The organism is Sulfurimonas sp. (assembly GCF_014859695.1).
Classification (GTDB): Bacteria; Campylobacterota; Campylobacteria; order Campylobacterales; family Sulfurimonadaceae; genus Sulfurimonas.
Map to the genome: position 1 here is coordinate 114,522 of NZ_JACUTS010000001.1, position 42,317 is coordinate 156,838.

39 protein-coding genes and 1 pseudogene (1 of these 40 only partly in view) are annotated in these 42,317 nt (G+C 37.8%); 26 read left to right on the forward strand and 14 right to left on the reverse strand.

From position 1 onward, the window contains the following. Positions 1–851 carry the 3' portion of an MBL fold metallo-hydrolase gene (locus IBX42_RS00580; protein WP_294927199.1) on the forward strand. The gene continues 547 nt to the left of window position 1, outside the view, so 851 of the gene's 1,398 nt are visible here — the last part of the coding sequence; its start codon lies off the left edge, out of view; it ends in the stop codon at positions 849–851. Positions 852–857: 6 nt separating this feature from the next. On the opposite strand, the gene IBX42_RS00585 is transcribed toward IBX42_RS00580, so the two are convergent. Together IBX42_RS00585 and IBX42_RS00590 are read right to left on the reverse strand one after the other, a co-directional pair. Further along, on the reverse strand, positions 858–1,175 hold the full coding sequence (locus tag IBX42_RS00585; RefSeq protein ID WP_294927202.1) for a hypothetical protein: 318 nt from the start codon (positions 1,173–1,175) through the stop codon (positions 858–860). 7 nt (positions 1,176–1,182) lie between these two features. After that, entirely contained in the window at positions 1,183–2,010 is an 828-nt protein-coding gene (locus IBX42_RS00590) for a universal stress protein (protein ID WP_294927205.1), read from the reverse strand. Between the two features lie 249 nt (positions 2,011–2,259). Here IBX42_RS00590 and htpG point away from each other — a divergent pair, with 249 nt between their 5' ends. Together htpG and IBX42_RS00600 are read left to right on the forward strand one after the other, a co-directional pair. Further along, positions 2,260–4,152, forward strand: a complete 1,893-nt coding sequence (gene htpG, locus IBX42_RS00595) for a molecular chaperone HtpG (RefSeq protein WP_294927207.1) — start codon at positions 2,260–2,262, stop codon at positions 4,150–4,152. 102 nt (positions 4,153–4,254) lie between these two features. Then, a complete protein-coding gene (locus tag IBX42_RS00600) occupies positions 4,255–4,761 on the forward strand; it encodes a hypothetical protein (protein ID WP_294927209.1) in 507 nt (168 codons plus the stop codon). Positions 4,762–4,767: 6 nt separating this feature from the next. Here IBX42_RS00600 and IBX42_RS00605 read toward each other — a convergent pair whose 3' ends face one another. Genes IBX42_RS00605 through IBX42_RS00615 form a run of 3 tightly spaced genes read right to left on the reverse strand, consistent with a single transcriptional unit; the run spans position 4,768 to position 5,595 of the window. Further along, the gene (locus IBX42_RS00605; RefSeq protein WP_294927212.1) at positions 4,768–4,935 is read right to left on the reverse strand and encodes a hypothetical protein; all 168 of its coding nucleotides are present in this window, start codon (positions 4,933–4,935) and stop codon (positions 4,768–4,770) included. Positions 4,936–4,943: 8 nt separating this feature from the next. Then, positions 4,944–5,252 (reverse strand): hypothetical protein, encoded by a 309-nt coding sequence (locus tag IBX42_RS00610; protein ID WP_294927215.1) that lies wholly within the window; start codon positions 5,250–5,252, stop codon positions 4,944–4,946. 52 nt (positions 5,253–5,304) lie between these two features. Continuing rightward, positions 5,305–5,595, reverse strand: a complete 291-nt coding sequence (locus IBX42_RS00615; protein ID WP_294927218.1) for a DUF3817 domain-containing protein — start codon at positions 5,593–5,595, stop codon at positions 5,305–5,307. Between the two features lie 146 nt (positions 5,596–5,741). On the opposite strand from IBX42_RS00615, the gene IBX42_RS00620 reads away from it, so the two are divergent. The 3 genes from IBX42_RS00620 to IBX42_RS00630 are packed head-to-tail and all read left to right on the forward strand — an operon-like array spanning position 5,742 to position 9,120. Continuing rightward, positions 5,742–5,975: an OadG family transporter subunit gene (locus IBX42_RS00620; protein WP_294927221.1), complete on the forward strand. Its 234-nt coding sequence runs from the start codon at positions 5,742–5,744 to the stop codon at positions 5,973–5,975. An 8-nt stretch (positions 5,976–5,983) separates the two neighbouring features. Continuing rightward, on the forward strand, positions 5,984–7,780 hold the full coding sequence (locus IBX42_RS00625) for a biotin/lipoyl-containing protein (RefSeq protein ID WP_294927224.1): 1,797 nt from the start codon (positions 5,984–5,986) through the stop codon (positions 7,778–7,780). Between the two features lie 5 nt (positions 7,781–7,785). Then, a complete protein-coding gene (locus IBX42_RS00630) occupies positions 7,786–9,120 on the forward strand; it encodes a sodium ion-translocating decarboxylase subunit beta (protein ID WP_294927227.1) in 1,335 nt (444 codons plus the stop codon). On the opposite strand, the gene IBX42_RS00635 is transcribed toward IBX42_RS00630, so the two are convergent. The 3 genes from IBX42_RS00635 to IBX42_RS00645 are packed head-to-tail and all read right to left on the reverse strand — an operon-like array spanning position 9,113 to position 13,061. Continuing rightward, positions 9,113–10,519, reverse strand: a complete 1,407-nt coding sequence (locus tag IBX42_RS00635) for a HAMP domain-containing sensor histidine kinase (RefSeq protein ID WP_294927230.1) — start codon at positions 10,517–10,519, stop codon at positions 9,113–9,115. The two genes, IBX42_RS00630 and IBX42_RS00635, sit on opposite strands and share 8 nt — an antisense overlap. A gap of 9 nt (positions 10,520–10,528) precedes the next feature. Continuing rightward, positions 10,529–12,064 (reverse strand): response regulator, encoded by a 1,536-nt coding sequence (locus IBX42_RS00640; protein ID WP_294927233.1) that lies wholly within the window; start codon positions 12,062–12,064, stop codon positions 10,529–10,531. A 46-nt stretch (positions 12,065–12,110) separates the two neighbouring features. Then, positions 12,111–13,061, reverse strand: coding sequence for a chemotaxis protein (locus IBX42_RS00645; RefSeq protein WP_294927236.1), 951 nt, complete (start codon positions 13,059–13,061; stop codon positions 12,111–12,113). 131 nt (positions 13,062–13,192) lie between these two features. Here IBX42_RS00645 and IBX42_RS00650 point away from each other — a divergent pair, with 131 nt between their 5' ends. The 5 genes from IBX42_RS00650 to IBX42_RS00670 are packed head-to-tail and all read left to right on the forward strand — an operon-like array spanning position 13,193 to position 19,065. Then, entirely contained in the window at positions 13,193–13,990 is a 798-nt protein-coding gene (locus IBX42_RS00650; RefSeq protein ID WP_294927239.1) for an HlyD family efflux transporter periplasmic adaptor subunit, read from the forward strand. Next, positions 13,983–15,719 carry a molybdopterin-dependent oxidoreductase gene (locus tag IBX42_RS00655; RefSeq protein ID WP_294927242.1) on the forward strand — a complete coding sequence of 579 codons (1,737 nt, stop codon included), beginning with the start codon at positions 13,983–13,985 and terminating at the stop codon, positions 15,717–15,719. The genes IBX42_RS00650 and IBX42_RS00655 overlap by 8 nt, the downstream gene beginning before the upstream one ends. After that, entirely contained in the window at positions 15,716–16,900 is a 1,185-nt protein-coding gene (locus IBX42_RS00660) for an aspartate aminotransferase family protein (protein ID WP_294927245.1), read from the forward strand. The genes IBX42_RS00655 and IBX42_RS00660 overlap by 4 nt, the downstream gene beginning before the upstream one ends. Continuing rightward, positions 16,857–18,071 (forward strand): TolC family protein, encoded by a 1,215-nt coding sequence (locus IBX42_RS00665; RefSeq protein WP_294927248.1) that lies wholly within the window; start codon positions 16,857–16,859, stop codon positions 18,069–18,071. Before IBX42_RS00660 ends, IBX42_RS00665 begins: the two co-directional genes overlap by 44 nt. Then, positions 18,064–19,065, forward strand: a complete 1,002-nt coding sequence (locus IBX42_RS00670) for an SAM-dependent methyltransferase (protein ID WP_294927251.1) — start codon at positions 18,064–18,066, stop codon at positions 19,063–19,065. Before IBX42_RS00665 ends, IBX42_RS00670 begins: the two co-directional genes overlap by 8 nt. A 31-nt stretch (positions 19,066–19,096) precedes the next feature. Here IBX42_RS00670 and IBX42_RS00675 read toward each other — a convergent pair whose 3' ends face one another. Both IBX42_RS00675 and gatC read right to left on the reverse strand, forming a co-directional pair. Next, entirely contained in the window at positions 19,097–20,179 is a 1,083-nt protein-coding gene (locus tag IBX42_RS00675; RefSeq protein ID WP_294927254.1) for a type IV pilus twitching motility protein PilT, read from the reverse strand. Between the two features lie 55 nt (positions 20,180–20,234). Next, positions 20,235–20,525 carry an Asp-tRNA(Asn)/Glu-tRNA(Gln) amidotransferase subunit GatC gene (gene gatC / locus IBX42_RS00680; RefSeq protein WP_294927257.1) on the reverse strand — a complete coding sequence of 97 codons (291 nt, stop codon included), beginning with the start codon at positions 20,523–20,525 and terminating at the stop codon, positions 20,235–20,237. Positions 20,526–20,669: 144 nt separating this feature from the next. Between gatC and IBX42_RS00685 the strand changes: the two genes are divergently transcribed. The 10 genes from IBX42_RS00685 (at position 20,670) to IBX42_RS00730 (ending at position 30,327) form a co-directional block, all read left to right on the forward strand. Next, a complete protein-coding gene (locus IBX42_RS00685; RefSeq protein WP_294927259.1) occupies positions 20,670–21,257 on the forward strand; it encodes a hypothetical protein in 588 nt (195 codons plus the stop codon). A gap of 4 nt (positions 21,258–21,261) precedes the next feature. Continuing rightward, positions 21,262–22,257 carry a hypothetical protein gene (locus IBX42_RS00690; RefSeq protein ID WP_294927262.1) on the forward strand — a complete coding sequence of 332 codons (996 nt, stop codon included), beginning with the start codon at positions 21,262–21,264 and terminating at the stop codon, positions 22,255–22,257. A 3-nt stretch (positions 22,258–22,260) separates the two neighbouring features. Then, positions 22,261–23,088: a tyrosine-type recombinase/integrase gene (locus IBX42_RS00695; RefSeq protein ID WP_294927265.1), complete on the forward strand. Its 828-nt coding sequence runs from the start codon at positions 22,261–22,263 to the stop codon at positions 23,086–23,088. After that, on the forward strand, positions 23,085–23,558 hold the full coding sequence (locus IBX42_RS00700) for an HD domain-containing protein (RefSeq protein WP_294927268.1): 474 nt from the start codon (positions 23,085–23,087) through the stop codon (positions 23,556–23,558). Before IBX42_RS00695 ends, IBX42_RS00700 begins: the two co-directional genes overlap by 4 nt. Before the next feature lie 75 nt (positions 23,559–23,633). Beyond that, complete coding sequence (locus tag IBX42_RS00705) at positions 23,634–24,140, forward strand: hypothetical protein (protein WP_294927271.1); 507 nt, start codon at positions 23,634–23,636, stop codon at positions 24,138–24,140. A gap of 6 nt (positions 24,141–24,146) precedes the next feature. Next, positions 24,147–24,860 carry a sulfite exporter TauE/SafE family protein gene (locus IBX42_RS00710; RefSeq protein WP_294927274.1) on the forward strand — a complete coding sequence of 238 codons (714 nt, stop codon included), beginning with the start codon at positions 24,147–24,149 and terminating at the stop codon, positions 24,858–24,860. 49 nt (positions 24,861–24,909) lie between these two features. Next, a complete protein-coding gene (locus tag IBX42_RS00715; protein WP_294927277.1) occupies positions 24,910–25,725 on the forward strand; it encodes an HDOD domain-containing protein in 816 nt (271 codons plus the stop codon). Beyond that, positions 25,722–28,442 (forward strand): DNA polymerase I, encoded by a 2,721-nt coding sequence (gene polA, locus IBX42_RS00720; protein ID WP_294927280.1) that lies wholly within the window; start codon positions 25,722–25,724, stop codon positions 28,440–28,442. Before IBX42_RS00715 ends, polA begins: the two co-directional genes overlap by 4 nt. Before the next feature lie 6 nt (positions 28,443–28,448). Beyond that, positions 28,449–29,648 (forward strand): PAS domain S-box protein, encoded by a 1,200-nt coding sequence (locus tag IBX42_RS00725; protein WP_294927283.1) that lies wholly within the window; start codon positions 28,449–28,451, stop codon positions 29,646–29,648. A gap of 1 nt (position 29,649) precedes the next feature. Continuing rightward, positions 29,650–30,327, forward strand: coding sequence for a response regulator transcription factor (locus tag IBX42_RS00730; RefSeq protein WP_294927286.1), 678 nt, complete (start codon positions 29,650–29,652; stop codon positions 30,325–30,327). Here the strand turns inward: IBX42_RS00730 and IBX42_RS00735 are convergent. Next, on the reverse strand, positions 30,314–32,017 hold the full coding sequence (locus IBX42_RS00735; protein WP_294927289.1) for a nitrite/sulfite reductase: 1,704 nt from the start codon (positions 32,015–32,017) through the stop codon (positions 30,314–30,316). The genes IBX42_RS00730 and IBX42_RS00735 overlap by 14 nt on opposite strands. A 119-nt stretch (positions 32,018–32,136) precedes the next feature. On the opposite strand from IBX42_RS00735, the gene IBX42_RS00740 reads away from it, so the two are divergent. Beyond that, complete coding sequence (locus IBX42_RS00740; RefSeq protein WP_294927292.1) at positions 32,137–34,971, forward strand: ChaN family lipoprotein; 2,835 nt, start codon at positions 32,137–32,139, stop codon at positions 34,969–34,971. Positions 34,972–34,980: 9 nt separating this feature from the next. Here the strand turns inward: IBX42_RS00740 and IBX42_RS00745 are convergent, their stop codons facing one another. Further along, positions 34,981–35,682 carry an anaerobic ribonucleoside-triphosphate reductase activating protein gene (locus IBX42_RS00745; RefSeq protein WP_294927295.1) on the reverse strand — a complete coding sequence of 234 codons (702 nt, stop codon included), beginning with the start codon at positions 35,680–35,682 and terminating at the stop codon, positions 34,981–34,983. Continuing rightward, a pseudogene (locus IBX42_RS00750) lies at positions 35,645–37,909 on the reverse strand (ribonucleoside triphosphate reductase). Before IBX42_RS00750 ends, IBX42_RS00745 begins: the two are co-directional and overlap by 38 nt. A 179-nt stretch (positions 37,910–38,088) precedes the next feature. On the opposite strand from IBX42_RS00750, the gene IBX42_RS00755 reads away from it, so the two are divergent. Then, complete coding sequence (locus IBX42_RS00755; protein ID WP_294927298.1) at positions 38,089–38,640, forward strand: thiamine phosphate synthase; 552 nt, start codon at positions 38,089–38,091, stop codon at positions 38,638–38,640. Here the strand turns inward: IBX42_RS00755 and IBX42_RS00760 are convergent. After that, positions 38,624–39,874 carry an NAD(P)/FAD-dependent oxidoreductase gene (locus IBX42_RS00760; RefSeq protein ID WP_294927301.1) on the reverse strand — a complete coding sequence of 417 codons (1,251 nt, stop codon included), beginning with the start codon at positions 39,872–39,874 and terminating at the stop codon, positions 38,624–38,626. The genes IBX42_RS00755 and IBX42_RS00760 overlap by 17 nt on opposite strands. Positions 39,875–39,988: 114 nt before the next feature. Between IBX42_RS00760 and IBX42_RS00765 the strand changes: the two genes are divergently transcribed. From IBX42_RS00765 to IBX42_RS00775, 3 genes are all read left to right on the forward strand, one after another. After that, positions 39,989–40,747, forward strand: a complete 759-nt coding sequence (locus IBX42_RS00765; RefSeq protein ID WP_294927304.1) for a carbonic anhydrase family protein — start codon at positions 39,989–39,991, stop codon at positions 40,745–40,747. Positions 40,748–40,828: 81 nt separating this feature from the next. Further along, a complete protein-coding gene (locus IBX42_RS00770; RefSeq protein WP_294927307.1) occupies positions 40,829–41,137 on the forward strand; it encodes a nucleotidyltransferase domain-containing protein in 309 nt (102 codons plus the stop codon). A 129-nt stretch (positions 41,138–41,266) separates the two neighbouring features. Beyond that, complete coding sequence (locus IBX42_RS00775) at positions 41,267–42,223, forward strand: HTH domain-containing protein (protein ID WP_294927310.1); 957 nt, start codon at positions 41,267–41,269, stop codon at positions 42,221–42,223. The last annotated feature ends 94 nt before the right edge of the window (positions 42,224–42,317 follow it).

Below are 42,317 nucleotides of genomic sequence, written 5' to 3' on the forward strand. Positions count from 1 at the left end.
AACGTGTTGTCTTCTCGGGTGATCTCGGCTCCCCGGAGAGGCTTATAATTGATGAGCACGACAAACTTTATGAGGCGGATGCGCTTTTTATTGAGTCTACGTACGGAGACCGCAGACACAAACCGCTAGATCAGAGCGTAGAGGAGTTTAAAGAGGCGGTTATCTCTACTCTAAAAGATAACGGCACTGTTTTGATACCATCTTTTGCGCTAGAGAGAACGCAGGAGATACTTTGGCTTCTTCATGAAATGCACGACAATGGAGAGTTGCCGAAATGCCGTATTTTTCTGGACAGCCCGCTTGCCATAAAAGCGACAAGGCTTTACAATAAGTATCCGGTGCACTTAAGCGATGAGCTTGAATACTCATCAGGAAAAGGCAAAGACCCGTTTTCGTTTGCCTGGCTTGAAACAACAACTACAAGAGACCAATCCATGACTATAAACAGAGTAAAAGAGCGCTCCATTATCATAGCAGGAAGCGGCATGTGCAATGGTGGACGCATAATGCACCATCTAAAACATAAACTTTGGAACTCTAGAAATTCAGTCATATTTGTAGGCTTTCAGGTTAAAGGAACACTGGGAAGAAGCATAGTAGATGGAGAAAAAAGCGTCAAAATCTATGGTGAAGATATAGTGGTAAAAGCTAAGACCTACACAATTAACGGTTTTTCCGCACATGCAGACCAAAAGGAGCTCATTGATTGGATACGCCCAATTGAGAATCTAAAAAAACTATATCTAATCCATGGTGAGAGAGAGAAGATGGAGATATTTGCAGAGGCGATAAAAGAAGATCTCGGTCATGAGAGTCATATTATGGAATTTGGAACTTCCATAACTCTTTAGACTCAGCTAGAGACTCTCATGAGTTTCATAGCAGAGCTCTTTTGCACTAAACCAATCGGCTATCTCTTTATCGTTGTATTGGTACTCTCTTTGAGATGGAGGGATTACGCTGTTTCGTAGTTTTGAGCGAATAATCCCCATAAGAATAAAAGCAAGAACCAGAGTCGGCAGCGCTATAAAAAAATCATAAAAGTACCACGCACTCAAAGTTGCCGTAGCCGCTCCATATTGCAAAAAGAGCCTCAATAGTAGCGATATTGCTCTACACTTCTTTGAATGAAGTAGAGGAGTCGGCTCTCTTAGCTCAATAAACTCTTCTTGCATAGTCGGCTTATTTTAAAACAAAAACATCAACGGCTGAATTTTCTAAAATATCAAAAGCAAAAAAACTTACGTTTTGTGTTGCATGGATAGCAAGCAAATCATGCCCAATATGGGAAACTTCTTCTTCAAACTGTTTTGCATTTAAAGAACTGTTGATAGCAGATGCCGTAATCTTAATCTCTTTTGGAAGGGCTAAAGATTTTAAAAATGTGTCAATATTTTTTTTGCTCTGTTTTTCTACCGACTCATTGTACTCTTTAACATCTTCTTCATCAAATCCATATGTACTTATTCTATTGTCAAGCGGAAGATAGTAGAGATTTATAAGATTAATATTTGAGTTTGGAAAAAATTCTGCAATTTTTTTGATGGCACTGGCAGATTCGTCTGAGAGGTCTGTTAATACCAAAATATTTTTATACTCTATCTCATGATCAATCTTCATAACTAAAACAGGAGTTTGAGCGTGTTTGATAATCTCTTTTGTATGTGATCCCATAAGAAGATCGCTCAAAAAGTGTGTTTCGCCGCTATTTCCCATGATAATTACGTCAGCGTTTAGAATTTTTGCACTGTTTGATACTTCAACTTTTATTTTACCGCTTACACAGTGATAATTCTCTTTTTTAATAACGCTGAAATTTTTGATAAGCTCGTTAAAACCACGCTCTTTAATGGAGTCTAAATCTATTTTTTTTGAAAAGAACGAACTCTCAACTACATGTACGACATGAAGCTCACCGTTCATCTTTTGCGTAAAATCAAGCGCCTTTGCTAAAACTGCATAACTGCTTTTTGAAAAGTCAATTGCGACCAATGCTGTGAACTTTTTCATAATATCTCCAACTTTAAATAATATTTTGTAGTTTTATTTCAAATATAGAAATAAAATCTATCGCTAAAACATTATTATATCTAAGTTTTTGTATGTTGTAAAAATATAATAAGTATTCAGTGTACTCTTTTTAGTTTAAACACTAAGTAGTATTTAGTGTAGTAGACTCAAGATAGTTGATATGATTTGCATTTATTAACTTTTTTTGATAATATTGCTTTGAAATTTTAACTTTAAAGGATTCAAAAGATGGCAAAACATCAGTTTCAAACAGAAGCAAATCAAATACTAAATCTTATGATACACTCACTCTACTCAAACAAAGAGATATTTTTGCGTGAGTTGGTCTCAAATGCGTCAGACGCGCTTGATAAGTTAAACATGCTTGTTCTAACAGACACTGCTTATAAAGGCGTGACATTTACACCGCGCATTGATATTATTGCAAATAAAGAGGCAAAAACTTTGACAATCAAAGACAGCGGTATCGGCATGAATGAAGAGGATTTGATGAACAACCTCGGAACTATCGCAAAATCAGGAACAAAAGCCTTTTTGGAAAATTTAACAGGTGATCAAAAGAGAGACTCTAACCTCATAGGACAGTTCGGCGTTGGTTTTTACTCATGTTTTATGGTTGCACACAAAGTTGAAGTAACTACAAAAAAAGCAGCTCAAGAGAAAGCCTATAAGTGGACAAGCATGGGTGATGGAGAGTTTGAGATAGAAGACGCAACCATGGATGGGCATGGCACAGAGATTGTAATGTACCTTAATGATGATGAGGATGAATTTTTAGAGAGCTATAGAGTTGAGAGCATCATTAAAAAATACTCAAACCACATTCCATTTCCTATTTTTATGGATAAAGAGAAGTACATCCCTGCTAAAAAAGATGATGATGGCAAAGAGATTGAGCCTTCAAGAAATGAGATAGAGAATGTTCAAATCAACCGCGCAAATGCACTTTGGACAATCTCAAAAAGCGAGATTAAAGATGAAGAGTACAAAGATTTTTACAGCTCAATCGCGCACTCTTCAGAAGAGCCTCTTGCATGGATGCACCATAGGGCAGAGGGGGCAATAGAGTATACGACACTCTTTTACATCCCAAGTAAGGCGCCGATGGATATGTACAGAGTTGACTATCAAACGGGTATAAAACTCTACATAAACCGTGTGTTTATTACGGATGATGAAAAAGAGCTTATGCCGACATATATGAGATTTCTGCGTGGTGTAATAGACTCTAAAGATCTGCCGCTTAATGTCTCAAGAGAGATTTTACAGTCAAATGCTGTTATGGCAAAAATAAAAAATGCTTCAGTTAAAAAAGTTCTCTCAGAGCTTGCTAAAATGGCTAAAAATGATAAAGAGAAGTATGATAAATTTTTTAAAGAGTTTGGAAATGTACTAAAAGAGGGACTCTATAGCGATTACGGAAATCGTGAGAAGATTTTGGAGCTTATGAAGTTCAATACCCTAAACTCCGGTGAGATGGTAATGTTTGAAGATTTCTTGAAAAATGTAGATGAAGAGAAAAAAGAGATCTATTTCATCACCGGCAAAACCTCACTTTCAATGCTAAAAAATTCACCGGCACTAGAGAGATTTAAAACTCGCAATATTGATGTTTTGGTACTTAATGAAGAGGTAGACACGATTATATTTCCGATGGTAACAGAGTACAAAGAGTACAAATTTGTGCATGTAAATGATGCCAAATTCCAAGAGAGTGAAGAGGAGAAGAAGACAGAACAAGAGAGTGCTAAAGAGTTTGAAGGATTGATTAAAGAGCTTAAAGAGTCTCTTGGTGAGAGCGTAAAATCTGTTGAAGTAACTTTTGATTTGGTAGATTCTCCTGTAAAACTGAAAATAGACAAGGAAGATCCTGCTTATATGATGGCTCAGATGATGCGTCAGATGGGACAAGGAACGGACGCTCCGGCTCCGGCTCCAATTTTACAGATAAACCCTAAGCATGAGTTGATTTTGAAGCTTAAAAACTCTGTTGACCAAAATCTCATCAGCGATGCAGCCCATGTCTTACTAGACCAGGCAAAGCTTTTTGAGGGCACTGAACTTGAAGATACTGCAGGCTTTATAAAAAGATTAAATAGAATTATAAGCAAGGCGATATAGAGCCTAGTTGTTGTGGGTGCTTTTGTAGCACTCGCAATCTATTTAAACCATTTTGCCAGAAGGCAGTACAATAATGAAAGAAAGTTATGATAATTTAAACTTATGAATAATGACCTAAAAGATAAAAGACGACCCGAGAATGTCGAACTTCGCCGCAGAATAGATAGGCTGATGCAAGAGGGTAGTACTTTCATTGAACAAAATTTTAAAGAGTTGGATATAACTGACTACCGTTATCAAATGAGCGAGGCTGTAGAGGAGTTGTGTTTAGACGATGATACTATTTATCAGCTTGTAGAAGATTACATTATACAGATACTGAAATCAAAAATAACCTTTTATGAATATATACATAAGCTAAAATTAGACAAGCTTGAAAATAGACCTCTATACTACACAGAGATTAGAAATTTAGCGCATAAAAATCTAGGAGTTGTGAGAAATCTAAGAATTAAAGATGCAGAGAAACTTCTTAAAATAATAATGGATGAAGGTGATCTGGATTATATGAGACTATGCGTTAAGGCTCTGGAGATAACTGCCATAAAACTTAACCCTCTTTGCGCTTATGAAACACTAAGGCTTATAGAGGTTAAAAACTCTCTTTAGCTTTTACTATTTTCTAAGAGATTTTGAAACCTCTTCAAGTATATTACTAGGCTTTTTTATAAGGGTTGGCTCCTCTTTTTGCGGAGGCAGGACAAAAGCAAGTAGTATAAAAACAAACGAAAAAATAATACCTGTCAATATGCTAAGAACTATCTTTAGTTTGAAATCACTCATAACTTATACTAATCCACTTTGTTGAGTCTGTTTGTGGTCATATAGACCCAGAACTCTTTGTGTGAGTATCCCTTGTTTAAAAAGAATATCTGTAAAACAGTAACTCTATATAAAGTTATTAACATTTTTGCATAGGGTATAAAAAGACTTAAGCTGACAAGAAGTGACTGCTCTTTATCTCCCTTTGATTTAATCATCTCCTGCATGCCTATATTTTTACTAAGATAAACTCCAAACATTATTGAGAAGACAAAATTTAATATAAGCCCAAATATAAGATATGCGACAAAATCTTGCTCATTTATTCCAGCGATCATAAATATATTCCTTCTAAATTTAGTAAAGTCATTCTAGCTAAAGAAAACTTTTTTATTCATAAGTTTTTATTTTAGCTTTGGTAAAAAATGTTCCAAATGGAACAAGCGAGGCGATGAAAAATAGTGTATTTTCTTTAAAGGACCACTTTGCTTCGTACCAAGCTTTTACTAAAAGCAGACAAAAAAGAATAAAAAGCACCCCATGAATCATACCGACAACTTTTACCGCCAAGGGGATGTCCAAAAAGTATTTCATAGGCATTGCAATAAACAAAAGTGCTAAATATGAGTAACCTTCTATTGAATTTATATGTCCGAATTTGACGACATTTTCATTTTTCATATCTACACCTATACTATTTTTTTATGAATTATATAATCAAAAGGTAACAATCTAGCTTTTTGTTGAAATTAAAAAAAGAGCAACAAGGCTTTTTAAACTTATATATAATACAATAAGCGCGAAATATGAAAAAGAGGTATATTGATATGGAAACTAACCTTGTAGTAGAGGGTTTAAAGTTTATGGGATTGGGAATGGGAGCTGTATTTTTGTTCCTCATTGTCTTGATTTTTTTGATGGGTATGATGTCAAAAATTGTGCATAAATTTTTCCCCGAAGTTCAGCCGAGTGCAGGCTCTTCATCATCAAGTGCTCAGAACAATCAAAAAAAAGTAGTTGCAGCAATAACGGCAGCGATTAAATTTCATAGAGAAAGTTAAGGATTAGTATGGCTAAAAAATTTATAGATATAATGGATACAACCTTTAGAGACGGCTTTCAGTCAGTTTTTGGCGGTCGTGTATTGATGAAGGATTTTTTTCCGGCGGTAGAAGCTGCAAAAACTGCGGGAATAACTCACTTTGAATTTGGCGGTGGCGCTAGGTTTCAATCCTTGTATTTCTATCTTAGAGAAGATGCATTTGAAATGATGGATCAGTTCCGCAAAATTGTAGGACCGGATGCAAATCTTCAAACTTTAGCGCGCGGCGTAAACACTGTAATGCTAGATACAGGCTCCAAAGAGCTAATCGATTTGCATGCAAAGATGTTCAAAAAACACGGTACGACGACTATCAGAAATTTTGATGCTCTTAACGATGTTGAAAACCTAAAATACTCAGGTGAGAGAATCGTGCATCATGGGCTAAAACATGAAATTGTTGTAACCATGATGGATCTTCCTCCAGGGTGCTACGGCGCTCACACCGTTGAATTTTACGAAAAAACACTACGTGAGATATTGGACAGCGGTATACCTTATAACAGCATCTGTTTTAAAGATGCATCCGGAACTTCAAACCCTCAAAAAGTTTTTGAAACTATTCAGATGGCTAGACGTTTAATCCCAGAGGGAACACATCTGAGACTTCACACTCATGAGACTGCAGGTGTTTCAGTAGCTGCATATATGGCTGCACTCGAAGCTGGAGTGGACGGAATAGACATGGCGGCAGCTCCAGTAAGCGGTGGAACAAGCCAACCAGATATTTTAACTATGCTTCATGCAACCAAAGGGATGGATTATGATCTTGGAGGGTTGGAGATAAATAAAATTCTAACTTATGAAAAAGAGCTTCAAAACTGTCTATCGGATTACTTTATGCCGCCTGAAGCGACAATGGTATCTCCTATAATCCCGTTTTCTCCTATGCCGGGGGGTGCACTTACGTCAAATACCCAGATGATGCGCGATAATAATATTTTGGATAGATTTCCTGAGGTTATAGCGGCAATGACAGAGGTTGTAGAAAAGGGTGGTTACGGTACATCTGTTACTCCTGTTTCTCAATTCTATTTTCAACAAGCGCTTAACAATGTTATGCAGGGTCCTTGGAATGCGATTGCTCCAGGTTATGGAAAAATGGTACTTGGATATTTTGGTAAAACACCTGTTGCACCGGATCCTGAAGTTGTAAGAATTGCATCTGAAAAGCTAGGTTTAGAACCTACTACAGAGAAGGCTCTTGATTTGGCAAACGCTGATGAGAGCAAATCTTTAAGCAACTGGATAAATAAGCTCAAAGAAGAAAATATTGAGATAACAGAAGAGAATATTTTCATAGCAGCTGCTTGTCATGAGAAGGGTATCGCTTTTCTCAAAGGAGAGGGCGAGTTAAATGTTCGTAAAATATCAGATATGAAAAAAGAAGAAGGAAGTTCAAAGATGGGTAATGGAAGCTATACTGTAGTGGTTGACGGTCAAAAATTTAGTGTTCAGGTCGCAGATGGTGATGTTGATATTCAGGTTACAGAGGTAAATGGAGAGAGTACGGCGCCTTCAACTCCTAAAGTAGTTACAACATCAGGTACTCAGTTGGATATAAAAGCTCTTTTACCAGGCAGCGTTTGGAAAATAGTCGCTAATCCGGGTCAGAGCGTCAACGAGGGCGATGTTATTATGATTTTAGAGTCTATGAAGATGGAGATAGATATCGTAGCGCCTAAAGGCGGCGTAATCAAATCCATCAATGTTGCTACTAACGATAAAGTGGTCGAAGGTCAAGTCGTAGCAGTGCTAGGATAATCTAGATGAAAAAAAATGTTATAAAAATTTTTACGCTATTTATGTTTTTTAGTTTTAGCTCTCTCTATGCCTCTGGTCCTGCTGCAGATGCTTTTTCACATGAAGCAAGTACTAAAAAAGTTGAAACATATCAAACTCAGTCATTTAGTGAAATGATTGATGGTTTTATAAACTCTACCGGTGTTAAAGCTTTTATGAGTCCAAATCTGGATGAGCTAAGCTCTCATGGCGAAAAAATGAGTGACTTTCACAAGTCTTGGGGCAGAATTATCATGATACTCATCGCATTTCTGCTCTTTTATCTTGCTATTGCAAAGGGTTTTGAGCCTCTGCTTCTTTTGCCGATAGGATTTGGTGGGCTTTTGGCAAACATTCCTGTTGCAGGAATTGCAGGACCGGACGGATTTTTAGGTATTATGTATGAGATGGGCTTGGCAAATCAGTTTTTCCCTATTCTTATATTTATGGGTGTTGGAGCTATGACTGATTTTGGACCGCTCCTTTCAAACCCAAAAACCGCACTTCTTGGAGGTGCTGCACAGTTTGGGATATTTGGAACACTGGTTGGAGCAGTTGCTCTCGCGCAATATACATCTATCTTTGACTTTACGCTTCAGCAAGCCTCTGCAATCTCGATTATCGGCGGAGCTGACGGTCCAACCTCTATCTTTATTGCATCAAAACTTGCCCCTGAACTACTTGGTGCTATTGCAGTTGCTTCATACTCATATATGGCAATGGTTCCTATAATCCAGCCTCCGATTATGAAAGCACTTACTACCGATGCCGAGAGAAGAATCAAGATGAGTACTCTTCGTCATGTCTCTCGTTTGGAGAAGTTGGTTTTCCCAATTATGGTTTTAGTGCTTGCCATCTTGGTTCTTCCTGATGCTACGCCTCTTATCGGTGCGTTTATGTTTGGTAACTTTCTTAAAGAGAGTGGTGTTGTAGATAGACTCTCGGATACAATGCAAAATGCGCTTATCAATATAGTAACTATTTTCTTGGGACTTGCCGTTGGTTCAAAATTGGCAGCGGATCAGTTTTTGGTTGCAGATACTTTAGCAATTCTAGCACTTGGTGTTGTAGCATTCTCTGCAGGAACAGCTGCGGGTGTTATTATGGCTAAGATTATGAACCTCTTTCCTGGAAACAAGATAAATCCGCTTATCGGTTCCGCAGGTGTTTCTGCAGTTCCTATGGCGGCTCGCGTATCTAACAAAGTAGGTATGGAGTATGACCGCTCAAATATGCTTCTAATGCATGCAATGGGTCCAAATGTTGCAGGTGTTATCGGCTCAGCTGTTGCTGCGGGTATTCTTATCTCGTTATTTAGTTAAACTCAGGCGCATCGGCTACTCTTTTGCCGGTGTGTTCTGAGCTAAGCGGCAGTCTAATGGTAAACCTTGCACCATACTTGCCGTTTTCAACGCTTAGCTTCCCCTTGCAATGCTCCTCAACTATTATTTTTGACATATAAAGACCAAGCCCTGTCCCGTCTTTAGATTTTTTAGTGGTAAAGTACGGCTCAAAAATTCTATTTATAATCTCGGTAGAGATGCCTCCAGCATTATCTTCAATAACTATCTCTGCATAACCGTCATTTTTGCTTCCTTCAATATAGATAGTTGGATTTTGAATCTCCTTCTCTACCAATACATCTTCGGCATTTTTCATTATGTTCAGAAGCACCTGTTTGATTTCAGACACATAGGTGTTGACAAAAACAGCATCATCTATGTTATTTTTAAATTCTATTTTTTTTGCCTCCAGAGTTGGAGCGATAATCTTAAAACTGCTCTCTACTATCTCTTTTATATCCTCATTTTGAAGTTCTTTATTGGGTTTGAAAAAATTTCTAAAATCATCTATTGTTGAAGAGAGATGTTGTGCCAGTTCATCAATGGACTCCAGCTCTTTTTGGAAAAAATCGGCATCGTAGTTCTCCATCATAACATCAAGCGAGAGAGTTCCTGATATTGTAGATATGGATGATAAAGGCTGGCGCCACTGGTGGGCAATCATGCTAACCATCTCTCCCATAGTTGCAAGTCTTGACTGATGAATTACTTGAAGGGCCTTCTCTTTGTTTTTTGCCACTTCTGCATTAATGCGCTCTTGAAGATCTCTGTTGATATCTTCAAGTTCTTTACTCTTTTCTTTTATCTCTTCTTCTGCTGGAATAAATATAAAAATAGCTTGAGCTATTAATAGAGCCACTAAGAGTACAAAAAGAATGATTTTTATGATTAAGATATATTTTATCTTATCTTCATTCTCCTTTTGGACTTTTGAAATATAGCTGTCTATATTATTTAGCAATTTTTCATACTGCTCTCTTATCAGAAAGTCGATCTCTGAACCTTTCTCTTTGTCCCAGTTTCGCTCTCCTTTTTCAAAAAAATCTACAAAGGAGTCTGCAAGTTTAAAAAACTCTTTTTTGCTCTCTTGCTCAAAAATATATCCTCTGCTTTCTAAAAGAGTGTCAATTTCTTTAAACTCTGCTGTAGCTTCTTTAAGTTTTTCTGCTTGAGCATAGCTATAGTGATGATAAACCTCATTTGTATAAAAAAGAATTTTTCCAGAGAGCATTCGCTCTTTTCCAAGGAGATTGATATCTTCAAAAGAGTGAGAGTTGTTCTGAATTAAAAAAACAGTTGTAAAAGTGGAGATTACCGCATATAACCCGGTTAACAAGAGAGCTAGAATATATTTACTTTTACGTGTTAATTTTTTCATTTTTAACTCTTATATAATAAAGTTTAAACCGCTTTGGGAGTTCACATCTATCGATTTAAATTCACGGATAAGCTCTATTTGACGCCTGGAGAGGTACTCTCTAATGTCGTTTAGATTTTTTTGCAGAAGTTCATAAAGAACTACGATGTTATAGTCGCGCTTGTTCTCTTCTATCCTGTAAACGCTTCCTAGGGTGCTTAGCGTTAAGAGTCTGCCTTTTAGCTTTAGGCTTATTACTACTTTGATTTTTGTGCCGATTTCTATTCCGGCAGGAAGTGCGTCCGTCTTTAATTTTGCAGAGACCTCAGAGATATCCATGACGCTTGATTCGCCCGGGAATTTTATATTTTTAAAGTAGAGCGAGCACCCATGGTCTGCATCGGGCTCAAGGCGGGTGTATTTTCTATCTACAATGCTTCTCGATACAAACGAGATATCATCTATGACTATTGTCTGGTTATCGGAGTCAAGACTCTTTACTGATTTGCAAACAACATCTTTTGGAAATATCTCCGAAGTGATTGTCATATATCTGGTTATTTGTACAATCTTTAGTTGCGTATTTACCGTTTTGAGCGCAAAGCTTTCCTCATTTATATCTGTTATAACAGCAGGATTGACTATTGTGAGCCCTTTGTAGAAGTTGTGTATTTTTACCTCTGAAGAGTTGTCTTTGACGACCTGCAGAAGAGTTAAAATAGCCATCTTATCTTTTGAGTTCTCATCATCTCTTGATGCGTTTGCATCAAAAAGAGACATAAGGTTTAGCTCTGTTACATCGTCAAAGGAGAGGATAAAGTGATCCTCTTTTTCAGGTATATTTCTTAGTTTGAGTATAAGGTGTCTCTTTTCACCTTTATGGTTTTGCATCTTTGTGTGGTAAAGTTTGCCTTGATTTTTGATTGCGGTATTAATCCACGACGATGAAGGGGTGGTGTACAGAAACTCTTTATGTTCAAGCAGGAGTTCGTTGATGTCACTATATTTTTCGTTAAACTCATCTATACTTTGGACTCCAAAAAATTCGTCAAAACGTCTGTTTACGAGAACAAATCTGTTTTTATGCATCATAATGACAATATTATTTTGATAGTTGAAGATATTTTGCAGTTGGGTTAAGAAAATACGGCTGTTTTCCTCTTTATGTATAGAGAGTACAGCATCGTGAAGAGCCTTTATGAGTTCGGGAGCTTTGGTGGGCTTGTGCAAGTAAGAGAAAATACCTAGTTTAATAGCCGTATATAGATGCTTTTTCTCATCATATGCAGAGAGAATTATAATTTTACAATCAGGCTCTATGTCTTTAATCTTTTTTGTCATCTTAAAGCCGTTCATGCCGGGCATATTTACGTCCGTAATAACAATTTTGGGTCTATATTTTAAGAACTGAGCATAGCCCTCTTCTCCGTCATGCGCAATGTACACACTCTTAAATACTCTTAAAAGAAGTGTCTCTACATTTTTTGAAAGACCTAAGTTGTCCTCTACGTATAAAACCCCGATATTGCTCGATAGCGCTTTTATCGTCTCTATCATCTCTTTCATGCTTGTGTCCCTTGTTCCCCAGAAAAGCGAATTTAAAAAATAAAGATTAGCTGTTTTTCTTATTCATAACTTCTACGATTAGCGGTATGATATTTTGACTTTTTGTTTTATCTATAAAGCCGTCAGCACCTAAGACTTCAGCCTCTCTTTTATTGTTTGCACCTGTCATGGAGCTGTTAACAATAACAGGTATATTTTTTGTTTTTGAAGAGTTTTTGAGTAGTTTGACAACAGTAAATCCGGACATTTCCGGCATCTCAATATCGGTGATTACCGCAGGTATTTTTGAGGCATCATCCCCAAGTGAATTTATATAATCAACAAGAAGTTTTCCATTTTCAAAGAGCTTTATGGATATGTTTGCATTTTTAAAAATCTGTTTTAGATGTTTTTGAGCTGTTTTTGAGTCCTCTGCTATTAAAACCGTGCCGTTTTTAAGTTTGGCTGGAATCTCTAGGTCTTTTAGATTTGCAGGCGATTCAAGCACGTTTACCATAGCCTGAGGTATGACGTCCGCTAAAAGTTTTTCATAGTCCAAAACAAGGCACAGACTTCCGTCTTCTAGTCTTGTGTCGTTGATAACCACGTTATTTTCACCCATTCTGTAGCTCTCTGGAGCGTGCATCTCGTTCCAGTTCTTCTTTATAACTCTGTATGCAGACATAATTCTAAGCCCTATTACTATACCGTTGAAGTCGCAAACAAGTATGTTTGACTTGCTAATCTCCTCTTTTGTAAGTATTGTTCCAAGCCAAAGCGGGAGGTTTAGTATGGGAATCTGCATTCCGCGAAGAACTATTGTGCCCTCTAGCATTCTGTGAGATGAGGGAATCTGCGTGATAAAGTGATTTTTTGACTCCACTACCTCGCGTGTTTTAAAAACATTGATAGCATAGTGTGCAGCATTAGACTTATTATTGATTCTAAATACCAAAAGTTGTAATTCATTATTTTTTGCCAGGTTTGTGGCAGCGTCGACATTTTCTAAAACGGACATTTAAAGCCTTTGAAATATACTTTTATAAGTAGTAGATAGTACCAAAATTATGATGAAATATGCTTGAATGTTAATAATGAAATGGTAAAATGTGCTTAATTAATCAAGGGCAACCTTGTAAAAGGTGTTGAATGAAAATTTTTACTCTACTTGCTCTGTTTCTTACCCTCACACACGCAAAAATCTACTACGCAAAAGTTGAGCCTTACGAGATAAGAGACATATCCGCAAATGTTTCAGGTCTTGTTTTGAGTGCAGACGATGCTTTAGTTGGAACTTTGCTCACATCTAAGCCATATATAAAGATTGACTCTGAGGTTGATGAGAAGGAGTTGAGGCTTATAAGAGAGAAGCTTATGTATATAAAAAACTCTCTGGAGATGAGTGAAGCTGTTTTGGTAAATCTGGAAGATTCCCTTGTGAAAAAAAGAGAGAACTATAGAAAAATAGAGCCATTGAAGTTTAAGTCTTCGGTTGAGAAAGATAGAGAGTTTTACGACCTCATTACAAGTGAAAATCTCTACCTAAACACGAGAAAAGAAGTTCAGAACTTAAAGGTTCAGATATCTGATTTGAGGCTTAGAGAGGTTCAGCTTGAGAGAAGCATCAAAGATAAAAACTTGGTCGCAGATGGTTTTGTGCTTTATATGATGCTCGTAAAACCGGGTCAAGTTGTAGGAGTTGCCGCTCCGCTGGCAAAAATCGCAGATACTTCCAAGGCACTTCTTAGCATATACTTGGATGAAGAGGATGTGTTGGATGCAAAAAAAAGAGCTGTTTATATTGACGGTGAAAAAACATCTTATAGCGTCTCAAGGCTTTTAAGTATTGCAGATAGTAAAAATATATCTAAATATCTGGCTCAGATAGTTATAGATTCGCCAAAACTCTTCTCTAAGCTTGTAAAAGTAGAACTAAAAAATGAGTAGTGCTACCGCATGCCCGCTTGATTGTTACGATGCTTGTGAAATCGTCTATGAAGAGGGGAAGTTAAAGGGTCTGAAAGAGGGACATACACAGGGTTTTTTATGTCCCCATATGAATCATTATGAAAAATACAAGACCATTGAAAAGCCGCGATACAGAGGCAAAGAGATAACCCTTGAAGAGGCTCTTTTAAAACTAAAAGAGATGATTGCCTCATGCGATAAAAGCGAAGTCCTTCACTACCGCGGAAGCGGAAATTTTGCTTTGATGCAAGAGGTTACCGATCATTTTTTTGCTTCTTACGGAGCCGTTTTGACGGAGGGAACTCTTTGTGATGGAGCAGGTGAAGCGGGGATAATCGAGGGAAGAGGCAGCAATAAAAACATGCCAATTGGCGAAGTGGCAAAGTCTGAGGTTGTAATATTTTGGGGCAGAAACCCTCATACGACATCCAGCCATCTTCTGCCTCTTATAAAAGATAAAAAGATTATTGTTATAGACCCAATCAGGACTAAAATTGCAAAGAGTGCAGATCTATATCTTCAGATAAAGCCAAACACTGACCTCTTTTTAGCGATGCTGCTTAGTCGTTTTTTGCATATAGAAAACGGATGCGACGAAGAGTTTTTGGATGCACATGCAACTGATTATGAAGAGTACTATGAGTTAACGCAAAACATCAGGATAAAATCTGTTTTGGATCAGATAGGCGTATCTTTGGGGCAGCTTGGAGATATTTTAGCTATGGTAAAAGATAAAAGAGTTGCTATAGTGTGCGGTGTAGGAATTCAAAAGTACAGAGACGGCGTTGATGTTATGAGAGCTATTGACGCATTTGCCGCAATGCTTGGTCTTTTTGGCAAAGAGGGGTGCGGTGTAAGCTACCTTGGTGCCTCAAGAGAGGGCATAGAGTCGCCGTTTAACAAAAAGGCAAAAAAAATCTCAAAAGTGGATACGGCGTTTGCAGATTTTAAAACCGTTTTCATCCAAGGAGCAAATCCCCTCTCACAGATGCCAGATTCCCAAAGGGTAAGAGAGTCGATTGGCAAGGTTGAAAATGTTGTCTACTTCGGGCTTTATGAGAATGAGACGAGTGAAGTAGCCGATCTGATTATTCCTGCGAAAAGTTTTTTATACAAAGACGATGTCAGAACCTCCTATTCGCATAACGTTATGTCATTTATGCCAAAAGTTGCACAGAGTGACATCGGAATAAGCGAGTATGATTTAGCGTCTTATCTATGTAAAGAGTTTGGTGCTACACTTGAGAGTGAAGAGTTTTACCTAAAGCATTTTAAAAATTTTGCAGTTCAAAAGATTGATGGTCTATGGTATGTCGAAAAGAGAGAGGATGTGCCGTATAAAAACGGTTTTGATACAAAGACGAAAGAGTTTGTTTTTCAGGATGAGTTTGATGCTAAAGTTGATGAAGAGCAGAGCGGTTTTTATCTCATTACCTCCAAGAGTCCGACGAGTCTAAACTCTCAGTTTAACAGAGATGAGAAGGTCTACTTACACAGCTCTTTGGGGTTTGGTGAAGGGGAGATGGTAGTGATATCTTCAGAATCGGGCAGCGTTGCGCTTAAAGTAAAACATAATGATGATTTGCGAGATGATTGTGTTTTGATATACAGCGGGACAAGAGGCGTTAATAATTTAACAACTTCAAAACATGCACTCTACACAAAGAGTGCTATATTTCAAGAAAATAGGGTGGAGATAAAAAGATGAGCAATATAATGGATTTGGATAAAAAGTACGTTCTGCCGACGTACGCAAGAGCAGATGTTGAGTTTGTAAGGGGCAGCAATGCAAAGCTGTTTGACTCAGAGGGCAAAAAGTATATAGATTTTGCTTCGGGAATAGCGGTGTGCAGCGTAGGGCATGCAAATAAAAGAGTCAATGACGCAATATGCAAACAGATCTCAAATATTACTCATACTTCAAACCTTTACTATATTGCTCCGCAGGCTCGTGCGGCGCAGAAGATAGTTGAAGCAAGCGGATACGACATGAAGTGCTTTTTTGGAAACAGCGGAGCCGAAGCAAATGAGGGCGCTATAAAGATAGCGAGAAAGTTCGGTGAAAAAGACGGTGAGGTTAAGAGATACAAGGTCATAACACTTCAACACTCTTTTCACGGAAGAACGATTACAACGGTAAAAGCGACCGGTCAAGAGAAGATGCATAGCTATTTTGGACCTTATCCTGACGGCTTTGTCTATGCCGATGATATAAATCATGTAGCATCTCTTGTGGATGAGCATACATGTGCGGTTATGATTGAACTTGTTCAGGGCGAGGGCGGTGTTCAGCCGCTTGATAGAGAGTCTGTTCAAAAACTTGCAGCATTTTTAAAAGAAAAAAATGTGCTTCTCATTGTCGATGAGGTGCAAACAGGCATTTACAGAACAGGAAAGTTTTTGGCGTCAAATTACTATGACATAGAGCCTGACGTTGTAACGCTTGCAAAGGGTCTTGGCGGCGGCGTTCCTATCGGTGTCGTTATGACTACTTTAAAAGAGGTTTTTAGTGCAGGAGATCACGGCTCTACATTCGGTGGAAACTTTTTAAGCACTACAGCCGCATGTGAGGTTGTGGATATTTTAAACGAGATGAACGAGAGTGGAGAGCTTCAAGAAAGCATAGATTACTTTGATAGTGAACTAGAGAAGTTTTATGCTGCCCATAAGGATGTTTTTACTTCAAAAGTTGGCATTGGAATGATGTGCGGATTGCGTGTTAGGGATGCAGACACACTTACTAAAATAGTCTCAAAAGCAAGAGAAGAGGGTGCTATAGTTTTAAAAGCTGGACGTGATACTCTTAGACTTTTGCCGGCACTTACAATCACGAAAGAGGAAACAGATGAAGGCTTTAAAGCTCTCAATCGCGCTCTTAACTCTTTGTAGTACGCTACTTGTTTCAGAGGAAGAGCTAGATAGCTACATCTCTGAAAATAAAAAAGAGCAGTTTAAGTATGACTATGAAAAAAATGAGGCGGAGAGTTCAAAGCTTCGCGACTCATGGATTGCGCCTCTGAATTTAAACTACAACTATTCAAAAAGCAATCCGTATGAAAATAAGCAGACTCAACAGAGTGCGGCGATTGTGATGGATCAGCCTATCTTTAAAAGCGGCGGAATCTACTATGGGATTCAGTTTGCAGAGGCTTCGAGGATTTACTCAAACAATTTTACAGATGTTACAAAAAGAAAGTTGGCAAAAGAGGCAGTCTCACTTTTGATCCAGATAAAACAGATGGATTTGAAGATAAGCAAGCAGAAGCTGCAGATTGAGAATTCAGAGATTAATCTTGCGCAGAAAAAAGAGGATTATCTAAACGGTCAGCTTGATTCCGGTTTTTTAGACAGCGCAATAATTGAGAGAAACATTGTTATCCAATCGCTCTATGACATAGAGACAAACAAAGAGAGAGTTATATCAAAGTTCAATGCCATTAGTGATATGGAATATGATAATGCTTTTGTGCCAGAGCTAAAACTAATAACTCAAGAGGAGTTTTTAGAGAATAATATGGTTTTAAGCATGTCTCAAAGCGAGATAAACAAAAACAGATACAATAAAAATATTACAGTATCAAAATATCTTCCTCAAATCAATTTTGTAGCTGGCTATAATTGGAAAGAGAGTCAAAATCAGCAATTTACACCAGACTCACCAGCAATATCCAACGAAACTGATTACTATAACTATGGTATTAGAGCAACGTTGCCTCTTGATATAAACATTTTTAGAGATGTAGAGTCTTCAAAAATAGATTATTTAAAATCTGTGATTGTAATTGAGGATAAAAAACGAGAGCAAAAAGCAATCTTTGAACAAGTTATGCAAAATATAGATAATTTTGAGAAGAAAAAACAGCTGAGTGTTGAAAATAGAGATATATATGAGAAACTGCTAGAAGATACAAAAGCGCTCTTCAATGCCGGATATAAAACTCAGTATGATGTAGAGCTTTTACAAAACTCTGTGGAGATTCAAAAGATTGACGTAGAGATATATGAGATGGATAAACAGCTTGAGCTTCTGACACTTTATGAGATGTATAAAAATGATTAGAGATAGTAGATTTAGCGACTATATGTCGGAGTGGCTCTACGGCGAAGATGGCTACTACGCGACATACAAAGATATAGGCAAGGGCGGAGATTTTTACACCTCCGTCAGTACAAGCAAATTTTTCGGCGGAACTATCGCAAAGCATATTATCTCTTTGGTCGATGAGGGCTTTTTGGCGCAAGATGCGACAATATGCGAGATAGGCGCGCATCACGGCTATTTTTTGGCGGATGTTATAGAGTTTATCTACACACTGCGTCCTAAACTTTTAGAGAGCTTCAACTTTGTAATTATTGAGAGATTTGAGACACTTCAAGAGTTTCAAAAAAATTACTTTAATGAGAGTTTCGGAGATGCCGTTAAACTAACTCACTACAAATCACTAAACGAGCTGAAGTGTGAAAATGCCTTTTTTATAGCAAATGAGATATTTGACGCATTCCCATGTGAGCTCTACTATAAAGGTAAAAGTGCCAGAGTAGATACTCATGAAGTCATCTTTGACATGGATGATGAGTGGGTGGAGCAAAAAGCAAAAAAGTACCATAAAGACAGAGGCGAGATAGCCGTTGGTTACGAAGAGTTTGCTCATGAGATGGCTAGCGCGTGCGATAAGTTTGAGTTTATGAGTTTTGACTACGGAGAGATGCAGGCACGTCCCGATTTTTCGCTAAGAGTCTACTCAAAGCATGATGTTATCCCCTTTTTTGATGAAAATATAAAAAAAGATGAGCTATTTGCAAAGTCAGATCTTACATACGACGTGACGTTCGAACATGTAAAAGATGCTTATGAAAAGGCGGGAGTAGAGTTTATAGAGCTCAAAGCTCAGATGACAGCACTCGTGAATATGGGAATCTTAGAGCTTTTGGAGATTTTAAAAACAAAAGTGGATGAGAAGATCTACAAACAAGAGCTCGAGAAGGTAAAAATACTGATAATGCCCAATTTTCTTGGAGAAAGATTTAAAATGATACGCTTTAGAAAGAGTTGAAAACAAGAAGTGTCTAGCACTCCTTGTCTTTCTACATACTGTGAATTATCTTCATCAACTCTTCAGGTCTGTTTGAAGCTGTGATTGCGACCTCCTTTGAGATAACTTTTTTACGAAGCAGCACTAAGAGTTGGTCTGTCTGCGTTGTCATATTTGTCTCGTTCTGGTTTAGTTGCATTTGAGAATAGATCTGGTGAACTTTATCTTCTCTGATTAAGTTTTGAATAGCGGGATTTGCTATGAGAACTTCTTGCGTAGCAACTATTCCGCCTCCGATTCTAGGCATAAGAGATTGGGATATAACAGAAATAAGCGAAGACGCGAGCTGCGCTCTTACCTGCGCCTGTTCACCTGCATCAAAAACGTCAATAATACGGTTTATGGTTGCCGGTGCAGAGTTTGTATGAAGAGTTCCAAAAACTATGTGACCCGTCTCAGCGGCAGTAAGAGCAGCAGAAATAGTCTCTTTATCTCTCATCTCACCTACTAGAATAACATCTGGATCCTGTCTTAGTGCATATTTTAGTGCGGTAGCAAATGAACTTGTATCTGAGCCGACTTCTCTTTGTGAAAAGAGGGACTTAATGTTTGTATGAACAAACTCTACGGGGTCTTCGATGGTGATAATATGCTTGTTTACCGTAAGATTAATCTCATGAAGCATAGAAGCCAGAGTTGTAGACTTACCGCTTCCGGTAGGACCAGTTACGAGGATTAGCCCTTTTTCTCTCTTTACGAGCTCTTTAAAGATTGGGTTGTTGTTAAACTTCTCAAGCGGCGGAATATCGATAGGAATCATACGAAACGCACATGCAATACCCGCAATGGTTCTATAGTAGTTTGCACGAAAACGTCCGACATTCTCTAACTCAAAAGAGAAGTCAAGCTCATTTTTCTCTTCAAATATTTTCTTCTGCTTATCTTCAATAAGAGCATAAGCCATCTCTTCTATCTCTTTGGCGTGTAATATAGGAAGGTTAAGAGGTTTCAGCGACTTGTCAATTCTGATTTGCGGTTCACTTCCGGGAACAAGGTGCAAGTCTGAAGAGTCAAAGTGCAAAACACTCTTGAGCAGTTTTTTAATATCTATTGGTTTTTTAGTATCATCACTCATAACAGGTTTCCTTTGGTTTTATTAAATTTTACTATAATAGTACAAAAAAGCTACGTTAATCAATTATCTTTGGAACAATAAAAAAGCCATCATCGCTAAGAGGCGAATTTTTAAGTATGCTCTCGTTTATCTCCGCATTACAATACGCAATATCCTCTCTTAAAAGTGTTGCATCATCGCTCATCGCAAATTTAGCATCGACACCATCAGTATCTAATTCACTTAAATTATCTACAAAGCTTACGAATTCAGAGAGTTGATTTATGATCTCTTCTCTTTTATCATCAGAGACTTTTAAAAACGATAGTTTTTCGAGCCTCTCTAACAGTTTGTCATCTACTTGCATCCAGTCATCCTCTACTATTATGGGCTTAGTATCTGCCCTTTTGTAGATTGTAGCAAAAAAAATCTATCTATTTGATGAAACTTTAACAAACTATGCGATATTATTTTGAACTTTTGGAAAATTGTTAATTAAAAAGGAATATTTTTGAGCTTAAAAGAGAATATAAACATGGTAAAAGAGGAGTTAAACTCCGAAGAGAAGTTTTTTGAAAAAGCGGTCATGACTGAGAAGTTTGTAAAAAAATATAAAAACATTATGATAGCTTCAGTTGTTGCAATAGTTCTGGTAGTAGGAGCAAATATCGCATATAACATAAATGAAGAGGGTAAGGTTTCAGCTGCAAATGCGGTGCTTTTGAAGTTACAGTCAGACCCGAGTGACGCCGCTGCCCTTTCAGAGCTTAAAAAATTAAGTCCAAACCTACATGACGTATGGCTATACTCACAAGCTATAGCCAACAGTGATATTGAGCTGCTTAAGGGCTTGAAGAGCTCAGATGCCATGATTATAACTGATTTGGCAAAGTATGAATTGGCACAGGATGCTGCTTCTCTTGAAGAGTATGCATCAAAACAAAATGCAATATACAGAGACCTTGCACTGGTAAAGAGTGCGGTAATGCTACTGAATGAAAACAAGGCGGATAAAGCAAGAGCGGTTCTCTCAAAAGTCTCAGCAGAGTCATCTTTAAATGAGTTGGTATCTGTTCTTAAGCATTATGGAGTGAATTAATATTTTGAAAATTTTACATATAGCAATAATTGCATCTTTACTATTTGCTTTTAGCGCATGTAGCTCCAAAGAGGTTTTTAAACCTGCGGAGGTCAAAGATGATTGGGAGTATTGCGGAGGCAGTGACGTAACTATCGAAGGAGTCGCCTCTGAAGCGGCACTCGTAGAGGATAGAAAGGTTCTGGCAAAAGGCAGAGTCCTTGATGTTATAATTCCCGAGGATCAAAAGCTTTTGGGTTACAGCGACGGGTGGGTAATGAGCGCGGACATCGACGGCAATCTAACACTTCAATACGCTACCGATAACAAAATGGTTGAGAAGTTTAATTTAAAAAGAACGATAGCAACGGCAGGCATAAAAGATGACCTTCTAGCAGTTCTTTTTGCAAGCAATGAGATGGCACTTTACTCCATAGCCGATAAATCACTTCTGTTAAAAGAGCAGGGCGATGCCCCGATAGTGGTAAATTCAAAGATTGTAAAACCTTCTATAAAGGATGATTTAGTTCTCTTCTCAACACTTGATGGAAAAGTAGTTATTATAAACTCACAAACCAAGAAAAAGTTAAGAACGGTAATCGTGAGTTCCGAAGAGCACTTTAACAATATTATATATTTCAATCTTTTAGACAACAAAATCATTGCCGCTACAGGACACAAAATACTCTCTCTGGGAGAAAAAGAGATCAGAACTGATTTTGACATAAGAGATGTTGTCTCTGATGATAAAAATATCTATATAGCAACAAAGCAGGGCGAGATAATATCCCTAAATTCAGATCTGCAAAAAAATGCGTCGGCAAAGTTTCCATTTGCACACTTCTTAGGAATGATAGTTCACAATCAGAAGCTGTACGCTTTAGAAAAAGAGGGCTATATAATAGAGCTTTCAAAAGATTTATCTGAGCATGCCGTTTATGAAGTAAGCATAGATGATGGATATGTCTATATTGATGGAAAAATTTTCTTTGTGGGCGATGAGTATATCTCGGTAGAGTAAGCGATGTCAAATGAGCTAGAGGCTTTTATAGAGTATATAAGTGTTATAAAGGCTCTTAGTAAAAAGAGTGTTGAGGCGTACAGAAGCGACTTAAATGCTCTTGAAGAGACTCTTGGCAAGCCGCTTATAGCGCTAGACTCCGCGCTGCTCTTTAGCGCTCTTGGTGTATACAAAAACAAAAGAACGCTCAATCGAAAACTCTCTTCGGTAAACGCCTTTTTCGATTTTTGCTATAAAAACCGATTTTCAGATGAAAAAACTAAACTAAAATTCTCAAAAATACCAAAACTTCTTCCAAAATTTCTCTCATTTGCCGAGATTCAAAACGGGTTAACTCTTATAGACAGAACCACTCTTAGCGGAGTTCGGGATTATGCGCTGATTCTTTTTTTATACGCTACGGGCACAAGGATAAGCGAATGTCTGGCTCTAAAAAGAGAGGATATTGAGGGCGAGTGGCTTCGCGTCAGGCATGCAAAAGGCGAGAGGGAGCGTATGGTTCCCATAGCAAAAGTTGCCATTAAAGCCCTGCAGAGTTACTTGGATGAGAAGAAAAGAGATGACGGATTTGTCTGGTCCAACTACAAGGGCGGGAGACTTAGCCGTATATCTGCATATAAAACCACTCAAAAATATTTGGGAGTATCACCGCATATTTTGCGTCACTCCTATGCTACTTCACTAATATCAGGGGGAGCAGATTTGCGTGTAGTTCAGGAACTCTTGGGACATGCCTCTCTTTTAACCACGCAAATATATACGCATATTCAGAAACAAGATCTCAAAGAGACTGTTGAAGTGTGTCACCCGATGGCAAGGGAGAGCTTATGAACAGAGTAAAAAACAGTTTTTTCTCCAGAGCTTTTTGGGAGTCGCTTTTTTTCGTGCAAAACAAGTGGCATCAGCATGGAGTTTTACTCCATACGCTTCGTGTTTTATACTATATCTTAAAAGATGGAGAGTTTAGGTTTTTTGCAGCCGGAGTTCTTCACGATATAGGCAAGCCGATTTGTGCTTATAAAAAGGATGATGAGGATGCAGAGTTCGGCGAGTATAGCTTTAGCGACCACGAAGAGAGAAGCTACGAAATAATCAAAAATTGGTCCTTTATAAGTGAGTATACGAAGCGGATAGTGCGCTATCACTATCTTATAAGAGATATTAAAAAAAGCAAAGAAGAAGATATGCCAAGATATGAGAGAAAGAAAAAGATCTGGGATAGTCTGGATTTAGATCTGAAAAAAGATTTGGAAAAATTTTTGTTCTATGATGACTTGGGTAAAGGAAAAAAAAGAAGATGAGCTTCCCTTTAAAATTAGCACAAATGTAACAAAAAGAGTGTAAAATTTATTTTTATTTAAGATAGAAGGCTTGTGATGAAAAAAATTATCCCTTTATATTTAGTTTTGATGTTAGTTGTGTTAATTGTAATAATCTTTTTTTCTTTGGGTGTATCCAAGAAAATGGTTGTCGTGAAAGATGGAAATATCAAACAGATTCCAATTGAAATGCAAGTCGGAGTATATCAAGATGCTGATTGCGGTATGGTTATTGATGAGCTAAAAGACGCCTCTCAGGTTATTATAAAAAGCGGAAAGAGTTGGTTTTTTCATGACCACGGCGGATTTGTTAAATGGCTCGAAGATAAAGAGTTTAGAGATAGTGCAAAAATCTGGGTGATGAGCAGAGACACAAAGAAATGGATAGACGCTAGAGAGGCTTTTTACTCACAAACTGATGAAACTCCGATGAGGTACGGTTTTGGTGCTTATGAAAAAAGAGAAGAAAAGTTTATCGATTTTGATACAATGCGTCTGAGAGTTTTAAGAGGCGAGACCTTGCAAAATCCTGCGATTAGAAAACAACTTTTAGGAAAACAGTAAAAGAGAATGGAAACGGTAAATATCTTAAGCATTATAAGCATCGCTTTTTTGGGTTCGTTTGGACACTGCATTGGGATGTGCGGCGGCATTGTTTTAGCATATTCGACCATAAAAATTGACCCTAAAAGCTCAAAAGTCTCACAATCCACGGCGCATCTGCTCTACTCGTTTGGAAGGGTTTTTACCTACTCTATTTTGGGTGCGATTTTTGGGACACTTGGCGGTGTTGTGACCTTTAGCAATACGGCAAATGGCATATTGCTTATTGTCGCAGGTATAGCTATGGTCTTGGCAGGTCTCTCTTTAATGGGCAAGATTAAGTTTCTTACCCTCATTGAACACTCATTTTCATCATCACCGTTCTATAAAGATATGTTTAAAAGAGTTTTAAACTCCAAATCAAATTTTAGCTTTTTTACTCTTGGCATGTTAAACGGTCTTTTGCCGTGTGGATTTGTCTACTTTTTCGCTATAACAGCGGCAAGTACGGCAAGCCCTCTTTATGGCGCTATGGTTATGGCAATATTTGGTCTAAGTACAATTCCTGCAATGTTTTCGCTTGGATTTTTGGCATCGCTCTCAAGTGCTACAAACTTTAGAAATATGATGATGAGTCTATCCTCTTTTGCGGTAATTGTTTATGGTATATATACTCTTTACGACGGGTATGACTATATTGTCAGAGCTGAAAAAACACTAACAGAGTGCCATAGTAAATAAATTTTATATTTAAACTGCTATAATAAGTGTTAAAAAAAGGGTATCAACTTTGAAGAGTTCAATTATTGATAGCATAAAATCACTTCCTCCTCTCTCTACTACGATTATAGAGATAAACAAAATTTATGCCGATGAGAATTCGACTATAAAAGAGATGGCAAAAGTCATAGAGCATGACCCTATGGTTATTGCCAATATCCTTAAAATAGCAAATTCCCCGCTTTACGGATTTGGTAAAGAGATTAAAAATGCCGCTCAGGCGGTAAGTCTTTTTGGAATGAATATGACCCGCTCCATAGCGGTAGGAAACTCAATCAAAAAACTTTTAAATGTGGATATGCAGCCATACCGTATAACATCTGAAGAGTTTGCAAAAACATCTTCACTTCAAGCAGCATTGATGTTTAGCTGGTATAGAAAAATAGACAGACATAAAGCAGAAGAGCTCTACCTTGCTGCTTTTTTGCAAGAGACGGGGAAAATTCTCATCGCCAGCGAAGTTATTCAAAATGATGAAGCAATTAGCTTTGCGAGTGAAATTGAAAACTCTAATAATATTGCTGTGGTTGAGAAAGCTTACTCTGATGCAACATCCGCAGAAGTGACTGCGCTGGTCTTTAAACATTGGGGATTTGACTCCAATTTTATAGAGATGATTAAATACTCCGACAATCCTTCGGCAGCTCCCGATAATATAAAAGAGTATTCAGCGGCTCTAAACATAGTAAAAACAATAGTGCCTGTTAACAAGCCATTTTCTGATATCTCTATCAATTTCGGACTCAAAAAAGCTGCAGATGCAGGTTATGATATTGCCATCTTACAAGAGGCTATCTCTCAGTTTACGGATAAACCAGAGGAATGAGTAAAACAGTTACTATAATTGATACGTTTGGTTTTTTCTTTCGCAGTTTTTATGCACTTCCGCAATATCTTAAAAATGCTCAGGGTTTTCCTACAGGACTCTTGACCGGTTTTACAAACTTCATCTCTACACTTCAAAAACAGCATGACAGCGATTACCTTATCTTTGCAATAGACTCTAAAGGTTCTACTTTTAGAAATGAGATAGATGCAAACTATAAAGCACACAGAGTCGCTCCTCCGGAAGAGCTTATGATGCAGCTGCCAATCGCTATTGAGTGGATAAACAAGATGGGCTACAAAACGCTAGGACGCGCGGGGTATGAAGCGGATGATATAATCGCTACCGTCGTGCACTTTGCCAAAGAGAAGGGCTACAATGTAAGAATAGTCTCACATGACAAAGACCTCTTTCAGCTTATAGATGACGGCAAAGTTGTTTTGGTTGATGCTATAAAGAAAAAAGTGATGGATGAGGATGCATGTCTAGAAAAATACGGCATATCTCCAAAACAGTTTATAGATTATCAGGCAATTTTGGGCGATTCGGCGGATAATATCCCCGGTGTTAGAGGGATAGGAAAAGTCGGAGCCGAGAAGCTTCTAGTAGAGTATAAAACTCTTGAGAACATCTATGCAAATATAGATGAAGTAAAACCTCCCGGTATTCAGAAAAAGCTCATAGAGTTTAAAGCAGATGCCTACAGATCAAGAGAGCTTGTAACTCTAAGAGACGATGTGTTAGAGAGCTTTGATTTCCAAGATTATAAGATGGATGTAAAACACCCTTTTTTAAATATATATGACGAACTTGTAAAATATGAGCAAAATTCAATACTAAGAACTCTGCAGGCAAAAAATATGGTGAGTGATGAGACGCACCAAAAAGCGGTTGCAAAGATAGAGACTCAAATACAAAACGACAAAAAACTAGACTTTAAAACAACTCTTATCACGGACGCAAAAGAACTTCACAGAGTATTGAATGTACTGGATAAAGAGACGATTGTCGCTTTTGACACGGAGACTACGGGGCTTGATTATGAGAATGACTCTTTGGTCGGCTTTAGCTTTAGTTTTAATAATAACGAAGGGTTCTATGTTCCGATTGCCCATTTTTACCTTGGAGTGCCCCAGCAGATAAGTCGTGATGATGCCCTAAAGGCTATAAGAAAGATATTTGAGTCACATGTAGTCGGGCATAATATAAAGTTTGATCTACATTTTGTCTGTAGATTCTTGCAAGAGAGCAAATTAGAGATTTTTGCCGACTCGATGATACTTGCTTGGCTTGTAGACCCCGAAGGAGCGCTCTCTCTCGACAAGCTCTCTGACAAGCTTTTAGGGCATCAGATGCTCTCTTTTAAAGAGACGGTAAAAAAGGGTGAGACATTTGCAGGCGTTGCGCTTGAAGATGCGTGTAACTATGCTGCCGAAGATGCCGTGATAACTCTTAAGCTTTACCATCTGCTTTTAGAAAAACTCTCCCTTCAGGGTGCGAAACATCTTATAAAAGAGGCAACAGAGGTTGAGTTTCCTTTTATTGGAACGCTTCTTAAAATGGAGAGAGAGGGCATAGCTCTTGATAGTGCATTTTTAGAGAAGTTTTTAGTTGAGGTAAAAGAGACTCTAAATGAGTTGACAGGCAAGATTTACGCTTTGGCAAATAGAGAGTTCAACATCAACTCCACGCAGCAGCTCGGTGTTGTACTTTTTGAGAACTTGGGTCTTCCTACCGGCAAAAAAACAAAAACCGGATACTCGACAAATGAGCAGGTTCTAAGTTCACTAAAAGATGAACATGAGATAATTCCTCATCTTTTGGAGTATCGTGAAGTATATAAGCTTTTCTCAACCTATATAGAGCCTCTTATAAAGCTGAGTCGCGAGGATAAAGAGGGGCGTATCCACACCTCTTTCGTACATACCGGAACTGCAACGGGAAGACTTAGCTCAAAAAATCCAAACTTGCAGAATATTCCTACAAGAACAAAATTGGGCACAAAAATAAGAGAAGCGTTTGTTGCGCCAAAGGGTAAAAAGCTTATCGGCATAGACTACTCCCAGATTGAGCTTAGACTTCTTGCGCACTTTACTAAAGATAAAGTTTTGGTGGATGCGTTTAAGAGCGACAAAGATATACACCGCCAAACAGCGGTCGCTCTTTTTGGCGAGGATGAAGCAGATGCAAAAAGAAACATTGCAAAAACCGTAAACTTCGGGCTTCTTTACGGCATGGGGCAGAAAAAACTATCCGAGACTCTTGACATAACTACAAAAGAGGCAAAAGAGATAATAGAGAAGTACTTTAACAGCTTTCCGAGTGTCAGAGCCTATTTCCGCCAAATAGTCGAAGATTCAAAAGAGATGGGATATGTAGAGACTCTTTTGGGGCGCAGAAGATACTTTGACTATAAAAATGCTTCGCCGATGTTTAGGGCAGCTTATGAGAGAGAGTCTGTAAACACGGTTTTTCAGGGGAGTGCAAGTGACCTTATAAAACTGAGTATGAATAAGATTCACAGAGTAATCGAGGATGAAAAACTTGATGCAAAGATGCTTCTTCAGATACATGATGAGCTTATTTTTGAGGTAGATGAAGAAAAAGCCGACTCTTTGGGAGAGAGATTTAAAGAGATTATGGAGAGCATAATGGAGCTGGGTATTCCTCTAAAGACAAGCATGAATATCGGAGATAACTGGAGTGAGTTAAAGTAGTGCTGCATGTTAAAACAGTATAAAGAGGCGATTGAGAAGAGCAATATAATCTCAAAAACGGATGTAAATGGAATAATCACATTTGTAAATGATGAGTTTTGTGAAATCAGCGGATACTCAAAAGATGAGCTTCTTGGCAAAAACCACAACATTGTAAGACACCCTGATGTAGATAGCAAAAAATTTGAACTTCTTTGGGAGACTATAAAAAACAAAAACATATATAAAGCTACCGTTAAAAACCTTGCAAAAGACGGCAGCACATTCTACGTAAATACGACAATAATCCCGATTCTTGATGAGAGCCAAAAAATAGTCGAATATATAGCTATAAGATACGACGCAACTAAAGAGATGCTCTTAAGAGAAGAGCTATTGAAAAAAGAGGCTCAGTATGAGGAGCTAAACAGAAGTTTAGAGAAGATGGTGGAGGAGCAGACCAGAGAGTTAAAAGAGTTAAATCAGACGCTAGAGCAGCGTGTGCAAGAGGAGATTGCAAAAAATGAGGAGAGGCAGCGTGTTATGTTCTGGCAATCACGACATGCAAGTCTTGGTCAGATGCTTGCAAATATTGCACATCAGTGGAGACAGCCGCTTACGGAACTCTCTTTGGCGATGTTTAACATCAAAAAGGCTCTGCAAAACGGCAGTGAGGATGATGTAACAAAGTTTTATGCAGAGAGTAAGCATATTATAAAAAACATGTCTGAAACCATAGATGATTTTACAAACTTTTTCTCTCCAGATAAGGAGAAGTACTATTTTAATATAAGCGAGAGCATCCAAGAGTCGATTGTACTTTTAGAGAATATGATAAATGATGAGATGATAATAATAAAGACGGATTTTGAAGATATTGAGGTGTTGGGGATTACAAATGAGCTAACGCAGGTCATAATAAATCTTATAAACAACTCAAAAGATGCGTTTATCCATAACAGTATTCTTCTTAGAGAGATAGCCATCACGACAAAAAAAGAGAACAGTTTTGCCGTTATAGAGGTGCAGGACAATGCAGGCGGAATAGCTAAAGAGAATCTAGAGAAGATTTTTGAGCCCTATTTTACGACAAAACATAAGAGCCGAGGAACCGGTTTGGGACTTTTTATGTCAAGAATGATTTGCGAGCAGGGGCTTGGCGGAACTCTCGATGTTAAGAGTAAAAAAAACTCTACGACATTTAGCATAAAAATTCCATTGAGGTAATATGAAAAACAGAGCGTTAAAAGAGATTAAGGTTTTGCTTGTAGAGGATGAAGAGAATCTCGCAAGGCTTTTAAAAGAAGCAATCGGCGATAACTTTCACAGTTTTATTGTGGCGACAGATGGAGTAGAGGGGGTAGAATTTTTTAAAAAAATCAAACCAGATATTGTTATAACCGACATTATGATGCCCAGACTATCGGGGCTTGATATGGCAAAAGAGATAAAGCAGATAAGTCCCAAAACCCCCATCATAATTCTTAGTGCATTTAGTGAGAAAGAGAAGCTCTTTAGCGCGATAGACATCGGAATAAACAAATACTTCTTAAAGCCTTTTGATCCGGATGAAGTTTTGGAGTATATAGAGAGTATAACTCCAAAAATAGGAAAAAAAACTATAAAACTGGGAGAAGGATTTGTTTTTAACAAAGGTACAAATTCGCTTTATAAAAATGAGAGATATGTAGCACTCTCTAAAAACGAGGCAAAATTTTTAGCTCTTTTGCTTGAGGGTAAAAACAGAGTCGTTGATGATATAGAGATAAAAGAGAGCCTCTGGGGCGAAGATGTGAGCGATGAGAGAGTAAGAACATTTATTAGAAGATTTAGAGCCAAAATCTCAAAAAAATTGATAAAAAATGTAAAAGGTGTCGGCTACCAACTCTCTTTTAACGAAAGTTAGTTCTCTCTATTTTTGGCTTATAGTGTGGGTCTTTACCCTCGATGGTCCATAGTTTTTTGCTAAGATAGCTTATGGCATCATGAAAATTCTCATTCACATGCTCCCAGAAATCAAGCGTTGAAAACTCTTTTTTTAGCAACTCTTTTTCATGCTCGAAACTTTGCATACTATCCAGTTTAGGTACGGCAACAGTGCTGTTTGTCTCCAGATTTGCCAAAACCCACAAAGATAAAAACTCTTCGCTGCAGTGAATTAAAACATTGCTTGCATACTCTTCAAAATCCCTCTCTCCGCTAAGTTCAAATAGTTTTATGACAAGTGATACCGTCTCATTGAGATGAACAAAGGGAACCATCGAGAAGAGTTGGCGTCCCACCGATGCTCCGTTTGAGTGTAGAGCGCCGAGAAATATTCTGGCTCCACCTTCGGTATCTCCAAAGTTGTTCGTTTTAAGACCTATTAGACCGATGTCGGTGTGTCTATGTCTGCCACAACCCTTTGCACACCCTGAAAAACCTACCTGTATGCGATGCTCATTAATTTTTTCAAGCGGCAGGTAAGATGTCTCATCTTTAATGCTCCAAACAGCGTAAGGGCAGAGGTTTCCTGCACATGCGACCACCGTTTCACTGAGCGCTTTTGATTTTAGAGGGGAGGAGGGCTCTTTTAATCCTAAAAGATAGATGTTTTGGTCTATTCCAAATCTTATTTTGAGGCTGTTTTTCGTTGCAAAGTCGGCAATCTCTTTTATCTCGTTTGTAGTAAGTCTTGAAAAATCGGTTTGGTAGCAAAAAGCGTAGGTACCGTCTTTGAGTTTATGAAACTCTGAGAACTCTTTTTTCTCAAGTATCAATTCGCCTTCGCTTTGAAAATCTTTACTGTACTCTTTTTGGATATGCGCTTTAAGCCCATCCATGCCAATCTCTTCAATCATATGAAAGATGCGAGTTTTAGCACGAGAGAAGCGTGAACCGTGAAGATAAAACGCTTCTACAAAAGCTTTGAAGAAATCAAACACTTCATCTTTTAGCAAAAAGATATCTGCGCTTTTTGCTACTTCTGTATTTTTTCCGCCCATGTAGACATTAAACCCGAAAACTCCATCTTTTTTTGCCAAAGCAAAATATATGTCGTTTGCAAAAAATGAGGTTACGTTTGTACGGTTACCGGATATTCCTACAGATACGCGGCGAGGAAGCATTCCGACATAGCGCGGATTTTTGATGATGTAGTCGTGCATCTGCATAACTATAGGGTATGCCTCTATCTCACAGAGCTCTCCATACCCGTCATAAGGGTCTGTTACTATATTTCTAACATTATCCCCAAAGCTTTGCCATGTAGTCACTCCAAGAGCGTTTATGCGTTTATGAATCTCCAAAACATCATCAACATCTACGTCGTGAAGCTGTATGCCCGATCTTGCCGTGAGTATAATGGTCAAGTCATACTCATCTACAATGTCAGCTATCTCTTGAAACTTCGGGGCACTTATCTCTCCGCCGGGAATGCGTATGCGTATAGTAAACTCATCTTCTAAAAAGTTGGTGTTAAAGATCCCAAAATCTTGAAGATAAAACCTGTCAGCTTCATTTAGGCTCTCAAAATCGATATTATCAAAATCTTTATAGTACTCAATTGGTTTTAGTTGAGCTTTGTAGCGCTCTCTTTTATTTAGCTTGTTTTCCATGCCTGTATTCTACCTAATAATTAAAATAAATTCTCTTGATATTGGTCATTTTGAGTTGTTGTAATTCGTATTCTTTTTCTCGTTAAAATACATTTTCTTATATAAAGGGGCAACAAATTATGAAAAAATTACTTCTATTATCGTCACTCTTTACGTCGATTGTTTATGCGCATGAGTGTAAATATACTCTAACTGTCGATCTAGATATCAACAAGGGTCTGCTTGATGGCAGAGCCCTTATCTCCACCGACCATCCAACAATCTCCCTGCTTGACACTAAGGCGAATATATCAGAGATTAAAGGGGCATCGCTTAGTGTGGAAAAAAATATTCCAACTCTTGTAAAACAAAATCAAAACGAAGATGTAGAGATATCATTTACGCATAAGTTTGACTTAGTTAATTCAGATGTGGTTTTGCTTGAGAGTTGGTATCCAAGAATCGACATGATGTGTAAATATGAAACAGTAGTTTTAAATCCTGAGATTACGGCAATTGTTGAGGCTACAACAACTAGGATCAAAGACGGTGCTACTCATTTTACATTTGATTATCCTCTTGATAGAGTAAATCTTATAGCGTCAAAAGATTATAAAGTAAACTCTAAAACCACAAAAAACGGCTTGAAGTTATCTACATATTTTTATTCTGAGAACCAGCAATTGAGGGAGAAGTACTTTAAAAAGAGCGAGGAGTACTTTGAACTCTACAGAGATCTCTTCGGGTTTTTGCCGTACAACAACTTCTCTATCGTAGAGACGCAGTTTCCGGCGGGATATTCGATGCCGACATATACTCTAATAGGCAAGCAGATTGTTGATAAAGAGTATGTTTTAGAGAGTTCACTGGGACATGAGATTGCCCATCAGTGGTTTGGAAACTATGTTTATGCTCCAAAGAAAGGAAATTGGATTGAGGGGATGACTACTTACTATGCCGACTATCTCTATGCAAAAAAAGCTAAAAAAGAGGTTGATTATAGAAAAGATATGCTTATAAAGTATGACTCCTATGTAAACGCACATAATGAAATAGCGCCGATAGATTTCGAGCATAAAACGCAAAATTCAAAAAATGCAATAGGCTATGAAAAATCTGCTTTTTTCTTCTATATGCTGGAGCAAAAAATAGGAGAGAGGGCATTTCATGAGGGAACAAAAATACTGCTTCAAGAGTACCCTTTTAAAATCGCCACATATGATAATTTAAGAGAGGTTTACGAGAAGAGTTCAAATCAAAAACTAGAGACCTTTTTTAAAAATTGGATCTATGAAAAAGGGACATTGGACTTCTCTATAAACAACACAAGTTTGATGTTTATAGAAAATAGATATCTGCTTGAGTTTGATATGCTAAGCAACAATAAGGCTGAGTACATTCCTATTTCAATCTGTTCAAATAAAGAGTGCCTAACTACGAAAATAGACCTTAAAAGCAAAAAACAGCATTTTGAACTGGATATGGAACCCGTAAAAATAGTTATAGATGAAAACTATGAGCTTTTTAGAAGACTTACTCCTCTTGAGGCGCCTCCCGTCATCTCCAAAATTATTGATGGAAACGCCATTGTTGTAATAGATAGAGCAGATGAGGAGAAATTCTCAAAGTTTAAAATGATATTTAAGAATTTCAAATATGCCGATGAAGTGAAATATGATGAGATTAAAGCTAATAATATATTTATCTTAGGTGCGAAAAACTCTCTTTTAAACCAAATATCGATTCCTTTTGAGATGCAAGGCGATGCAAAGATAGAGCTGTTTAAAAATCCTCTAAACAGTGCTTATGTTGTTGGAGTTTTTGAGATGGAAAAACTATCAAGATCTATTTTTTATAGGTTGAGACATCTTGGAAAATACTCCAAAGTTGTTTTTGAAGGCGAAAAAATTGTAGAAAAATCAACAAAAGAGTCTCAAAAGGGGATAGTTTACAATATCAACGGCGACTCTTACGCCATAAAACCTGCTACAAAAAATCTAAATGATGTTGTTGATGAGATAGCAAAAAACAGGGTTGTATATATCGGAGAGAAACATACAGAGTTCTCAAGCCATCTAAATCAGCTCAAAATCATTAAAGCGATGTATAAACAAAACCCAAAACTAGCAATTGGAATGGAGATGTTTCAGCATCAGTTTCAAAAACATCTTGATGATTTTATAGCGGGAAAAATCAGTGAAAAAGAGATGATTGCAAAAACTGAGTATTTTAAGAGATGGAAGTATGATTATGAGCTTTACCGTCCGATTATACTTTTTGCAAAAGCCAAACGCATACCTATCGTAGCGCTAAATATAGATAGAGAGATTACAAAAAAAGTTGTAAATGGAGGTTTTGATTCGCTCTCAAAAGAGCAGCTTGAAGTGATTCCGGATTCGATTAATTTTGAAAACTCAAAGTATAGGGAGCAGCTAAAAGGCATCTTTGGTATGCATGAGTCAAAGAGTTTTAAAAATTTTGACGAGTTTTATCATGCGCAGCTTCTTTGGGATGAGTCAATGGCAAAGAATATGGCAGAGTTTATGAACAAAAATCCTGAGTACTCAATGGCAGTATTAGCCGGTAACGGGCATGTTATGCACGGTCACGGAATTCCAGACAGGGCAAAAAGAAGAGGAGTCTCGGATTATATAATAGTACTAAACTATACAAATCCGGAACCTGGTGTGGCGGATTATCTGCTTTACCCATCCGCAGTAACTACAAAAAAAGCAAAAAAACTCGGTATCTATTTTGAAGAAAATGAGAACTTAGAGGTAAAAAAACTAGTTGATGACTCTCCTGCACAAAAAGCCAAGATAGAAGCAAAAGATAGAGTCGTTGCAATTGATGGAACTAAGGTAGAGAGTATATCTGACGTTAAAACAGAGCTTGCTTTTGCCAAAGATTCGCTAAACGTCACGCTTATGCGAGACTCCAAAAAAATCGAGGTTACGTTAGATTTATCGGAGTAAAGTTAGAGGTTATCTAAAAATGATCTCTAAAGTATCATGCAAGAGAGTTCTGTCAAACTTGCCCTTTGGAGCACTAAGTCCTGCAATATTTACGCCCGTGTCTAAAAACTCCTGAATGTAGAGTGGAGTCTTGTAGCCGCGCTCTTGTAAGTCAGCCATAATAGTGTTTATGTCATTTGCGTCAAGCAGGTCTGCATGAAGCGTTGTTCTTGCTTCAAATTCTATACCGTTCTCTATTAGATAATCGAGAGTTTTAGAAAATTCATCAAATTTGTTTGAGTGCGTTATTTGGGTGAATTTTGTTTCTGGTGCTTTATAGTCAAGCGCTACATAATCTAAAAGATTTAGCTCAACGAGCTCTTTGATATGCATAAAATTTGTACCGTTTGTATCGAGTTTTATCTTAAAGCCAAGCTCTTTTATCTTGGAGCAAAATGGAGCCAGTTCGTAAGATGATGCTTCTCCGCCGGATATTACAACCGCTTCAAGCAGATTTACTCTTGTTTTTAAAAAATCGAGGATGTCTTTATAGCTGTATTTGCCATCTTTGGCAAAAACTATATCTTTGTTGTAGCAGTAATCGCATCGCATATTGCACCCACTAAACCACACTATACAAGATAGGTGGTCGGGATAATCCAAGTGGGTGAATGATGTCAAATCATAAATAACCTTAGCACTCAGAGAACTGTTTTCTTTGTCTGTGCTCACCGGTTTTCCCTACGTTGAAACTCTCAACAGGTCTATGATAACCCATAACTCTTGTGTAAACCGTACATTTTTGTCTCTTGTCTTTTAACATAGTTAAAGCTTCATTTTTACTCATTTTTTCACCTCCTTTTTAAGATGCAATAGTTATATCGCTAAGTAATTCTTCGTCACACTTTGGACAATACTCATGCTCGCCTGCAATATATCCGTGTTTTGGACATACAGAGAAGAGAGGAGTAACCGTGATATACGGCAGTCTAAAGTTTGTTATTACATTTTTAACCAGTTTTCTGCAAGCCTCTGTTGAGCTGATTTTCTCCTGCATGTATAAGTGAAGAACCGTTCCGCCTGTATATTTGCACTGAAGATCATCTTGAAGAGTCAATGCCTCAAATGGGTCATTTGTTAAATCAACAGGAATTTGAGACGAGTTTGTATAGTAGATGTTTTCGCCCATTCCCGCTTGGAGGATAGAGTCACCGTAGCGTTTCTTATCCTCTTTTGCAAATCTGTATGTAGTTCCCTCAGCAGGAGTAGCCTCTAGATTATAAAGATTTCCTGTAGCCTCTTGGAACTCTACCATTTTGTCTCTCATGTAGTTTAGAATCTCAGTTGCAGACTCTATTCCTCTGCTGTCACTTATGTCATAGCTATCGCTTGTAAAATTTCTAATCATCTCATTCATACCATTAACACCAATGGTTGAGAAGTGATTTCTAAATCCTGGCAAGTATCTTTTTGTATATGGAAAAAGTCCTCTGTCATACATCTCTTGAATAAATACGCGCTTCTTCTCCAGAGTAGATTTTGCATGTTCCATAAGTTCATCAAGACGTTTGTAGAGACCCTCTTTGTCGCCTTTGTGAAGGAAACCTAAGCGAGCCATATTGATAGTAACAACACCGATTGAGCCGGTCATCTCGGCTGAACCGAAGAGTCCGCCTCCACGCTTTAGAAGCTCACGCAGGTCTAACTGCAAGCGGCAACACATTGAACGCACATGCCCAGGTTTGTATGCCTCAGGGTTTTCTACTAAATTTCCGTTTTCGTCTCTTTTGAATTGTGAGCCGATAAAATTTTGAAAATATGATGAGCCTATTTTTGCCGTATTTTCAAATAAAATGTCCGTGTTCTCGCCGTACCAGTCAAAATCCTCTGTAATATTTACGGTAGGAATCGGGAATGTAAAGGGCTGCCCCGTTAAATCTCCCTCCGTCATAATCTCATAATACGCTCTGTTTATAAGGTTCATCTCTGGTTGAAAATGCTTATATGTCATCTCTTCAAGAGATGAAGCACCTCTTTGTTTTGCCATCTCTTCAAGCTCACTGTCTAAAATATTTTTAAAGAGATGAAGTTGCATAGATGTAGGAGTCTGCTCTTTTAAATCCTCAGGAACACTCCAGTCAATCGTAATATTGGTAAAAGGAGATTGTCCCCAACGCGCTGGTACATTGAGATTGTAGACAAAACTTCTAATCGCTTTTTTTATCTCATAAAACGGCAGTTTATCTTTGAAAACATATGGAGCCAGGTATGTGTCAAATGAGCTGAATGCTTGAGCGCCCGCCCACTCTGATTGAAGAATTCCCAAAAAGTTTGCCATTTGACCTAGTGCTTCGCGAAAATGTTTTGGTGCGCTGCTCTCAACTCTTCCTCTAACTCCGTTAAAGCCCTCATCCAAGAGAACTCTAAGGCTCCATCCCGCACAATATCCTGTTAAACAATCTAGGTCATGAATATGGTAGTCGCCGTTACGGTGAGCATAACCTTCCTCTTTTGAGTAGATTTTGTCAAGCCAGTAGTTTGCAATGACCTTACCGGCAGTGTTGTTTACAAGACCTGCATTTGAGTAACCGGTGTTTGAGTTGGCTTTTATACGCCAATCAGTTCCTCCGATATACTCCTCTATGGTCCGAGTAGAGTTTATGTATGTAGTATCTTCATCAAGCTCATGCTCTCTTTGCATTTTGTGAGTGTGGCGGTAGACCATAAAAGAGCGCATAACGTCAAAATATCTTGCTTTGTAGAGCTCTTTTTCTATAAGGTCTTGAATATCTTCTACAGCTACAGCTCTTTTTGCTTTAAGTTCATCAAGAACATTAAAAAAGATTGAACTGTCATAGGTAACATTTTGGGATTTAAACGCTTTTTTAATCGCATCCTCAATTTTAAAAGATAAAAACTCTTTTTGTGTTCCATCTCTTTTTAAAATAGTTTCAACCATAATTTTCCCCTTGCTTTAATGTTTGGTAGTTTATAGGAATCGAAGTTAAAAAACTCTAATGAAAAATGTCACATAGGCGTCACTAATAGCTCTATTAATTGCTACAAGGTATAATTCTAGATATTGTAAAAAATGAAAATTTTTTTACAAAAATAAATGGTACTTTTAAAGTTGTGAAAATGCAAAAATATTTAATAACATCCAAAGAATTTTACGGGGAGACTTCTGAGTATTTTAGTACTGTTTTGAGTAGTCAAATAAAAAAATATCAGCCGCAATATGCTCTTTACCGCGACAAATCCGCACCCAACTATAGTGAAATTGCCTCCTCTTTCGTGACACTTTGTAAAAAATATGAGAATGTTAAATCTTTTTTACATCAAGATATAGCTTTGGCGCAGAGGCTTGGTGCTTACGGTGTTCATCTTACATCTAGGCAGTTTAAAGAGATCGTAGAGGCGAAAAAGATGGGTCTTTGGGTCATCATTAGTACGCATACGCATGAAGAGGTTTTAAGAGCCCAGGAGCTTGGTGCCGATGCCGTAACATACAGTCCAATTTTTACAACTCCAGATAAAGGCGAGCCAAAAGGAGTAGATGATTTAAGAGAGCTTTTGGAGATTTGTAATATCAAAGTTTTTGCACTCGGCGGAATAGTGACACAGGAGCAGATTGCTATGATAGCGCAGACAAAAGCTTACGGCTTTGCTTCCATTAGGTACTTTTTCTAAGTAATCCCGCCATATGTCCGCTTGCAAATGACCATTGCAGATTGTACCCTCCGCAGGGTCCATCAAGATTCATAATCTCTCCGCAAAAATAGAGACCTTTTGTAACTTTGCTCTGCATCGTTTTTGGGTCTATCTCTTTTAAATCGATGCCGCCGTTTGTTATCATTGCCATCTTGAAGCCTTCATGTCCGGTAACCGTAAGAGGTGTCCAAGCAAGCAGTGCCGTTAGTTTTGCTTTTTGTAAACCCGTAATCTTTCCATATTTCATTTGCGGTTCTGTCTGGGTTAAAAGAGACAATTCTTGAGAGAGTGGGAGTGGGAGAAGCGTGTTTAAAAGCTCAAGCGTAGTTATATGCGGGGTTTTAGAGAGCACTTCTTTAAGATGATTTGAAATCTGCTCCTCATTCATCCCTTTTGTAAGATTTACCAAAATAGGTACTTCGCCGTATTTGTCTAAAAGCGGGGTCAACTCTCTCGCCGCGTCAAGAACTACAGGACCTCTTATGCCCCCTTTGGTAAAGATGAGATCGCCGTGTGCTCTTAGTTTGCTATGTTTTTTCAGAGCGACTCGCAGTTCTACTTTGGCAATCGTATCGGCTCGGCAATTTGCAACCCAGCCCTCTTTTACAAAAAGCGGCATCATGGCAGGGTAGAGTTCGGTTACCTTGTGACCCAACTCTTTTGCCATCTCATGTCCGTCTCCCTCGGCTCCTAAAGTCGGATAGCCAAGACCGCCCGTCGCAATGAGGACATTTTTTGCATAAAAGGTTTCCTTCTCAGTTTTGACACCCTCTATTTGGTTCTGTACATAAACAATTTTTTCAACCTTTTGCGATGTTAAAATCTCTACACCGAGTCGCTGCATCTCATTTATAAGGGCTTTGATAATCGTTTGTGAGCTGTGAGATGTAGGAAAGACTCTAAAGCCGTCAGGCGCGTGAGTCTCAACACCAATCTCTTTAAAGAAGTGCATAAGATCTTTGTGGTCGAACTCTTTTAAGGCATCTTGCATAAACCTGCCGTTACGACCGAATTTTGCCATGAACTCTTCATTGCTGAGAGTGTTTGTGAGATTGCATCGTCCCCCGCCGCTAGCTTTTAATTTTGCACCGATTTGTGAGAGCTTTTCAAGAAGAAGAATATTTTTCTTTTCTCTGGCGGCGGTAATAGCTGCCATCATCCCAGAAGCCCCTCCGCCGACAACTATAAGGTCATACTCTTTTTTTAAATTCATGTGGTATTTTAGTCAATTTTTTATTATTTTATTTGCTAAAAACTTTAACTTTTCTATATAAACAAAAATTTTGTGATACAATTCACATATAAAAATTTCTTATAAAGGTTACAGATGAGATTAGGTAAAATTTTAGTAAGTGGTGTAGCAATTGCACTCTTAAGTACGGCTCTTTTAGGCGCAGGGGGTAAAACTCACTGGGGATATACGGGACATGAGGGACCAGAGAATTGGGGTGATTTGGCTGCAGATTACAGCATGTGTAAAGATGGTAAAAGCCAGTCTCCTATCAATATTACTTCAGAAGTTACTGTTGAAGCGGAAGATTTGGAGAAGATTGGTTTTGATTACAACACGGGAATCTCATCGGTAATAAACAACGGGCATACGATTCAGGTCAATTTTGATGCTGGAAGCAGTATAACTGTAGACGGTATTAAGTTTCCGCTCGTTCAGTTCCACTTTCACACGCCAAGTGAGAATCAGATCAACGGTAAAGAGTTTCCTTTAGAGGGTCACTTCGTTCATGCTACAAAAGAGGGCTCTTTGGCAGTTGTAGGGTTGATGTTTGAAGATGGCGCAAAAAATGAGTTTTTAGCAAAAGTATGGGCTAAAATGCCTCACAAAGCGGGAGAAAAAGAGTCTTTGAGTATTCCTGCAGCAGAAGTAAATGCGCTTTTGCCAAAAGATAAAGACTACTACAGATTTAACGGTTCATTGACAACTCCGCCATGTAGTGAGGGTGTCAGATGGCTTGTTCTTAAAAACTACTCGACTATCTCTAAAGAGCAGACAAAAGAGTTTTTAGACATTTTTCACCACGAAAACAACAGACCAATCCAGCCTATAAACGCTAGAAAAGTAATAGAGTAGATATTATTTCCCCAAGCGGGAAATAATTAAAAATACCAGTTGACACCCATTTTCTAATATCTAACGTGTTATAATCCAGCCATGAATAAAGAATCAATACTTAATTATCTTGTTAATGTTAAAGAAGTTTATGAAAAAGAGGGTTTTTTAATTAAAGCGCTTTTTGGTTCATACTCTCGTGATGAGGCTGATGCACAGAGTGATGTAGATATTCTTGTTGAGGCTACACCTGAATTTGCAAGTAAATATGGCTTTGGTGCAATAAAACGCATGCACGAGATACAAGCAGAGATAAGCAAAGCTCTTGGACTGCCTGTTGACCTTGCAGATAGTACCGGTATGGGTAAAACAGGTAAAAAATTTATTATTGATAGAGCAATATATGTCTAAAGAATCTATCAGTAAAGTCTATCTAATCCTAGAAAAATAGGTTGTAAATTGCGGAGTTATAATTGGCGGTATAAAAAGCTGCTAAAAAGTAGTCTTTAGAGCTGTTAGCAATACAAAAGGAAAATTAATATGGCAATAACTTTTAAAGACTTTGCAAAAGAAGTTTTAGCAAAATCTGACATACCATTAACCCCACAGGAAATATGGGATGAAGGAGTAAAACAAGCACTTGATAAAGAATTAAAATCTCGTGGAGCTACACCTTGGAGTACTATAGGCGCACAATTATTTGTTGATACAAGAGATAACGAAAAAACACTTTTTATAAAAGTAGGAAAAAGACCTGCTAGATTCTATTTAAAATTAAAACAGGATGAGTTGCCAAAAAATATTATTGAAAAAATAGAAGAAAAAGAACAAAAAGCACCAACCACAAAGGCTACCTTTCATGAAAGAGAACTACATCCACTATTAGCATATTTTGCAAATGCAAATCCGCTATTTAATCGAGGCAGAAATATTTATACAAAAACAATATTTCATGAAAAATCTACAAAAAAAGGTTTAAATGAATGGCTACATCCTGACATGGTTGGCTTTTATTTACCAATCGATGATTGGAACACAGATTTGCTTGATTTTAATAAAATTACAGATAATAACTCTTTAAAATTATTTTCATTTGAATTGAAAATAAAACTTGATAAAAGTAATTATAGAGAATCATTTTTTCAAGCCGTATCAAATTCAACTTGGGCACATGAGGGATATTTGGTTGCATCAAGTATCGCGAATGATGATGATTTATTATCTGAGCTCGAAAGATTATCAATGTCATTTGGAATTGGTATTATTAAATTAAATCTTGATGATATTGACTCTTCATCGGTTTTATTTCATGCAAAAAAAAGAGAAAATCTTGATTGGGAAACGATGAATAAACTATCTGAAAGAAATCCAGATTTTATGAAATTTCTAAAAGATATAAAGATAGATTTTGAATCAAAAAGAATCCATAAAAATGAATATGACAAAATTATTGACCCATATAAACATATTGAAGATAAGATTGCTAACAAATACTAGAAGAGAAATAAGTTGCATTGCGGGCTAATTTATGTCATAAAAAGGTGGCTGACACCATTTTCTGATTGCAGCGCTCAGGGATTGCTTTGCTGCA

Excerpts from the sequence above, each read along its gene's own strand:
- IBX42_RS00665 (WP_294927248.1), top strand. The coding sequence starts at position 16,857 with ATGAAGGCTTTAAAGCTCTCAATCGCGCTCTTAACTCTTTGTAGTACG.
- IBX42_RS00760 (WP_294927301.1), bottom strand. The coding sequence starts at position 39,874 with ATGAATTTAAAAAAAGAGTATGACCTTATAGTTGTCGGCGGAGGGGCT.
- IBX42_RS00695 (WP_294927265.1), top strand. The coding sequence starts at position 22,261 with ATGTCAAATGAGCTAGAGGCTTTTATAGAGTATATAAGTGTTATAAAG.
- IBX42_RS00620 (WP_294927221.1), top strand. The coding sequence starts at position 5,742 with ATGGAAACTAACCTTGTAGTAGAGGGTTTAAAGTTTATGGGATTGGGA.
- IBX42_RS00735 (WP_294927289.1), bottom strand. The coding sequence starts at position 32,017 with ATGGAAAACAAGCTAAATAAAAGAGAGCGCTACAAAGCTCAACTAAAA.
- IBX42_RS00770 (WP_294927307.1), top strand. The coding sequence starts at position 40,829 with ATGAATAAAGAATCAATACTTAATTATCTTGTTAATGTTAAAGAAGTT.
- IBX42_RS00765 (WP_294927304.1), top strand. The coding sequence starts at position 39,989 with ATGAGATTAGGTAAAATTTTAGTAAGTGGTGTAGCAATTGCACTCTTA.
- IBX42_RS00590 (WP_294927205.1), bottom strand. The coding sequence starts at position 2,010 with ATGAAAAAGTTCACAGCATTGGTCGCAATTGACTTTTCAAAAAGCAGT.
- IBX42_RS00645 (WP_294927236.1), bottom strand. The coding sequence starts at position 13,061 with ATGTCCGTTTTAGAAAATGTCGACGCTGCCACAAACCTGGCAAAAAAT.
- IBX42_RS00655 (WP_294927242.1), top strand. The coding sequence starts at position 13,983 with ATGAGTAGTGCTACCGCATGCCCGCTTGATTGTTACGATGCTTGTGAA.
- IBX42_RS00675 (WP_294927254.1), bottom strand. The coding sequence starts at position 20,179 with ATGAGTGATGATACTAAAAAACCAATAGATATTAAAAAACTGCTCAAG.
- IBX42_RS00610 (WP_294927215.1), bottom strand. The coding sequence starts at position 5,252 with ATGATCGCTGGAATAAATGAGCAAGATTTTGTCGCATATCTTATATTT.
- polA (WP_294927280.1), top strand. The coding sequence starts at position 25,722 with ATGAGTAAAACAGTTACTATAATTGATACGTTTGGTTTTTTCTTTCGC.
- IBX42_RS00635 (WP_294927230.1), bottom strand. The coding sequence starts at position 10,519 with ATGAAAAAATTAACACGTAAAAGTAAATATATTCTAGCTCTCTTGTTA.
- IBX42_RS00740 (WP_294927292.1), top strand. The coding sequence starts at position 32,137 with ATGAAAAAATTACTTCTATTATCGTCACTCTTTACGTCGATTGTTTAT.
- IBX42_RS00660 (WP_294927245.1), top strand. The coding sequence starts at position 15,716 with ATGAGCAATATAATGGATTTGGATAAAAAGTACGTTCTGCCGACGTAC.
- IBX42_RS00630 (WP_294927227.1), top strand. The coding sequence starts at position 7,786 with ATGAAAAAAAATGTTATAAAAATTTTTACGCTATTTATGTTTTTTAGT.
- IBX42_RS00605 (WP_294927212.1), bottom strand. The coding sequence starts at position 4,935 with ATGAGTGATTTCAAACTAAAGATAGTTCTTAGCATATTGACAGGTATT.
- IBX42_RS00625 (WP_294927224.1), top strand. The coding sequence starts at position 5,984 with ATGGCTAAAAAATTTATAGATATAATGGATACAACCTTTAGAGACGGC.
- IBX42_RS00650 (WP_294927239.1), top strand. The coding sequence starts at position 13,193 with ATGAAAATTTTTACTCTACTTGCTCTGTTTCTTACCCTCACACACGCA.
- IBX42_RS00585 (WP_294927202.1), bottom strand. The coding sequence starts at position 1,175 with ATGCAAGAAGAGTTTATTGAGCTAAGAGAGCCGACTCCTCTACTTCAT.
- IBX42_RS00615 (WP_294927218.1), bottom strand. The coding sequence starts at position 5,595 with ATGAAAAATGAAAATGTCGTCAAATTCGGACATATAAATTCAATAGAA.
- IBX42_RS00725 (WP_294927283.1), top strand. The coding sequence starts at position 28,449 with ATGTTAAAACAGTATAAAGAGGCGATTGAGAAGAGCAATATAATCTCA.
- IBX42_RS00600 (WP_294927209.1), top strand. The coding sequence starts at position 4,255 with ATGAATAATGACCTAAAAGATAAAAGACGACCCGAGAATGTCGAACTT.
- gatC (WP_294927257.1), bottom strand. The coding sequence starts at position 20,525 with ATGCAAGTAGATGACAAACTGTTAGAGAGGCTCGAAAAACTATCGTTT.
- IBX42_RS00640 (WP_294927233.1), bottom strand. The coding sequence starts at position 12,064 with ATGAAAGAGATGATAGAGACGATAAAAGCGCTATCGAGCAATATCGGG.
- htpG (WP_294927207.1), top strand. The coding sequence starts at position 2,260 with ATGGCAAAACATCAGTTTCAAACAGAAGCAAATCAAATACTAAATCTT.
- IBX42_RS00730 (WP_294927286.1), top strand. The coding sequence starts at position 29,650 with ATGAAAAACAGAGCGTTAAAAGAGATTAAGGTTTTGCTTGTAGAGGAT.
- IBX42_RS00755 (WP_294927298.1), top strand. The coding sequence starts at position 38,089 with ATGCAAAAATATTTAATAACATCCAAAGAATTTTACGGGGAGACTTCT.
- IBX42_RS00775 (WP_294927310.1), top strand. The coding sequence starts at position 41,267 with ATGGCAATAACTTTTAAAGACTTTGCAAAAGAAGTTTTAGCAAAATCT.
- IBX42_RS00710 (WP_294927274.1), top strand. The coding sequence starts at position 24,147 with ATGGAAACGGTAAATATCTTAAGCATTATAAGCATCGCTTTTTTGGGT.
- IBX42_RS00700 (WP_294927268.1), top strand. The coding sequence starts at position 23,085 with ATGAACAGAGTAAAAAACAGTTTTTTCTCCAGAGCTTTTTGGGAGTCG.
- IBX42_RS00705 (WP_294927271.1), top strand. The coding sequence starts at position 23,634 with ATGAAAAAAATTATCCCTTTATATTTAGTTTTGATGTTAGTTGTGTTA.
- IBX42_RS00670 (WP_294927251.1), top strand. The coding sequence starts at position 18,064 with ATGATTAGAGATAGTAGATTTAGCGACTATATGTCGGAGTGGCTCTAC.